The sequence below is a fragment of the Neobacillus driksii genome (genome assembly GCF_013409995.1).
In the GTDB taxonomy this organism is placed as follows: Bacteria; Bacillota; Bacilli; order Bacillales; family Cytobacillaceae; genus Neobacillus; species Neobacillus driksii.
Genome location: NZ_JACCBX010000009.1, coordinates 230,685 through 272,571, shown reverse-complemented (window position 1 = coordinate 272,571; position 41,887 = coordinate 230,685). Strand labels below are relative to the sequence as shown.

Here is a 41,887-nt window from a genome sequence, read left to right as displayed (position 1 = left end):
CTCCCTTTATAGGATGAGATTCTTATAATCATAAAACCTCTAAATTCAAAAGTATTCGCTGCAATATCTTATTAATCCTTCTTAAGCTAACCTGCACCGTTAGTTCAACAAGAAATTAACTTTGTATATCCTTGTCATATGTTTCAGCGACAAACTCAAAGTCTAAATCGTCTTTATGAATAAATACACTTGTCTTAGAAGGATAACCCGTTAATGTAGAAACAATATCAATCTCAACAAGATTAAACCTTACATTGTAAGCCTCCTCAATATCCAGTCCACCGGTTAAAAAATGTTTCCCATCCCCAAATGATTTAAAAACAATCACTTTTTCATCCAAATCGTTTTTATCCATCTCAATCCACTCACAGTTTACCAGAGCTTTGAACGTATGATGTTTCGGAGTGCATTCAATATGATGTATCCCTTTATAGCATCTTAAAGTAAACATATACGTATGGGTTTCATTCCAATCAATATCAATCCCGTATTTAAAAGAAAAAGTATTGTAAACCATCTCATAAAATAACGGCATTACAATATCATCCCAAGAGTCATAGGCGAAAGCAGATATTGGTATTAAGTGGGGATACAAACTGGCAATAGCTTGTTGGAAATTCAGTAAGATTGATGTATCAGAGATTCCTTGCAAAGAATCATCCATTTCGTGTTCAAACTCTTTTAAATGTCGATTATCAATCATAACATTCCCCCCAAAAAATCAGCACTTTATTATGTATTCAAGATTAGTAAAAAAATATCCTTCTTGTGCTAACCTGCCCGTTAGCTCAATAACAAAAAAAGAATCGCCGCAGCGATCTCGTTCTTTAACTCTTGCACCTGTTAGTTGAACAAGGAAAACGTCATACAATTCCAATGCTTTGCATCCCTTTTTCTCGTACCTTTCCAGCCCTTTTTCTGTAACTCTTTAGCAATTAACATATTAAAAAAACCGTGTCCAACTAATACGACTGATTTATATTCATTAGCATAGTCAATTAGCAGTTGTGATGCCTTATTTGCCCTAAATTTTGCTTGATTCAAAGACTCGCACTCGTTTGAATATCCACTGAACCATAGTATTCTTAATACAATCGCCCAGATACTTGGCTTTAACTTTACATTAAATAATTGTGATGAATTAAAAGGTAACTCTGTTTCTCGGAATAAAGGGTCAGAAATGATTTTCGTTACTGGATTTAATAATCTTGCCGACTCAACAGCCCTTTTTAATTCACTCGTAATAATGATTTTTGCAGTTGAAACTTTTTCAAGGGTTTCCGAGGGATATGTTGACTCTTCAAACACTCCAAGGTAATCATACTTTTCAACCCACTTCTTAAATTCCAAACCAGTTATTTTATCATTTTCAGTTAGTTGTGATTTTCCGTGTCTAATCAATGATATTTCCATATTTCTTCTCCTCAAATTTGCACGTTACTTACTACCATTAACTGTTATTCTATAAAAGAATTAAGGAATCCTTCTTCAACTAACCTGCTTCGTTAGCACAATAAGAAAACGGGATCGCCGCAGCGATCTCTGTCTTAAGCTCTTGACCTTGTAAATGACAAATCAAAAGCCAGCACTAATTGTAAAATATTCTATAATAAGATTCAGTAAGTTTAGTATTTTATTTAGTTATTGTTACCTTAATCAAAATCTAAACCCTTCTCAATCGAGAGGGGCTTCAAAATGGTAAATAGTCATTCATGATATCTTCTTTCTTTTTACTCCCTGTTTCCTCTAAAACCTTTATCTGTTATATCGTCGCCATCACATTTAATTTTTTCAATTTCACACTCAAAAGGATGTTCCTTCTTAATCCAATTCCAAAACTCCAGAGCAACTTCCTCTTTTTTCTGTCCTCGTAATGGAAACGATCCTTTTCTATAGGAACGATTATCATTGCATATGTAGTGAATTTCGATTAGTACATACATTTTAAATTAATCCTTTTTTACAAAGTTCAATAAATAAGACAAACCAATTAATATTAGTCCGTCATAAATAGGATAAATAATATCACGGATGAATTGTCCTACTCGTAAAGGATCTGGTTTTTCTCCTTCTGGAACAAACTGAGTAGCATGAAAATGTAAAGTTGAGTCCACATTTGAAATAATCCCCAAAATCATAACAGCAATCCCTGCAAAAAATAAAACTTTTGAAATGTTTTTCTTCATTTTTTAATCCTCTTCCTCTCCATTAATCAATTGATCCACTGTAATCGATAAAGCATTTGCGATTATTAACGCAGCTTCAATATCAGGTTGCGTCTTGTTTTGTCTCCATTTTGAAAAAGTTGTTTCCGACACTCCACAAAGCTTAGAAATATGTTTGTTTTTTAATCCTCTCTTTTCCATCCAGTAATCCAACTTATTATTAAACATTATGTATGTCCTCCTACCTTTTATAACCAATTCCACAAATGAGTTAAATATCCTTTTAAGAAAAGTTATAAAAAGATTTAACTTTTCTTTGATAGACAGACAATATCTATTCCGAATGGGCATAAGCATAGAGTACAGAACAACGAAAGGGGGATACGGGATGTTAAATAATTTTGTATGGTCGTTGTTTCAAGGATACAAGGATGCAAAAAAAGAAAGTGAGGTAGATAGAAGCTTTGAGCAGTTAAATTGGTCTATGGATTGCTGGATTGGGGAAACGTCAACTCCGTTGTTAGAGGTATCAGATCTAAATGAACTGTTAAACAAAGCAAAGCATAAAGACCATTTAAACCAGATACTAGACCATTTATACAGGCACGACGCAACAAGGGTTGCACCTTATAAAAATATCGAAAAGAAGATTATTGAAAAAATCTGGGAGGGTTAGAGTGGATAAACATACAAAGCGTTATATGTTTGAACACTTCAATCATTTTTCTGAAGGTATTAACTTGGGAGAAATGATGGATTACATCAAACAAGGCGGCGATTCCTCATATTTATCTTCTGCCATTCATTCAGAATTTACTGGTGTGGAAAAGGATTTTTTACAAAATAAGCTATTGGATGAAATGTACAAAAGGAGAGGAAAACATGAAAATTTGCAAAGACTGTAACCAGGAACGGAGTGAGTATCTGTTTACAAATGATGTTGATATTTGTGATTACTGCTGGGCAATGAGAGGAGGATATTAATATGTGGAGTGGTGTGATGTTACTAGGTATTGGGATTGTGTGTGTAGTTTCCTATCAGATCGGCAAAATGAAAGGTTGGGATGAATGGGATGAACAGTATGAACAAAAGATGGATGACATCGTTTCAATAATATGTCTCCAATCAGGAATGAAAAAGGCCTGACTAGCACCTACCCACTAGTCAAGCCTTTTTCCACGCAAAACCTCTGATTGTCCCCTTAAAGAAATGAACCCATAAATCAAGAAAATAATTCTGGTTTTTCTTTAAGTAAGTGATTTAGCAAGTCTGTCATTTTTTCTGTGTCACATACTCTTACTGTTGCATCGCCAAATTGCCCTTTGTACATAGCTTGATGATTTAGAAAAATATCTTCAACTCGATTGTATTTTTCAGAGGTATGACCAATATGTCTTCTTTGAGGTATGGAGATTTCCGTTTTATCCGGTAATATTGTGTAAAGCATTTCGTGTTCATCGGTCAAGCGACCTGGTATATCAAGCCATTCCTCGACTCCATGAATATATGTACATCTTCGTAAATCGACTCCGATTAACAAGATGAATGCCTTCTGATCGAGTATTTTCCCCCAACTTGATTGCCGTGCACAAGGTGTGTCGAATTGTTCATTTCCGGCAATAAATTCATGTGCTCCTTTTCCCAGGGCAGCTACCGAATGCGTTGGATGCCATGAGCGAACAACACCCGGACGTTTTCGAAACAGTTCTGTTAATAGACCAACGCAAGACGGTGAGACATTGACATAAAATCGTGGATTCTCTGCATTAATATACGACCATGTATGGGTAGGAAAAACCAAAAGACCATTTTTCATATAATCCGAGAGTGCATCAAGGACAGTATCCGCCCCACCCTCTACTTGCCCAATGCTTTTCATCGATGAATGTACAAGTAATACCCCATTTTCGTCGATTTCCAATTCTTTAAGATGATTTAATAAATCTTGTTTCTTGTACATCACAATCAACCTTTCAATCTTGAAATATACCAAAAGAATACCATATTCGGATTATTTGTGTATGTTTCCTGAATTCATTACCCACTCGACAGAAAATCCCCTTCCTAAAGAGAAAGGGATAAAATCTAGTTATTATCTTAAGGCAGATGCCGCCATTCTTATATAAGTGTGTCTCTTACCTCTAACGGTAATCGAAAGGGTTTGAATATTTTCAGGTAGTGCCATACCGGAATATCCAGCATCCCCGATATGAAAAATATCCACTCCTGCTCTTTTCGAACTTAACGCAATGGCGCGAATGGTTTCTTCATCTGCTCCTTCTTGGCTGGTGCCAATTGCCGCAAGGGTTAATGCCCCTTTACTTTTTACGTTTTCGACTGCCTTCGCAAGAGTTTCCTCACGAACACCCGGGACTGTTCCAGGTGCGGGGAAAAGAATCACATCTGCCCCTGCTTCTGCAAAGCGTGAAAATGCATCTAAATCAAACACACTTCCTGCTGTCCCAGCATTATGCATTTTGCCGGCTATGATCAGCCCGCCAAAATGTTTATTCGCTAATGTAATCGCCTGTTCAATTTTCTCATTGGTCACACCTGATTTTGGGTTACCCGTTAAACAAATGAAATCACATCCCAATTGCTTTGCCATCGCTAGTGATTTTTCAGTAGCTGTACGTCCCTCCGGCAACGAATGTAAGTTCTCTAAAGCATTCGCATTCGGATCAACAGGTTCAAGATTTATGCCGACTGGCAGACCCGTTAGTTCTTTTATTTTTTGAATAATGTTTTCATCTACTTCACTGCCTGCTGCATTTGGTTGAAATATACTGTATGAATCCACACCATTTACTTTAGGGTTCATCACATCGAACAGGTTTAGTAAAATCATATCCGCTCCGAATGCCTTCATCACTTCCGGGTTGGATACCTCTGGGAGTAAGGGTTGTGATGTCACGACCGTTTCAGCCAAAATCGTTCTTCCTTCCGCTGCGCGGATTGCCTGCTTTAATTCATTTCTGCCCATTTGCCGAAAATCAGAACCTCTACAATCTAATATCCTTTTAATATCAATCACCTCTATTATTTATACTGTTATCTTAGTATTTCTACAGGATATCATTCCTCAATCTCTTTTTATAAAAATGGGCAATAGAAGACGGACCAAAACTTTTGGTATTTGCTCTGCTAATCCCCATTCTCATAAGTCTTTATTTCTTTTACTGCCCAATCCAATATTTCATAGAAATTTTTTCTAGCTTCTTCCGTTTTTAATTTTTCCCATGAAAACGAAGGACGTTTGTTTAAGCTATCATCTGTAAGTTCAACACCCAATAATTCTTTTAATTTAGTTTGGAACTCCATTCTCTTTTCTAAATCTGAGAATGGTGGATGAAACTTCAAATGCTGAAATTGAAGTTCAAATGCACCATATGTCCACATACAAAATAAATTATGACTATTTACTCCTTCATATAAAAAGAAAATAGAGCCACTTTTTTGACCCTGGCCATACCATATCCGATAAGTGCCGCTTGAAAGATGATTGAAAATATCCTGGTAGACTTCTTTTGCCTCACTGCCTAGTTTATTTCTAATTCCATTCATAAACAGTTCTTCATTCCATTGGTGCTTTTGTGCAGGCTTCTTCGTTATTATGGCATTCGAGGTTAAACCAATCACCTGCGGAACAAGTGTTTTGAGATTATTGTCTACATTTACGTATTGTCTAATTTCAATCCCAAGGACCTCCGATTTTGTCATCTGGTCATTCATAAATTCAATGATTCTTCTTAGTTCCTCTGGAATCTCATCTGCTACAAATAACATTCGGATTACACCATTACGCAGATTCTCCTGAACCTTGGACCAGAATTCTTCGATGTCAGCCTCGTTTTCTGCTTCTATACCTAGTAAATCATTCAGAACCTGAATCGGATCTTTCCCATCTTTTACATACTTTTCAATAAAAGCAGTTTGAATGGACTCCATTGGCCAGTACTTGGTGGCATTTGCTGCATAATCCATCATCTGCCCTACCACTTCTCTTCGAATTCGGGTATCTGAGCTCCGCTTTACCTCAATGAATGTGGGAATACTATTCTGATCAATGAAGAAATGATCAATGCTCCATTGGGAAGTTGCGTTCATTCCCGAGGGTATCCCAAACTCTCTAGCAATCGGTAGCCATTTTCTTGGGTTATCTCGATTCATTTGATCACCCGCAAGTAAATCTGGATAGCTATCTAAAAGTTTTTGAAGAATCTCCTCCGAGTCATAAGAAGTTTCTTCCATTTTTACTAACGTATTATCCTCCTTGATAATAAAAATGCTTCCATTATGCATCAAACTGACCTCCGTTCCTAACAAACAAATAATTTTAAAAACAAATACAAATTGCCCCACAGTACGGTATAAAAAAGCAGAGACCTCCTGCTTCTGCCCCTATTTCCTCCCTATTCTCAAATTTCCCACTAACTTGCTTTTTCGTCATAATCTTATCTTACCAAAATATTGCAATGTTACCTATTACTGACTTAATGTTACGACGAAAAAAGGCAACGGATTTACCGCTGCCCTCTAGTTTTTCTCCTAATATATTACTAATATGATGCCATCTAACACACCATTTTTACATTCTATTCGAACAAATAAGGCTATTATATAAACCCGGTAAGGTACTGATAAAGCTCTTCCAATTTTTGCTCTTTAACCACAATGCAATTAGGATACTGTTTAATTTCAGCAATGCTCGATATTTTAAAATCATTTGGCGAAGGTAGCCCGGAAGCACAGATGACCATATAATCTGCAAAGAATATCAATCCTGTCAGAGCTGACATTTTGATTGTCATTTGTCTCATAGATCTGCCAGCAAAACAAACCTTTCATTGCACTTTTCCCGCCAGATCTTTCAATAACGATTTGATGCTCATTCACCTATACTTTTGTGCCAGATTTAAAATCGAAAGTTTTCATGTTTTTATTCCTCCTAGTTAATTATAGGGGTTGCATTTTGTACCTACCGTAATAATTATCGTAATAAAATAAAAATTCACCGATTAAAAATCCGCTTGTTTTAATTCCCTGTCCTCTTTCATTTATTAGCTGGATTATAATTCTACTGAGAATGTTCATGAAATTCCATTCGTAATTTTGTTGATGTAGACCTACTAGGAGCGAGTATTTTTCTTCTTTATTAAAAATTCAATTTCTAAGGACCCTAACACTATTAGTATAGTCTTTTAAATATCAAACATAACTTCTAGCATGGCATGGTCACTTGCTTTTTCGATTCGTGCTTCATGCAGGTACGCTGCCTCAACTGGATGCAGGTCATTTGAAGCAAATACATGATCAAATCTTCTCCTCCATGTTTTTTCCTTCATTTTTAATAGCCAGCTGAAACCTTCTTTTGAATACCCATACAGCTTACGGTACACATCTTCTAAATCATGTTCTTTCAGTCCAATGATAATGTTTCTTTCACTATTGTCCCATCTTTCGTTTCTCCGCCCAGGTATGTATTTACCAATATTATTCTTTTTGTATGCCCACGTGATTACCTCTCCGGTCGGCAATTCTTCCTGAGGCAAATTAAAATCACCCGTCAGTATGCGATAGGGGTAGTCTTCAGCCACTAAGGTTTGATATATCCCTTCCAGTATTTCAATTTTAATCCAGCAATTGGAACTCCCAGGTGGAATGTGAGTGGTGTGGATTTTTATAGGTAAATAAGGTGTATCTACCGTTACAGATAAAAATCGTTCAGGCCACGTAATTAGCTCTCCGCCAATTTCGGGATTGGATAAATACCATTTTGAGGCGATTATTAATCCGTATCTTCTTGGTCCCTTTAAATAAGATGAATCTATGACAAAGTCTAAGCTGCAAACAATATGCTTTAATCCTAAGGAAGGCAGCAGATCTTTGAAAAGCGGTGCGGTTGTCTTTGTTACTTCCTGCAGTGTAATGATATCTGGCTGAAGCGTTGCTAAATATTCAATCTGTCTTGGCAGCATTTTTACTCGCCCAGCTACATTCCAAGTAATCATTTTCAAATCAAAATCCCCTTGCACCTACCAGCTTTTTATTTTTATATGATTTATATTTCTAATTTGTCCCCATCCCCCAAAGTTACACATGTTTTAAAGTCCTATTTGTTCTCAGAAAAAAGGGAAATGTTAAAACTACTCTACAACAATTAGTCCGACTATATGGTCGAAAGCTATCCGTTCAATTTTATTAGTTGTCATCTCAATGCAAAGCTGAAACGTAATCGGATTAACATAATGAATACGGTCAGTAACCGTTTCTGTAAACCCATCACTCCAAACTTTAATCTTCACCGGAAGATTGTATTCCATCGCATAGGCAATACTCCGATCAAACTCCTCCTTCTCATATTCGTCTAGTAATGGTTTCAATTTCCGTTCTTGGTCCTTAAACATGGCACGTGTCATCTCAAAACCTACCGGCATAAATGAAGCTTGTTGCCATTTCTTTTTTCCTCTATCTCGTATTGCCATATCTTCACTCCTCCCCTACCATTATACACAAACATATGTTCTGTATATGTAAAAAAAATCTACCTATCAATGGATAGGAATTTTTTATGGAATTTTCTCCCTTTAAACACGTTAACGTGTTAGCATGGAATATATGTTCTGAAAAAAGAGGGATAAGATGTTAAAGTATAAAGAAGATGTAATAAAATTAATTCGAAGCGATGAAAAAATGATGGAGATTATTAGAGTTGCAAGCACACTGAATTTACCTGACTGGTGGATATGTGCAGGATTTGTGCGTTCAAAAATCTGGGACACCCTTCACGGATTTAACAAAAGAACAGAGACCCAAGATGTCGATGTAATCTATTTTGATCTCAAAAACATCAATGAGAACGTTGAAAAGGAACAAGAGAAAAAGCTAGTAAGCATGATGCCTACTATCCCTTGGTCCGTTAAAAATCAAGCAAGGATGCACATTATTAATGATCTTCCTCCCTATACTTCTTCAGAAGATGCTATTTCAAGGTTTCCAGAAACTGTGACAGCTCTAGGAGTAAAAATCGACAAGGAAAATAATCTAGTTCTTACTGCTCCTTGGGGATTAGAGGATGTCATAAATTTAGAGGTGAAACCGACTCCCTATTTTACTGAAACAAAAGAACTTGCTGCCATTTACGAGGAGCGAATGATTAAAAAGAATTGGAAGACTATTTGGCATAAGATTAAAGTCCAACAACTCAATTTGTAGAATGCCTCCTAAAACCGTAATATAACAGCAACTTATAAAAAATAGCCTAGTCCCAATGAACTAGGCTGTAGTCTGTATTGTTTGTTCAAGAGTCTTATTACTTTAAATACCCTATTTCACAGTCACCCATATAAACCGTAATTTGACTTCCCTATATTGCTGTTTTACGATGATATGCCACCAAAGTAATTGTATTTAATAGGATGGTAACGATAAGAAGAACTATTGAGGCGGTCACCGTGGCACCCGTAGTGTCCATAAGAGCAGTCCAATCCTCACTCTTTACTAGGTGATAGTAATAATAAATCTGGAAACATAATGAAATAGCACAAGAACTTAAGCTTGATATGGAAAAAACGACCGATTTCCTATGGTTATGCTTTTCATACCTCATTAGATTTATTAAAGGAAGTATCCAAGCAATGAGTCCAAGTATGAGACTACCAAGATTAAGTATACCCATCATATCAATTCCCCTTTCTTTGTTATGTATATTCTTCTGTACACGAATCCCAATTAGAAGATCCCGCTCAGTTTAGTCTAGAAAATAATGGTTTTTGAGTTGGGACAAAACTTTACTGTTGAAAGGGAAATTTCCAATTCTTACTTCTTCTTTTAACTTTGCTAGTGCTTTTAAAGCCTCATCCTTTAATTCTACTGGATACTTATATTTAATACTATTTGACTCAAATTCATCCTCATCCACTACTTTCCATTCTTTATACTTTTCCTGAATGTAATCTAAGTCTAAATCAATGAAACTTATTTCACCGTTATGAAAGAAGGAAGGTTTTGCTACATTGCAATATGCCGAAACAACCTTTCCGTCTTCAATTTCCATCGCAGCAGTGAACCATTCGCTCAAAGAAAAAAATTCTAATGACGTGTTATTGACAGTAAAAACCTTATTTTTGGTATGATGAATCAATTTGCGGCCTGGTTTACATAAGACAAGTACATAGTCTGGGGTGTGGCGAAGTAGTTCACCTTCCCACTCATAGTGGAGAATATCTGGGAATTTAAGAGCTTTAATTTTTATAATTTTACTCACTATGATCATCCTCAATTCATATTTTCCAACTCTATAAATTAAGTTCGTCTTCTTCACCTATGACGATACTAAAAGAAATATTAAGTTTATCCCAAACCCAAGCCTGAAACTTTTTATCTATTTCTCTTTTTAATGTTTTATCATCTATATCCTCATCAATTCCTAATTGTTTAAAAGTAAATCTTTCTGTAGCCCCTGTACCTTGATATTTATTACTATTAAATGTAAAAGTAACGTGTCTACCCAATGGTTTATCCTCCTAATGTAAGTCATCATTGATTCGCCTTACTTACAGCTCTTAGTATAACTGTTGAATTGATAATACTACTTCTAGAAATTGTCTACGTTTCTTTGAGATTTCTAAATACTCCTCATCCATCATATCTTCATAGTCAAGAACATGACCGTTTTCCATTGTTTCGTAATATTTTTTGTATAAAACTTCCATTACTATTTCACTTTTTTGCAGTTCTTTAGATACGTTGAATTTTTGCTCATTATTTTCTTGATAAACAAAAATTCCAGAATCAAAGTCATCACTGATCGTATAACGTGATCCTTGATATTCAAATAAGAAGAAACCTTCATTTTCCATATAGAATAGCAGACAGTTTTTAATAGCTTTGGATAGAAGATGTAGCTTCCGATCATAATCTGAAGTTGACACTGAATTGATCGTTTTTCCTTTCCTTTTACACTCTCTACAAAGATGATTTCGGTGGCCCTTCCCACTAAATTTTTCATTGGGCAGGTAATCCCCACATCCTATACAGTAATGGCCTCGTTTCTTACTTCCCACATAGACAACTCCCTATTTAGAAATTGACTAAACATGAATACTATTTTATCAAAAAAGTGCCAGGCACCACCCAATTTTTATTTATGACTCTTTTCCTTCCCTATCGGCCTCATTCTTTCTTTCCCCTCATTGGAACACTATTTTTCATTTTTGCACACAATAATTCATTTTTAATAAAATTTAGTTCTGAATACATAAAAAAAAGACCGAACATGTAGCTACATGTCCGGTCCAGCAATAGACGGTTCCCTTTAAGGGAGTCAGCTAATAGGCGAAATAATCCACCAGAGCCAGTAACTCATGGGTGGATTATTTTTGTTGTTTTAAATGACAGTATGGTTACGATTAAACTAGCAAAACCAATCACTAACATTAACGCTTCAATCACTGTCATCCAGCATCACCCCCTTTCTGTTTGGGAGTGTGCCGACCACGGTTATGGACAATAATTCACATACTTGTTTACTAAAAAAGAGCCGTATAAACGACTCAATTTGATAAATTAACTTTCCTATACTAATAATTTCTTTATCTATTAATTACAGTACATCTCATTGCTCCTCTACGGATTAACTCCTCTGCTCTTGTTAACGAAATTCTAACAAGGACAGCTTCGTCTTGATTGTTTTCCACGTCGAAAACCAAGAATGCTTGGCCATTTTCTATTAAAACACAAATGAATTCTGCATTGTTACGTGGAATACGCTCTCTGATTGTACAACGTTGGACACCAGCTCTTATTAATGTTCTAAATTCCCGCTCAGAAATTCTGATAAAAACAAATTCTTCCAAATCAATATCTTCCACTTCAATTTCTACCAGTAAAAAGAACCGATTTCCAATTCTTACTACACAATTAGCACCAATTTCAACAACTTCATTATTCATTACTTTCCACCTCCATTTCTATTACATAAGATTCAAGAGGAAGAAAAGTGCTTGGACAAACATACAATAATTTTGAAATTAATTGCATAAAAAAAGATGTTGATGAAACTCATTGGCGTCCCTTTATTAGTGATAGGCGCCAAGCAATGTTGTGATAATACGGAGAATACGAAGTATGTCGCTACCACTTCCTTCAATGAGAATGTGATTATTTTAGAAGATGAATTGTACAAGTAAATTGCTAAAGGTGCGGAATCATGGAGAGTGCTGTTAGTCCCTTAACATAGTACTAGGCACCACCTTATTTGAGGTGCCTGGACTATTGTATCTTTAATCAACCTTACCTACTTGTTTTTGTCATTTCCTAAACCTCCAAGCCTGAAACCCCTACACCTCCAGGTCCCGCATGAGTTGAAATCATTGCGCCTGCTTGGATCCATATTACATTATTGAAACCAGCTTCACTCGCGATTTCAGTCATCCGCTGTTTAATCCTTTCATCAAGTCCGATTGAATATAGAAGGTAAAGTTGCTTTCTATCAATGTTGTAATGATCTAAATAATCTCGCATCAGCTTTTCTGAAACTGAGTCCATACTCCCTCGATATTTTTTGGTTGAAGTAAGATTTCCATCAACTAATTCAATCCGCGGCTTTATTTTTAACAGTGCCCCTCCGAGATAAGCAAGATTACTAACTCGTCCACCTGCTCTTAAAAAATCTAAGCTGCCGGGAACGAAAGCTAGTCTTGATTTCGGAACCACTAATTTAATCATCTCTACTAACCGTTCAGGGTCAATGGAAGGTTCATTCTCTAATAAGGTAACCGCATACATCACAATCGCCGTTAATCCCCCTGTAACGTTCAAAGCATCGATTAGAAAAATATCACTCAAACCCTCAGTTGCAATAATCGCATTTTGGAAGGAAGAAGATGCCTTCGAAGTATAACCAATATGCACAATGGTGCATTCAGGAAAATCATTTTTGATCTTTGTGAAAAATTCAAGATATTCATGCGAATTGGTCGATGTTGTCGAAGGTATTTTCCTTGTCCGTTCGTAATAATCATAAATTTCCGTTACAGCTAACGAACCATCTAAATAATCCTTTCCATCCATAATTACATGCATCGGGACCACTTGGACATTATATTTTTTAGCTAATTCTTCTGGTAAATCCGCACCACTCTCTGTCGTTAAAATAATTCTTCTCATCTATATCCCCCACTCCAAAATAAAAGCCATTACGAATTTCCTCTGCAATTTGTGTTCTACTCTACTATACATGAAAAAGGGGGTCGGCTACACGTACCTTAAGTATTTTAGGGGCAGTTCTTATGGATATAAAAAAGGCCATTAGACCCTTCCCCATAGTCACACCGCAGTGGTCACCGTTCTTTTTTTTACACATTCGAATAGGATTTTTATATGGGGGTGTATCCTTTGAACATTTTAATATTGATTATATTACTGATACTAATATTTGTTATCTTTTTATTCATTCGAAATGGCATGGATCAAGTAGTAGAAAGTTTTTCTCAAGGAGACTTTTTGCATCAAAACAGTCTTAATTCAAAAGATACAACGATTATCAACAAGATTAACGAATATTTTGAAAATGATGATGGCAATGGAGACGGAATCGACGATGACGATGGTGGTGAGTAACAATTTCTATCAGTGGTTTGTTTAAATACTTTCAAATAAAAACATTTACAATTTCAGCAATACCTATAAGGATTAAAAATACTCCACCAATTCTCGAAGACCAAATATAATAAGTTGATGGATCTCTTGCTTCCTTCGATTTCCATCTCTCAGTTAGATCCCAAAGCACAGCGGGTATTGCTACCATAAAGAAACCAATTAAAATAAATATTATGCCAATTACAATCATATTTCCCCTCCTCTATCCTATACATTCTATTACGTTGATATAAATAATTTAGTTTCAATATTTCACACATCATCAATTCTTCTAACACTAATAATGCTCCGCTAGCTATAATAGTTCCGTTATAATTAACTTCTTCATTTCTATCTTGGAATAACATGTTATCCCTTGATCCGGTGCGTATTTACGTAGTAGAAAACAATATGGATTTACCGCTATGTATGTTAATACTAAAAATATCCATATTATAGGTAAGAGAATATATAGAGGATGATTTCCGATGTTATATATCTATAATGATTTTGCGGGGACGCACTCCACTGCTTTGGCAGCGGCCTACCATTTGAAAAAATTACCTCAATCAGAAAGAAAGCTGACGAAGGAAGAAATCCTTAATGTCCAATATTTTAATCAGTTAACAAAAAAGGATTTTGGAAAACTTCTTTTTCACGGGATTGATGAGGAAGGTAACTCTGTTTATTCCATTGGCCGGAAACGAGACAAATATGTGGTGCCAGCCATGAGAGAATTGGCGTTGCTCTTTCGAGAAAAATTTCAGTTAAACGAAAAACTTGTTTTTTCCAATACCTCTCCAACGGTTCCATTGGCTATGTCACTTGGGGGATTGTTTTCAAGACGGCTGAATATTGACATCATTGGCGTCCCTTTATTAGTGATAGGCGCCAAACAATGCTGTGACAATATCTACCGGTTGGTGGAAAATACGAAACATGTCGCGAACACTTCCAACAATGATAATGTGATCATTTTAGAAAATGAAATGTACTAGTAAATTGCTAAAGGTGCGGAATCATTGATAGTGCTGTAAGTCCCTTAACGCTTTAATCCATATCTTTATACATCCAATTTATTCCTCACTTCCACTATTGAACGCGTATTTTCGTTGGATTGAAGGAAATATTAATCATATATTTCTTAATATTTGGAGGAAAATATATTGAAAAGGGTTTTATTTTTAGTTTTTGCTACTGTAAGTTTCATAATTAGTAGTTCTCTTTCTGCTAATGCTTTTTCAGCAAGAGAACTCCCTGTATCCCAATCATCTGACCATTGGAAAGTAACGCTAGATAAACCTGTAACAGATGATTTGAAAGCAGAAAAAGGTGTTTTTAACTTGTATAGCATAGATGTCAAAAACATAGGGGATGAGGTATACGACCCAATATTTGAAGTATATCGAAGTGAACCGAATACTCGTACAAAGTATTCTTTAATATCCAGCAAAGACATGCCGATAAAAAAAGACTTTTTTCACCATCAAAATCTCCCTGTCTCCACTAAGGCGAAAGTAATAGAAGTTGTTGTCACTTGGAGAGAAAAACCATATGAGCAAATGAAAAATGGAGAAAAGTATCCCGCACGAAAGTTCAAACAAACCTTTGTATTCAAACAAGACTAATTCGAAAGCCTCCTTTTAACAAGGAGTTTTTTTCTTATTGAGCTAACCATGCATCCATTAGCTCAATAAGAAAATCCACCGAAATGGAAGCTTGTTCATAAGGGAAGGCCCCCCGTTCGTTGAAAATTACCAACTAAAAATCCTTTAAAGCCTTTCCTGTCCCTAAACAAGTGTTACAATCCTCGACATGAACTGTTTCAAAACCTGAAGAAAAAAACCCTCTACCTGAACAATCGGCACATATTCCCCTTTGAAAATTTTTCTCTCTTCGTTTTTCTTTTAGATACTCAAAGAAAATAAAAGGAACCATGTCAGCACCTCCTCCAAACTTTACCCCTAGTATCAGCAATTTATTTTTTTTAATACTATGGAAGCTTATCTAACTAACTACTAATTTTGGATGCTCATTTTCTGTCTTCCCTATCATTAGAAGCTATGTCTTTTAATCTATCCATTTAGGCAATTCGTAATGAGCCAATAATTTGGGAATGATTGTGAAATATGGTTCTTACTAACTATATTTTATTGAAATTATAGTTATCGCGCTTTTTGACAATTTTGTGCATTAGTGTTAATTCATTAATATATTGTACTTGAATAAACGTAATATGATATTTACTTTTTGCCGATTGAAGCCATGAGAAGGTCGCAATCGCTAACGCGATTTCATTCTTCTACTAGGACTTACTTTTGAGTACCATCTTAATGGAGTTCAAAATTGGTTAGGAAATTCTTAGATTGGATTATGATATTATTGAGGAGTCTCATTGGAGAGGTTTAATGATTTTTTAGTTTATAAATTTCTATAGAATGCTCTGAAAACATTTGGTCATAGTATCCGAGGTCATGTTTTGTTTCCATTGTTACATTTATTTCTTAAACTCCCCGAAAACGGAATCTAGTTTTTTTCAATGAGTCACTTTTCCGTTTATTTTGGCAATTTTTTTATTTATTTCGGTAATTTTTCTATCCATTTCCACTATTTTTCCATCTATTCCGACTAACTTTGCCATATATATCTGCAACATTTACATTTGTTGCTGCAACAGTATTTATTAATTGATGCAATAAATGACCCTGTCTTTTTTGATCAGCCAAAATCAAATTAAGTACTTTTTCCATTGTCGCTCACCTCCATCAATTATTACTTTTTATTATAGCAGATTCATGTTGTGAATCTTCGATGAAATGAGACTGACCCAAAGAGACGTCATTCAACAATCTTTTGAGCCAGCCTCTTATTTGTTTCGTTTTTTTATGTCTTATTTCAAATCATCATATATCTTCGATAACAACACTCTATTTGGATCTTGGCTAAGTTCCCACATCATCGCACCACCTAGGCCGTTTGCCTTGATAAAGGTAGTTTTATATCCCATTGATTCAGTATCATCGTAACTGATAAATTGAGATCCATTAAACAGCCATGGAACTTTGGAATCTGGTTCCCAGTATCGAATGAATCCATTTTTGTTTACGTAGTTCGCTTCTAGATTCGCATAACTGATGGCAGATCCACCGCCCGTGAAGGACTGGTATAACCCGTTATTACTATTTGTTACCTGGTTGTATGCTCTGCCGTAGAAGGGAACCCCCATGATGAGTTTATTTGAAGGTACCCCTTTATTGAGATAAAGGTTGATGGTATCTTGTACACTCCACTCCCAAGTGAATCTAGATTCGGGATCACGGTTCAAAGGGGCATTCATGCCTGTTATGCTCTCCCAGGATCCGTGAATATCGTAGGTCATTAGTTGAATGTAATCCACATACTGGTGAATCAAGTTCAATTCTGTATTGGCAGCATAGGAGCTGCCTGCTCCAGCTGCAATCGTTAGCAAATACGTCTTCCCGTCCCGTGCACTTTGAGCATCCAAGGTTTCTCTTATTTTTTTCAATAGAAGGGTAAAGTTCTGTTTATCCTCAGGACGGTTGATATTGTCTGCTTCTCCACCGCCTACTGGATATTCCCAATCCAAATCAACACCATCAAAGCCATATTTCAATAGGAATTGCAGGCAACTTTCAGCAAAAATTGTCCTCGACTGCTCCGTCAAGGCTACATCCGAGAACTTTTCCGACCAAGTCCAGCCGCCCACAGAAATTAGTGTTTTCAAATATGGATATTGCTGTTTCAGCTTGGTTAATTGATAAAAATTCCCCTTGTAAGGCTGATCAGCGGTATCACCTGGAAATGGTTTTTCCACATCGGCCCAAGAGTCGCCTATTGCAATTTTTCCATCTGAAGAAATGTTGGCAAATGCATAGTTAATATGGGTAAGTTTACTGGCATCAATATCGGCTGGCTGAAAGTTTGAATAAGTCGACCAACCCGTATAATATCCGACTCTTTTATAGGCAGTTGGTACAGGTTCAGGGGTAACAGTATTTTTTACAATAACTGTTTTAGAAACCTGTGCAGTTTGATTGGCCGTATCGTACACAATCACCTTTAACGTTTGGCTGCCATCTGGCACCCATGGATCTGTAGCCCAATTCACACTATATGGCGCTGTCGTTCGCGTTCCAATTAGATATCCGCCATTATTGCTGTAAAACTCAACCTTGCTGATTCCTTTATCATCACTTGCACTTACAGATAATGTAACCGTTCCACCTATAGTTTGACCATCACTCGCAAAAGGAGTAACCTGAAAATTGCTTACTTGTGGAGGCGTGTCTACTGACGGTGCGGAAGTGGTAACATTGATCGTATTACTAGCTGCAGAAACATTTCCACTAGCATCCCGAGCTTTTATGTAGAAGCTATAAGAAGTATTAGAACTTAAATTCCCCACTGTATAAGAGGTTGAGGCAGTATTCCCGATATAGCTATTATTCTTGTAAACGTCATAACCTTTAACTCCACTATCATCCGTAGAGCTCGTCCATGTTAATGAAACAGAGGAAGAAGTTATTCCTGCTGACCTTAAATTAGTTGGTGCAGTTGGTGCAGTGCGATCCTTTTTAGCAGCTTCTGCATGAGTGAAATTACTTGTAAGGCTGATCAACACTAAAAAGAAAACAATAAAGATTTTAAAACAGTTTTGTAGTCGTGGTTTCATGGCAATGCCTGCCTCTCCTATTAAAATAGCAAACTATGTTTACTTTATTCTAATAGGGAGCAAAGGGATTAAAATAGTGGAAAATAGTAGCAAATTTCAGTCTATTGCCAATAATGTATAGTGTTCATTTTGATCGATATCCTCCGGGTTGATAACAATCTTACTTGCCTACATAAAGATAGATACATACTACGAATTTCCTATTTCTAATTGAGCCTCGAAAATCATTGAGATAGCCTCGTCCTCCTCAGGAAAAAGATGATCTATATCAGGTTTTTCTGGTTTAGACAGGTTATTATCCTCCCAGTTATTAAATGCGAGTTCCCTCGTTTCAGAATTGTAACGAATTATCTTGTGATGGTTGGTGAATCGTTCGATTGATGAATTTACCTCCTCGATCGAATAGCCCAAATCAAAAGCGATTTGTTTTTTGGTAATCTTATAGCTGCCAGTTGGAGTGCTCTGAGAATTCGTAAGTAGATAAAGGTAAAAATATTTGTCCTCTGGTGTCATCTCTTCTAATACAAACGGATTCCTCCAAAAATTTGTTGTTATCATTCTAAACGTTGTCATCTTCCATCACTAACCTTTCTTCTAGTAAAATTACTTTCACAGGTTATATATGAAAAATAGCCGAAAACGGACAGGGTGAATTTTATCTACATGTGAATATTTTGTGAAATGCATTAATGTTCCAATGACTCCTTTGTTAAGGTCTGGAAAACCTTTTGTGAAAAGATATGACGATAACGCACCGATTTGGATTTTCCTCTATTTTTTTTAAAAGAACTTCTTGTTGTTTTTCTTTTTCTTTTTCTTTTTCTTTTTCTTTTTGCCCACGTATCGTGTAAAAATTAATCACGTATCGTATAACAATCAATCGTACCAAGGGGACGGTTCTCACGGTCCTTTTTTCCAACCTTGTACCAGGAGAACCGTACCTCAGGACTCGGACTCACATTAACCGTTCACAATCCTGTAACAACTTCTTATATTTCACCATGTCCTTTTGCCCTCTTGATTTATATATAGAGGGTAGAAAGGCTGGTGCATTTTTATGAATTTGAAATCTGGCAGAATTGAAGGGTTTGAAGGGTATTCTCAGTTTAAGTGTGTGAAGGAGTTTAATACGCATATCGAGATGTGGTTGGCTGTAAAGAAGGATGAGTTTTCGAAGGGAGAGCTCGTCGGATTAAAACGGCTGGTTCGTTTTTCTGCAAAGGTCCCTGGGGTTTGTAATGCCAAAATTGGGACTGTGCTAAAAGCCATTAATGAAGAGTATCAAGGTAATGGAATTTCCCGCTCTACTTATAAAAGGATGATCATCAAAGCCAAAGATTTAGGAATCCTCAGCATCTATGAAACAGAACGGAAAAATGGTTCACAGTCTAGTAATCTTTACAGCTTTAATCGTTTCCCACAAAGTGAACCACCCAAGGCGGAAAAATTGAACCACCCTAAAGAAACTACTAATCTTTTAAAAACAAATAATCAAAAGATTACTAAACGTAACGAAGCGCCGATTAAACTCGATCACACTTTTGTTAGTGAAAAAGTTCCTCAAGCTTTTGTTCAAGCCGTAAAATACTTCTTTGCTGATGCTAAAACGATTCAAGAATATTGGCATATGGTCCAAATCGCTGCGTTTCGCTTTGAATACGCTCAACATACAGACGACATTCTTAGTATTGCCGTTCAGTCCTTTAAGCAGTTGATCCGTAAACTGAAATCTACTAAATCCGTAGTAAAACCAATTGCCTTCTTTTATGGAATTGTATCCAACAAATTTAAAGAACTGTTCCTGAATCAATTAACTGAAGTTAGTGAAAGTAAGCCGACACGCTATGTGCTCGAAACAGGCGAAGTCATGTACTATGATTGGCTACACAGTCAATCTTAAAATAGCTTCGTTTCTTTAGGCTCTTTTTTAGGGGCGATCGGTAACATTTATGTTATAAACGAAAAAATGTAATAGGAGACCAAATTCTTTTAGTTAGTAGCTTGATTCAATTTATTGGTGCAGTGCTATTAATTAATGCCATTACCCAAGAGGTTGAATACATGGAACACGAGGAAAATCTAAAAAATGAAAACGGCGATTCTTATCCCTATTCTTATAATAATTATTCCTTCACTAATCCTTAATCGAGGGCTACCCAATTCAAACGATTATACTCGAAGCACTTTAAATTGTCCGCCTCCGAATAAGGTCTTTATATAATCAATTTTGGCATTATCAAAATAAACTTTATCCCGTTTATTCACTAAGAATTGTATTCCATCTTGTTCTGTTATTTCATCCGATTCTAATGCTGTCTCCTCCAGAGCCAGTCGAAGTTGTGGACCCCCTCAGCCAATTCCCATTGATAAACGGATAAGGGGTATTTTCCCTTCATCGATAATATCCTGAACTTCGTTTGTTATTTTTTTAATTGCAGCAGGTGTCATTTTAACCATGTCTATTCCTCCGTTTATTTCAATGATTGTTTACAAAATTTCCATCCATGTTTTCACTGCTGTAGCTAGGATTAATATCCCCATAATGGCTTGTAAAGCTTTCGTATTTATTCTTTTGCCTGCATTCGCTCCTACCGGAGAAGCAATTAAACTTGCAACCACCAATATAAGTGAAGGTACTATTGCAATTTGCCCCGTAAAAATTTTCCCGGATACAGCACCAATAGATGAAATAAGGGTAATAGCTAATGAAGAAGCAATCGTCATTCTTGTTGGAATTTTTAGGACAACCAGCATGATCGGCACTAACAAGAATGCCCCTCCCGCACCAACGATACCTGCTCCAACCCCAACGATGAAGGCAAATAGTATGGCAATCAATTTATTAAATTTAACCTGTTCTAATGGAGTATCATCAATTCCTTTTTTCGGTATAAACATCAGAATAACGGCAATCAATGCTAAGATACCATATACAATGTTCATGACGCTTTCCGGCATGTGAGTGGACCCAAATCCCCCAATAAAACTTCCAATTAAAATACTTATACCCATGTAGGCAATAAGTGCTTTATTTAAATAACCACCTTTTCGGTAAGCAAAAACACCACCAATTGTTGCAAAAAAGACTTGGATGGCTGTAATGCCTGAAACCTCATGAGCAGTAAATTGCCCCACCCCAAGCATCACTGGAATATATAACAACATCGGATAATTGATGATTGCTCCACCTATTCCTAGCAACCCTGAAATAAAAGAACCTACAAATCCAATTAGGAAGATCGTTATCATAAAGCTAATATCCATGGTATCCTCCTTTTTTAGAAAAGGGAACCTTTATTGGTTCCCCAAAATTTTAATCTTATCTAACTGCACAACGGTTAGGTCCAATCTCCATTTCTCGTTGTTGCTCCATGTCTGGATTGATTTTCCCCATATTCGTTTCACGAATTTCTTGATATGCATTTGGCTGTGGTGGTAAGTTTTCAGTTACGACTTTTCTAAATTCATTTTCGTCGTCAATATTGAGTCCGTGATTTTTAGCAAAAAGTGTTCCTAATTTTTCTGACACACTTCCATCATCGTTTAACTCATCAATCATCATAAAGTGTGCTGGAAGAACGATTAGTTCTTCTGATAATTTTCTGTAACGTTTATAAAGAGTTTCCCTTAAATCTCCTACCCAATCTTCTGCCATACCTGCTAGGTCAGGTCTTCCGATTGAATCAATGAATAGGATATCACCTGATAACAGGAACTTTTCATCCACTACAAAGGAAGTGGAGCCAATCGTATGACCTGGAGAATATAATGCGTAAATATTGATAATAGAATTTCCGATTGTAACCTCATTACTGTCTTCTAACGGTTGGTAATCAAAGGTTACTTCGGTTGCATCCTTTGGCGGAAGCCAGTAGGTTGCACCGGTTTTTGAAGCAATTGTACGCCCGCCAGAAATATGATCGGCATGAAGGTGAGTATCAAATACATGAGTAATTTTAGCACTGATACTTTCCGCAAAATCAAGATAAATATCCGTCATACGTGTTGCGTCAATTAGTGCTGCCTCTCCGTTAGAAACAACCATGTAAGATAAGCAACCTTTACCAATTCGAACAAATTGATAAATTTCGCCTCCATTATTTAAATCGCCTACTTTAACTGGTTCTAGATGTTCGCTCCATGCTTTCATCCCAGTTTGTAGGTAAGATACCGATAAACCTGCTTCGGAAAGCATTTCTGCCACCATGACTGATGAGCCTTCCTTTGCACAAACAACTAATACTTCTTTATCAGTAGGAATTTTCTCCATGATTTCCTCTACACCATCAAGCAATTCAAAGTAAGGGACATTTAAATATTCAAAGTTCTCTCCTTCAATTTTCCAATCGTTAAAATCACTTTCATTTCGAACATCAAGAATAAATAACTCTTCTTTATTAAAAACTTTTTTCGTTATTTCTTTTGGAGTCATTACATTTACAGTCATCCCGAAATTACCCCCCGTGGTATTTCTTTATTTAAAAAAATTTAATCAATTAAAAAGTTAAAGTGACAACCGCATTTTTACTAGTTCTGGATTATTTATTGATTCCTTTTGTTTTCCCAGTCCATTGACTCATACCAGGTACTACATTAAATACATTCGTAAATCCCTTTTCCGTTAATTTTTGTGCAGCGAGATCACTTCGGTTGCCAGTACGGCACACGACAAAAATTTCATCTTCTTTGTTTAGTCCATTTAGTTTGTCTTCCAATTCGGCTAGTGGAATGGAGACCGCGTTAGGAATATGATTAAACGCATATTCTGCTGCTTCTCTAACATCGATTACTACAATCATTTCATTTGAATCAAGTTTTTTCTCTAATTCTTCATTATGGATAAGATTAGGATGCTTTGTTTCAATGGCTTCATCATTAGAAGATTTACGAAGGTAATGCTTTAGCACTTCTCCTTCTTCAATTGTTCCTAAATATTGATGCCCTGAGCTCTCCGCCCATGCTTTCATGTCCGCTTTGGATCCTTTATCTGTCGCTTCAATTTCTAATACTTGTCCTGCCTCTAGGTTATTCATAGCTTTTTTTGTTTTTACAATAGGCATCGGACATGCTAATCCTTTTGCATCTAAAATCATATTCGCTGTTATGTTATTCATGATGGACCCTCCTGTTTATATACCTATATGGGTATTAATTTTGTTAAAAAAATTTATTCAACTTTTCCTTCCCAAGAAAGCATTCCACCAGTCATGTTGATCACATTAAATCCATAGCTTTCAAGGAATTGTACGGCACGACCACTTCTGCCTCCTGAACGGCAAACCACGATATACTCTTTTGATTTATCCAACTCATGCATACGAAATTCAACCAATCCTAATGGCATGGTTACAGCACCAGGAATTTTGCCAGCAGCAACCTCATCTACTTCACGTACATCAATGATATTTACTTTCTTTCCTTCGTTTAATAATGTTTCAACTTCTTTTGCTGTCATTTGTTTCATTATAATTTCCTCCTTTTACTTTGTTTAAGACCAAGCACTCATGCCGCCTTTGACATTAGTTACCTTTGAAAAACCTTGTTTTTTTAGAATCTTACTAGCATGCCCACTCCTCATACCACTTTGACAAATGACAATTACTTCTTTTTCCTTTGAAAGTTCTTTCTCTGCTTTTTGAGCAAGTTGTTGGAGAGGGATGTTTTTAAAACCGCTAATATGGTTTCCTTTATACTCCCCAGGTGTACGCACATCCACAAATTGTTTATTTTTATCCTTTAATTCTGATTTCAATTCAATTTTGGAAATGTGGTTAACACCCTTTGTTGGTAAGAACCGCTTGATTATAAAAAATATCAATATTGCCGTAACAAGGTAATTTACATATTCCATTTGTGATCCCCCTTTTTTAAATAAACAGATTTACATTACCTTCCTCTGCATCTGCTAAATACGCAGCCACTCCTGCATATTCGATTGATTCTACTAGCTCTTCCTGTTGAAGACCCAGCAAATCCATTGTCATCGTACATGCTACAAGTTTTATATCTTGTTCCTGTGCCATTTCGATTAATTGTGGTAAAGTCATCGCGTTGTGCTTTTTCATGACATCTTTGATCATTTTAGGACCAAATCCGGCGAAGTTCATTTTTGAAAGTCCCATTTTATCAGCGCCTCTAGGCATCATTTTTCCAAACATTTTTTCCATAAATCCCTTTTTTACTGGGATATTTTCATCTTTACGTAAGGCATTCAATCCCCAAAATGTATGAAAAATGGTTACTTCATGATCATAAGCAGCCGCACCATTTGCAATAATATAAGCAGCCATTGCCTTATCATAATCTCCACTAAATAAAACAATTGTTGTCTTTTTCTTTTCTGTCATGTTATGACCTCCTGGATGTAATCATTAAACCTATACCTGTATGGGTATTTATAAAAGTAAAAAAATTATCCTTTTTTAATCCAAAACTTTAAAATATCATTAGCTTTTTCATGTTTTAACAGTTCATGACCACCTGATTTTGCCCAGGCTGTAAGGTCATTCATAGCACCATTATCCGTTGTGTATATTTCTAAAACTTGACCGGATTCAAGTTCATTCATCGCTTTCTTTGTTTTAACAATTGGCATTGGACAAGCTAAACCTTTGGCATCAACTACTTTTGTTATATTCATTATTTGATTCCTCCCATTTGCTAAATTACCATTACCCCTATGGGTATATATATTAGTAAAAATAAAAGAGGGTGTCAACCCTTTTTTATCGACTTTTTACTAGTAAATTAACTGCTTCTTGGACTAATTCCTCCATACTTTTTTCCCCTGGTTCATTTGCTTTTTGAACACATTCCACTAAATTGGAACTAACAATGACCCCAATCGTCCGGTCAATGGCACTTCTAGTCGCAGATAACTGGGTGATCACTTCTTTGCAGTCCTTATTTTCTTCCATCATTTTTAAAATCCCTCTTAGCTGTCCTTCAATGCGCTTAACTCTATTTTTCATTTGATCATTGTAATCCATGGTTTGTCCTCCTTTTAACAATTAATTTCTATTTTTAAGGAATTCTCCTTTGATATTAATTGTTGATGATTAACAAATGTATATCCAACAACACAAAAACCCTTTTTTCTTAAGCAACGTACTCCTATATTTTTTTCAAGTGGGCTTGATACAATTAAATGCAGTTCCCTCTTTGGTATTTCTATGAAATTTCTTTTAAGATAAGCAATAGGAATAATCAGTGCTCCTTTTATTGGGTTCTTATATGATTCATTATAATTTCTTAATTCAATTACCTTTATCTTATCCAAATTAAGATCGTTCAAGTTGATACAATGGACACCAAAAACCGAGAAATACCCTCTATAAAAAATACTAGCAACTATTGCAGCTAAAATTTTAAGTGTCATCTATTCCCCCTACAATGAACCAATGTCATTGACAAGTTCTATGTTATACCCACTAGGGTATAATGTCAACTCTGTATTTTTAAATTTAATTTTTTTCTCTTGGATTGATTGAGTTTGTATAATATGAGTCGCAGAAAGGTGAAAATAAGAGCTTCGATCTCCCTAGCGGGTTCCGTTTCCTATCGCAAAACGTAAATCCTTTTCTTATTAAAAAACAATCATTGGATTAATATAGTTATAAAATTAAAACCATAAGATCATCATCGAAGAATTGATTTTCTTATTTATTCTACGTTTAACTACAACAAATTACATCGTCATACCTGCCCGTGTATTGAAGATGATTTTTGAACTGGATTTTTATGCTTGAATTGGCAAATAAATCTTTACTTCTTCATCTCCATTCTCCAAAGGGTGATATGTCTCTATAATATAAGAATCGAAATCTCTTTGATAACCTTGTTCCTCTGCCCAATACAATAATTTTAAATGTAGTTCTCCCAAATTAGATATATTCCCTCTTGTAGTTATGTAACTTTTATTGATTACAATATAATTCATTCCTGTTGGTACTTCATTTAATTTCTCACTTACAAGTAACCCTACATAATAATGACCTATCCTATGCTTCTCATCTTTTTTAGGCTCAAATAATGCAATTTCAGTCTTTGTTGGATTTAGGATTTCGTTTGAGCTGCTTAATAGTTGCTTTGCAAGGAAGGGTACTTCATTACCAAAGTTAACAAACTCCCCACTACCCTTTAATCCAACAAGCTTAAATTCTTTATTAACCAACATAAACGACATATTAACCTCTCCTATAAGAAAAATATTCCATAATCTATTAACTTCATTTATTCAGCAAAAAATCCTTACTTCCTGCATTAAAGTAAGAATTTTCATACTGAATTGTGCCTATCCCTTTGTTTATAATGCTATCGAGGAAGGATAGTTGAATACCACTACAACTAGACACTTAACCTTAGTAAAAACTTATAAATTATTTTACTATAAAAAAGAGAGCATTTCCCCGTTACAGGTTGCTCTCTTCAAAGATGGTTACGACTGTTTTCCTTGTTGATACTCTACTGATTCACTTAGTTTCTCTTTTGACATAAGAATCGCTCCTATTATCGCTATTGCAGATGGAATGATTGCCCACATAAATGTATAGGTGATCGACGATGATAGAACATCTGTGATTTTTTCCAAAATCGGTTCAGGAATTTGCGCCCGTGCCTGAGGTTGTAGAATCGCTCTCGGGTCAATTGACATCGGGGTATCCACTCCTTCTCCACCCATCCCTGAAAAAATATCCGTTAAGCTAGCTGTAAATTCGTTTCTTTGAATGATACCAAACACCGTAATTCCTATTGTCATACCGAGTGAACGAATGAAGGAAACGGTTGAGTTTACAGAACCACGTTGTGACGGATCAAAGTGATGAATGGCAGCATTCGGTAAGACAGAGAACGTTGCACCAATACCAAGTCCTGTAATAATCATATAGATTGTAACGACTATTCGACTTGTGTCAGCTTCTAACGTTGTTAATAAAGTAACTCCAAGTGCAAGGATACAAGTACAGAAAATCAGTATTTTGCGATAGCTCCATTTGTTCATTAACGCCCCACCAGTTGTAGCAGAAACAACCGATCCAAGCATCATTGGAAGTAATACTAAACCAGAGTTTGTTGCTGTTCCACCAAGTACACCTTGAATATAAATTGGAATATAGACGGAAGCCGTAATAAACGCCATCCCGCTGAATAACCCAATAATATTCCCAGTTGTAAATAGGTTAACTTTAAACATCGAAAATGAAATAATTGGATCTTCTACTTTTCGTTCGATTATGATAAACAAAACGAAAAGAACAACGAAGGCAGCAAATAAGGCTAAGATAAACGCTGAATCCCATGCATATTCATTTCCACCTAGTTCTAATGCAAACATAACGCTGACAACGGCACCTACCAATGTGATGGCACCCCACCAGTCAATTTTCTGCTTCGTGTGCACAGGAGATTCTTTATAGAATACAGCGATGAAAACAATAGCTAAAATACCAAGAGGGATATTGACGTAAAACACCCATTCCCAACTAATATAATCGGTAATGTATGCTCCTAATAATGGACCAAATATACTTGATAAACCAAATACCGCTCCAAATAGTCCTCCAAGCTTTCCTCTTTGCTCTACCGGAACTGTATCAAACATGATTGTAAAGGCGATTGGGATAAGTGCACCTGCTCCAATCCCTTGAATTGCTCGGAAAATACTAAGCTCTGTGATTGTATCAGCTTGCCCACATAACATGGAGCCAATTAAAAATACAATCAAACCAAATATAAAAAATTTTTTTCTCCCGAACATATCCGAAAGCTTACCAAAAATCGGCATCCCCGCCATTTCCGCTACCATATATGCTGAGGTTACCCAAACAAACTTATCAAATCCACCTAGTTCCCCTACAATGGTTCCCATAGCGGTTGCGACAATTGTATTGTCCATTGATGCCATGAGGATGCTTAATAAAAGCCCCGCCATAACAAATCCTAATTTACTTTTTTTGACTTTCATATGTAGTAGTCCTTTCAAAAGGTAATGAATAACATATTGACTGTATCATAACCTTGTTACGTTTGATAATTATTTTATGTGAATTTAATTCTGCTCATGATAGTGTTCTTTTAATAAAAAAACGGGCAAAAACCGACAGTGCTCGAATCGACAACTCCTTATTCTATATCATCCGAAGAACTTAATTTTACAAATTCTTCAGCCTCTTTCACGCATATTTCCATTCCTTTTTCCCAGAATTCCTCCGAAGTAATGTCTTCTCCTAAATGTTTCATAACTAAATCTTCTACAGTCATTCTTCCTGAATCACGAAGTAAGTTCAGATAATCCTTTTCAAACTCTTTTCCTTTCTCCTTTGCCTTTGCATAGATACTTAAAGCGAATAAAAACCCAAAAGTATATGGAAAATTATAAAAAGGAGATTGTGTAATATAATAATGTGGTGTCCAAACCCAGGAATAAGTGGAAGGGTGTTCTAGCGAACCATCATAAGCTTCATGTATGGCATCCCCCACTAACTGATTTAGACGATTTGCTGAAACAATCCCTTCTTTACGTTCTTCATAAAATCTCTGCTCGAATAAGAATCTGGAATGAATATTCATAAAGTTCATTACACTACGTTTTAATTTTTCATCCAATATAAACAATTTATCTTCTATTGATTTTGCCTTTTTCATAGCTGCATCAAATATAATCATTTCTGAAAAGGTTGAAGCAGTTTCTGCAACACTCATTGGATATCGTTTATTCAGCCCATAAACAGTCTTCATTGCATAATTGTGGAAAGCATGACCCAATTCATGAACAAGCGTTAACACATTTAAAAAAGTACCCCCAAATGTCATAAAAACTCTTGATTCACCTGTAAGTGGAAAACCAGCACAAAACGCAACAGCGGATTTATTGGCGCGGTCTTCGGCTTCTATCCAAGCTTCATTGAAAGCTCGCTTAACGAAACCTTCTAATTCGGTTCCAAACTGACTAAAATGTTCCGTAATTAAAACAGCTGCTTCGTCGTATTCTATCTTTTGATTATTAGTGCTAATGGGAGCCCAAAAATTATATGCTTTCATACTAGAATCACCCATCATTTCAGCTTTTCGCTTCAAGTAATTCGAGAAAGGCTTTTTATATTTACTGATTACTGACCACATGGCATTCATTGTTTCTTCTTTCATTCTGTTTTCTTTCAAAGGTACTTCTAAAACACTTTTTACTCCAGATTTTTTATATACTTGTAACCTGAAGCCTGCAATGTGATTTAATATTTTAGCAAATAACTCTTCTTTTTCTTGCCATATAGATTCTAAGGCGTAATGAGATCCCTTCCGGACATCCTCAATAGGGTGAGACCTTAAGTTGAGTGCTTGTCCGACTGATAGATTCTTTTCTTTTCCATCAACTTGAACATTTACGGTAATACTGCTTACGAGTGCATTATAAAAATGACCCCAAGCATGATATCCATCAGCCATTAAATCAGATATTAAATTATGCTCATGATTGGATAAATGCTTATCTATATTCTCACGCCATTCGTTTAATATAAATCTATAATCTTCTACTTCTTTCATTTCAAGTAAGCTTTCCCATACATCTTGCTTTGTATTGGTTACTATATTTTTCACTTTCGATAATTCTTTTTCATAACGGGATTCTATTTGTGCAACTTTTCCTCGTAAAATTGCAGCGTCTTGATCTTTGGGGGATTGTGCTAGAAGACATGTGATAAATGAATTAGCTTGTGACAAATTCACACGAATGTTTCCAATGTCTTCCACTATGTTTACCAAGTTTACGACTTCATTCGTTGCTATTGGAGTAGTAAATGATTCAACACATTTTTCTAGATCGTATACAAGAACCTCCAAACGCTTAATATGGTCTAGAAATTGACTTGATTTGCTTCCACCTTGGAAAATATTATCTAAATTCCATACTTTTTGATATCCCGTATTCTCCATCATCTTCCTCCTTGAAATATGTATATTTGACTTTATACCGAACGTATATTCCTAATTTAACATAGTTAGAAGAAGTAGAGGTGAATATATTTTTTCTTTTTATAAAAAGAGACACTAATCCAAATGAATCAGTGTCTCCTGTCTATGTACAATCCAATAGAACCCCGGTTACTTAACCACACACCTCTCCCCTTTTTCATCAAATGCGTTCTTAAAATCAAACGCAAAAGAAGTGGGTCCATTCTGTACATAATAATTGTATCTTTTGAAAGCCTCCTGCCATGAGACATCTTTCACCTGCTCGGTCCACCAGACGACATATGAAAGGTGTTTCTCTTGATAAGGCTCCATCCATTTGCTCCTATCTCTCATCGCTAGCCTGTGCTTACCTGAATAGGTAAAACGATATAAGCCTAGAAGGCTTTTCCATACTGTAAGTGTAAGAACCGGGTAACCATCCCCTTTGGCAGCTTCCTCGGGAATAGGGACACCAAAAGGTGAAAACTCCTCTATTAGTTGCCCTGTTTTAGCAGCCTGTTGCATTACCTCGTAACCCGCTTCAAAAAATCCACGAGAGGCGGGGTGGTCATAGGGGTGTTGTAGCCTGCCCACCGTATAAATCGATATGAATGCCATAAGAATCCCTCCATTTAAAGTCTTTACCTAGATATATTCAAGTAAAGAGGGATCTTATGCCCTTTTAGTTACCAAGTAAAATCGTTATTCTCTGATAAACCACACCTTGGAAATCAGATGATCCTTTATTTCATAAATCGCCATTAAGCTGGTACTCTCCTCTGTAATTCCATTTGTAGCGATTTCCCAATCGATGACCTTGTTTCCGACGATCGAACGATTCTTGATCTCTGCGAACATTTTCTTTTTGAAGGTTTCGGTATATCTTTCAATCAGTGCCTGTTTTCCGCTTAAGGTAATGGTATTATCCGGGAAGGTGTAAACGGTAATATCGTTCGCATATGTACTAGCAAATCCCTCTATATCTTGGATGTTGTAGTATTCTATTTGCTGTTGAACAACTTATTCTACTGACATGATCTACACCTCTTGTATATTTTTTTACTGTTGATTGCACGTGATTACTATTGACATCTTATCCTTTTATATCATAATTATATAATTTATAAACGTCTGTTCAAAAAAGAAGTCCTAAGGTACAATAGTGTCCCCGCTTAACAGTATGGGGATCAGGTTAGCTTAAGCACCTGAGTTGATATATAGGCGGAGAAAATCCGCTTAATTAATAATTTGTATTAAAAAAAGCATAAATAGACAGAGAGATTCCGCTTATTGACTCAAAAAATTCGAAAATGGGAGATTTTTCTTTGATTAAGCGGAAAAGCTCCGCTTACTTACCCCGAAACAAGCTTCATTTTACATTTAACCGGAATATCTCCGCTTATATTACTTTGCTGATTTCCTTACTTTCTACATTAAGCTAGACACCCAGCCAATACTATTTACCGCAGCATTTTTTATATTTTTTGCCGCTTCCACAAGGGCATGGATCATTTCGGCCGACTTTCATTTCGTTTCGGACTGGAGCAAGTGGGAGATCATTCCCCTTCTGTCTAAAGTCGAGTTCTCTCTCCAGTGCTACTTGTCTCCATAGGGCTAATTCTCGGTGCTTTAACCCCAAGATCGAAAAGTAGCCATAGACGGTCTGTTCAACATCAACAAGGCCAGAAGTATATTCTAGTTCCATATGTGCGGTAATTTCAGGTAGAGCTTCTTCCGAAAACTGGTGACAAAGTGCTTCCATTAGAATGTCTTGTTGGTCGAGTTCTTTTGCAGAACGGTAAGCTTCTCTTAAAACCTCAACTGCAAAGTCTGATTTTATGTTTTCAACAATGGAAGCAGTATAGATAATAGAATTATCTTTCCTTAGATAGGGCGCTACTTCCTTTACCACCTCATCTGATTGGAAACTGGTTAACGTTACAGACAGTTCTTCTAATAAACTATCTTCATCGCGATCCAACAGGCTAACCAATAACGGAATATATCTCTCTAATTTTAACAATCCAATCATGTAAACCGTCAAGATTCCATTGAATGAAAACCATTTTTCCTTTAATTCTTCTTCAAGTACAAGGTCTATTTCATTCTCTGTAACCCATCCATTTTTCACTAAACACGCAGCTAGTTTTTTTGCTTTTATGAGGTAATGGTGATGTTCTGAACCAGCCCGCTCAAGGTCATTTAAGATTTGACCATATTCCGAGTACACTTCTTCGTCCTTCCCATGTAACAACAGATCATATAAGGACCAGGTTTCCTTTGGAATATAGTTTTGAAGCTGTTCTTTATATTTAAGTGCAAGTTCCGGTTCGATCCGGTGGACCAGGTTCAACGCTAAATGACGGTTGGATGGTTCCATTGAAGGAACATTTTCAACTAAAATCTTTACAGCCTCTTCATTGAAGGATTGATTTTCTAAATAAATGAAGATTGAAGTTTGTTTGTCTTTATTTCTAAATGCTTCTTTCAGTAATTCATTGGTCCATTCTTCCGGGACATTCGGATAATCATGCAGAGCATGGAGCACTACCTCTTGGATTAATATATCATCGCTGATCAAATGCGGTTTAATTTTTTCTAAAAATGTCATTATGTATCCTCTCATTCTTCCATTTTATGAATACAATTATTGTACTTTATTGGTAAGACAAAGTAAAAAACGACTAGAATGGCGCCCTATTTTTGTTTTTGCTACTATTTTTGCTGCTTCAGCTATTAACCCCTCTTTTTAATAATCTAGTTTTCACATTAAATAACTTGGATTAATGTATAAATATAAAAAACTCTCCTCCCAAGAAGAGAGTATGTAATAAAATAATGAGCCAGAGTTCCTAAATTAACCCTTTGTCACCACCTTCGAAATACAACAACGATAAAGGACTTTTAACCAGTAATAAACATTAATAATGTAACTCCAATTTGACTAAATTAAACTATTGTTTCAGTTTCATTCACTAATCCAAGAAGCGATGGTCCAATTACAATTCCAATGAGAAGTTTTCCAAAAACAGAAGGCTTCCATAATCTTACACTGAGGCTTCCGGCACCTTTTGACGCAATAAGAATAATGGCCAATTATAGTTTTAACACTTAAATTACCACCTTTCATTATTATAGATTGTCTTAGTTTGATAAAAATACAAAAAGAGCCAGTTACCAAAGGACATATTAATCCCTTGGTGACAGGCTCCTCCAATTCCATTCAGTATTTTATTATTTATATGCTAGCATATTTCAGGGTGGAGGTCTTCAATGAAAATATCAGCTATTTTTCATGTGAAATATGTAGAATCGAATAAAGCACTCCATATGTTTCTATAATATAATTACTTACATCACTTAAAAAGTAAAATACATCATATTCCCACTTATCAGGATTATACGTCAGCATAAATTCTGAATTTTGATCTTTGGTAGATCCTTAACTATTTCTTCTTTTGTGTTACGCAAACTTCCCTGTGGTGGTATAGGTTTTGTAAGGTGAAACAGATATTTATAAGGGCTTATGTTTGTTGGTGGATTAACCAGTGGTATCCCCACTTGAACTTGCTGCCATCCGAAAGAGGTAAGAATGTTATCATAATAGCCCTCAAACAAAAACTTGTTAAGGCCGTTATGATTTTTCCATAGATAAAGCGGGCAATAACTGTTTTGTAAATTATGATTTTTTCCTTTTTCCGTGATTAGATACAACTTATATTTTAAATCATCAAATCCATCGGTTTTATGGCCATTATTTATGACTCGTGCCTTGATGATATTCATGTCATAGTCACTTGGTAATGTGATTTTGTATTGTGTCGTGATCATTTTTTTCCTCCTTATTGTTATCAAGATTTCTTACTCGAGGTTTTCTCTGATCACATCAAAAAAAACTGATGCCAGCATAAATGTTGCTCCCTATTTGCGTTCTACAAAACTAATAGAGGATAACGTTTTAATTATAATTATTATTAGGATTAAAATCGTATGGTTGTATGAACAATCCATCCCCTTCTACCCTCTATAAGGAGAAAAAGCCGCCAAAATGGGCAGCAGGTCTTAAAAAACTGAGGTAAAAGTTAATCAAATAAACTTAACAAAATTATTAACAGTATAGATATTGAAAAGAAACCGATCATAAAGTATCCAAAGAATTTTAATAATTTCGGCAATTTTCTTAAATCTGTTTTTGCAAGATTTGCAGCATTTCCTTCTATCTTGTTAAAGTGATCTATTGCATCATTAAATGGTTTGTTATCCTCTTCCATACTTCCACCCCTTTATCACAAACCTATTGCTATCGGGACTAGTGCCTTCGACTTAATATAGGTAGTATTCGATGTTCATGATGGTTAATCATTCATCAACTGATAAGCTGCCTGGTTATTTAATGATATTCTTTATCAGATGTAAATACTTGCTTGGTGGAGCATGCAAAAAACTGGAAAAATCATAGGACCTAGTAATTGCTAAGTACCCTTTAAATGTAACCTCGCTCTATTTATCTTGGTTTTTTTCAAGCATTTCTTTTAAGTATTCTTCAGATTTCCCCTTTGGAATGCTGAGACTCTTCCAATTACTATCCTTTAATTGTTTGCCAATATAAACAATTTGTCCAATATGATATGCGTAGTGTGCCATTTGTCTTTCTATTGCCTCTATAACCAAATGACCTTCTCCACGAATGTATATATTTTTTAATAAATCTTGCTCACTTAAACTAGTTAGTGTAGCGATTAGGACTATCCAACCTTTTTCCCAAACACTCATTAACTCAGATTTCGAAGATATATCATCAATAAATTCTTGATCACGATTTCTATATTCCTTTTCCCCATCTGAAGTTAAAAAGTCCGTCCACCTTGATACCATATTTCCGCTTAAATGCCTTACTATTATGGCAACACTATTTGACTCGTTATTATAAGTCCATTGTATTTCCTTTTCCGATAATTGATTTAATGTCTTATCACCAAGGCTTTTTACACTTTTAAATCTTTCAATTACAATTCTCAAGTATTCGTTTCCAATATTCACATTCATCCCCTCCACAAAATTAAAAATTTTTCTTTATATTTCTTTTTAGAATTATACGATGACTTCTAATAATAATGCATAATCTCCCTGTAACTTGTACAGTTATTTCAATAAAGATCACCATGAAAACTACGTTTTGTTTTGAAAACTCTTGGTTATGAGCCAAGCGTTTTTTTGTCTATTTATTCTCTCGCTCTTCAGGTGCAGCTTTATAGTAATAGATAGGAGCTGGGTTTCCGTAATTCTACATTTAAAGTGGAAACGTATTTAACTCCTTCCTCATTACTTCAGTAAAGTTCAACAAAAAGAAGCGTTAATCCTTCTTGAATTATCGCCCCTGTTATCTCTCTTGAACATCGTACCCAATGTTTTATTTAAAGGTGCTTACGACATCTAAAAATTCTTCTTTTGTATAGATCGGTTTATTTCTATCGGGATTTTCTATCAATGAAATTTCTTGTGTACTATTGTCATCCGTCCATAAAACTACTTTTTGTAAACCGTTTTTTGTTTCACTGTAAGTGGCTTCTATACCGTTTTTAAGTTTCACAGTTTCATTATTTTTAAATTCGTGACTCGGGGAACTAGGATTATGAAATGTGTTTATTGTTATATTCCAATCACTATTTTCATCGGCGTAAATAAAATAACTAAGCACAATGTTCCCATTAGGATCATTTACAGGTTCACTTGTGTATCCGAAATCGACTGTATATTTTTCTGAAAGTAACTTAGTAGGGAAAAGCATTTCATCTTTAATATCAACTGGAAATGGTTTGATTTCATTTTTAATGTCGTCAGGTAACTGTGCACTCCTAGATTCATATGGGGTTTTACTTGAGCACGATACGAGCAAAAATATAACAAATATACTTAATAAAATTCTTTTCAATACCATTCCCCCTAGTTTTTACCTATTAGTAAATACGATTCAGTTTGTAAAAAGTTCCAAATCGATGCAAATACATAATAAAAGGACGGGACCATTGTGGTGATCCCATCCTTTTATTGCATTTATTTTACTTCCATTCTCACAAGTGACGGTATCCCGAAGAAACCCTGCCATGAATTTTAGCCAAAATGAGCTGCGTTTTCCGACTTCATATCGTGAGTCCTTCCGTTTCATCACGATTCATTGCTATTTAATAAGCAGGGGCTATGTACCGATTATTTAACTTTAATGGCAATTTTCCCTTTAGCATGATGTGTCTCACTTAATTCATGTGCTTTTTGTAACGCTTTTGTTGAAAAATCAAAGATACTGCCCACCTGAGGCTTAAGTATACCTTTCTCAAGTAGTTCGCCTAATTCCCCTAGCTGTTTCCCATTTGGCGTCAACCAATAGGAGCTTGCCGTTACTTGATACTTTTCTATTAATGCTGGATCGGGTTGTCCGGCAATCGTTACTAGTCTGCCGCCAGGCTTTAATACTTGGAAGCTTTTATTTAATATGTCGCCGCCCATCGTATCAATGACCACATCAAAATCACGTAATACTTCTTCAAATTTTTGTGTGCGGTAATTGATGAATTCATCTGAACCCAGCTCTTTTACATATGCTTCATTTTGTTCACTCGCTGTTGTAGCGACATGGGCACCTAAATGTTTTGCCATTTGAATGGCCAAACTACCTACACCACCAGCTCCAGCGTGGATGAGTACTTTATCTCCATGCTTGACTTTTGTATTGTCCACTAGACACTGCCAAGCGGTTAAACCGGCTAATGGAATTGAGGCAGCTTCTTCAAATGTCAGATTGCTAGGCTTTTTTGCAAGCAATTCCTCATCCACCGCCGTAAATTCCGCATAAGTACCTTTAGCGGTAGTATCCGGCCGCGCAAAAATATCATCCCCGACCTGAAAATCCTTCACTTCACTTCCAACTTCAACTATCTTACCCGCTACATCCCAGCCAAGGATAATTGGGAATGCCCAATCAAGCATCTGCTTCAAGTAACCCGCACGAAGCTTCCAATCAATTGGATTAATCGAAGTTGCATACACCTCAACAAGTACTTGGTTTGCTTTTATTACTGGTTTCGGCAGCTCCTGCTCTTCTAACACATCTTTACTACCATATTCATTGATGACAACTGCACGCATGAATTTGCACACCCTTATACATTTTATATATGCACGCTCTATTATTCGTTTTTTCCGAAGAAGTCATTCCTTCTCGTCAGAGCTTAATAAAATCCACCATTTTCTTTATTTCAGTTTTGAACTTATTTAATATTTCCTTCATAGCAACCTCCACGAGAATATAGAAACAAAATTATATACCACAGGGTTTTTTAACTAAATTGCCCAATATAAAAAGCATCCCTTTTTGAAGGAATGCACCCGCTGTTATTTACATATGAGCAACTCCAAAGAGAATAGATATAGTTACAAAGCCAACAATTAGTACCCCATAAAGGCTTAAAACGATTGTTTTCATTCTTCCTTTTTGACTAAATAATGCAAATAAAATTGAAAGCCCTACGCCGAACATTAGAATGGCACTGCCTGTTGCACCTGATACTTTTCCTATTACAAAAATTTGCATAGAGAGAAAAGTTAAAATAAAAATGGTGATTGAAGCAACTCCCAAGTAATTTCGCATTGTATTCTATCTCCTTTTTTTAATAAGGTTTTACCACAAATATCCAAATTATTCTTCAACTAATCTACCCTGTTACTTCAATCCAATTCCCATTCCGCTTGCACTTTAAGTCCCATAATAAATGCTTAATGACATTATTAGCGAAGATTAATGCCAGAAATCACGTTTAACCATATGGTGTGGAGGGTAGTAAATAAAATGAACCATCATAAAGGAGGAATGAGCATGAATGTCGCTGACGTAATGACTACCAATGTTGATAGCTGTAGTCCGGAAAGTACTTGTAAAGAGGTTGCTATGAAAATGAAAGAACTGGATGTGGGGGCCGTTCCAATTTGTGATAATGAAAAATTAGTAGGAATTGTAACCGACCGAGATATTGTTATAAAGGGATTTGTCAATAATCTTTCGAGTGACTCCATGATTTCTGAATTAGTAACCGACAATGTTGTAAAAGGAAGCAAAGAAATGTCAGTGGAGGAAGCGGTAAGACTCATGTCCCAGCACCAAATTCGCCGTCTCCCTATTGTGGAAGATGACAAATTGGTTGGAATCGTCTCTCTAGGTGATCTAGCTGTTAATAATCAGTCGACTTATGAAGCTGGACAAGCCCTTAAGAATATTTCGAATCCTGCCGAACCTAAACAATCAAACTTCTAATCAAAATTCCAATGTATCCGATACGTGCCACTGGAAAAATAACAAAGGGGTGCCAAACATGCCATTATTAGAGATTAGTATTGTTCCAGTTGGGACAGATTCTCCAAGTTTCAGTACACAGGTAACCGATGAAGTAAGGGTCATTGAGGAAAAAGATTTAAAGTATGAGTTGACACCTACATCAACCGTTTTAGAAGGCGACATCGACGATTTGTGGGAAGCGGCCAAACAAATGCATCAAAAAGCACTTGAAGTGGGTCCGGAACGAATCGTTACCAATATTAATATTGACCATCGGACGGATAAACAAATGGATATGGATCAGCAAATTGAAAAGGTTGAGAAACATTTGGGTTAGGAAATTGCCTTCCAAGCGGAACCTTATATGTAGACCGTCAAATGAAATACTTCGACTATGGGTTCTTTTGATTGATTAGTTCAAAAGGAAATCAAATAAGTAATCAGGCCTTTACGAACCAAGACATATTTTATGTTTTGGTTTGTAATGGCCTTTTTCTAAATCCAGGTGCTTGTCCCCGCCAGAATTACAGAGCTTAATCTGATTCCTTCACTAAATGCCCCGTTAGTGGAACAACAAAAAGCTCTACTCCTTACTGAAGTAAAGCACCCGTTTATTGAAGAAGATATTTAATTGCTGACTACACCAAAAATAAATTTAAATTCTTTACGGCTTTTATTCACTCGCTTGATACCCTCTATTAAATCAATTATTAAAACGGAATTACCAATCCATATTCTTAGTACAAAGAGTGGAATCTTATTGGTCCTACTATACCTTTCTCCTCGTATTCAGTCCCATCTTCTAACTCTGTTTCCGTCCTTATCAACCATGTGTTTCCTATACCAAATTCTATGTATTTCAACAATAACTCTCCTTAAAATTCGTTACAAAACCCTAATACTTGTTGCACTATACTGTACCGTCAGTACAACAAGAAAATGGTTATTCTAAATACTCACTGGCTAGATTAGGGTTTAAGTACCTTGCCATTCCTGTTTTAATTCTCTTTAATCCAAGTTTCTTATAAAAATCCTCATTTCCAGAGGTAGAAATTAAATGAACGCACGATATATTACTTAGTTTATCGAGTAAATACTCCATAATTTGTCTCGCTATCCCTTGTTTTTGAAATTCTGGATGTACTATAACGTCATAAATTGCTGCATTAAAAACACCATCTGTCATCGCCCTACCAAATCCAATAATCCGACCATTTACTGTAACCAATGCTATGACATTACTTGCTTCGAAAATTTGCTTGATAATCTCTATTGTATGCTTTGTCCAACCGACAGAAGAATATATTTCCTTCATTTCATCAAGACTCAATTTAGAAAAATCACTATGTATTCTTAAATCCATAAAACCCCTCCCTACAATACTATAAGTATTTCTCTATTATTTTTAATTGTACCTTCTTTAAGTATCCTGCTTCGTTAGTCCAACAAGAAAAAATGACCGCAACAGCGATCATCATCATTTACAAAAGCACCCGTTAATGCAATAAGGAAATTTATTTCGTTCCTACCAGTGTACTTGAAGTTTATTACCATTAGGATCATAAAAGTGGAAATACGAATGACCGATATTTTCTTGTATATCCTCGACTTTAACTTGATTATTAATTAGGTGTTGACGAAATTCGGATAGTTCTGGGCTTGTAAAGCCAATACTAAAAGCTGATTCATTATTAATTGTAAAGTGGGCAAATGTTTCATCGTCAGTTGGAACTAAGATAAGTAAAAAAGCTCCCTCATTAACTTTAAAAATCGCAAATGGATCGTCAGTAATGTTTAATAACTGAATCCCTAATACATCTCTATACCATTGTGTAGACTGTTCTAAATCTTTTACAGGAATTCTAATATAATGTACTTGCTCAATAAATGATTTACTCATATTTACCTCTCCTTACTTTAATCTGGTATATCAAATAATTCTCTTTTTTGTGTTTCTTTCCTTCCAAATTATTAAATTAACCTGCCCCTTTAGTTCAATAAAAAAGAGCACTTCTCCTTCTTGAAGAAATGCAACCGTTAGACGTACAAAATGTTTCTTTAGGGATATTATAATTCTGATTTCACCTTATTTTGATTTACAATTGTCTTTTCAACTAAATATTGATAACCGTAAATAATAATCGAAAGTATTATACAAATAAAATACCAACCAATGTGATTAATCTTTTTAAATTTAAATGTACCAACCTTTTCCCACACATATGCCATTGGAAAAGCGTTAAGAGTATTTAGTAAAACATTGGTAATCAAATATTTTGGAAAATTACCGTAAGTTAGTTTAAAAATCCATAACGTTGCTACAAAATATGGTCCTAAAATGTATGAAAAATCTACGTTTCCTGGTGAAAATGGATTTTTATTTATCCACCATCTTCTCTTATTACTGATGACACTAAAAACACTAATAAATAAATTAACAAAACTTGCCACTGGTAAATACCTGAAGAATGACTTTTTATCCACAAACAGAACAGAAAGCCACGGAATGATTATCATAGCTAAGGAAAATACTTTTTTTTCTTAATTATAAACTAACCCCTTTTATTTTTTTATATAATTCCCTGAGACTTAACGTATCTAAATAAGTGTTCCATAGAAAAAAATAATTAACAGTTGTTTCTCTTGCCTACACTCCCTTAACCATATAAAAAACTGCCGTGAATGGCAGCACGAACCTTGTAAACATACCAAATTTTGGTCTTGGAATAATCTCCCTAAATAGGTGCAAGATAATAACGATTAATTGGAGGAGGTTATTAGTGTGCTTAACAAAAAAGAGAAGATAACATCCTTACTTTGGATTGCTATACTTGGCTTAATTTTAACAACGATATATACAATAATCCTTGGTATTTTAGGATATAGGACAATGAGCAGGATCGATTATATTTACAAACAGAATAAACAAAAATCAAAAAATAGTTAATAAAGAGTGACTGAGAAGTTGCTCCTTTTTTATTTCTTCTTTAACTAACGATGTAGGTTTGTTAAGGAATAATTACATATAATTTTCATTTTCCTTTATTCCAAGCTTTTTTATAACATTGAAAATGTGATTGAGTACAGTATTCAGTGATAAAAGGTAATTCAAC

The 41,887-nt window shown here is 35.6% G+C and carries 56 protein-coding genes and 1 pseudogene; 11 read left to right on the top strand and 46 right to left on the bottom strand.

All coding sequences use genetic code 11. The annotated features are described in order from the left end of the window. Nucleotides 1-115: 115 nt before the first annotated feature. From F4694_RS21070 to F4694_RS21050, 5 genes are all read right to left on the bottom strand, one after another. Entirely contained in the window at nt 116-703 is a 588-nt protein-coding gene (locus tag F4694_RS21070) for a hypothetical protein (RefSeq protein ID WP_179601577.1), read from the bottom strand. Between the two features lie 140 nt (nt 704-843). Further along, nucleotides 844-1,413, bottom strand: coding sequence for a histidine phosphatase family protein (locus F4694_RS21065; protein ID WP_179601575.1), 570 nt, complete (start codon nt 1,411-1,413; stop codon nt 844-846). A gap of 317 nt (nt 1,414-1,730) precedes the next feature. Then, nucleotides 1,731-1,943: a hypothetical protein gene (locus F4694_RS21060; protein ID WP_179601573.1), complete on the bottom strand. Its 213-nt coding sequence runs from the start codon at nt 1,941-1,943 to the stop codon at nt 1,731-1,733. Between the two features lie 6 nt (nt 1,944-1,949). Further along, on the bottom strand, nt 1,950-2,186 hold the full coding sequence (locus F4694_RS21055) for a hypothetical protein (RefSeq protein ID WP_179601571.1): 237 nt from the start codon (nt 2,184-2,186) through the stop codon (nt 1,950-1,952). 3 nt (nt 2,187-2,189) lie between these two features. Further along, nucleotides 2,190-2,393: a helix-turn-helix domain-containing protein gene (locus tag F4694_RS21050; RefSeq protein WP_179601570.1), complete on the bottom strand. Its 204-nt coding sequence runs from the start codon at nt 2,391-2,393 to the stop codon at nt 2,190-2,192. Nucleotides 2,394-2,553: 160 nt separating this feature from the next. On the opposite strand from F4694_RS21050, the gene F4694_RS21045 reads away from it, so the two are divergent. The 3 genes from F4694_RS21045 to F4694_RS21035 all read left to right on the top strand — a co-directional run bounded on the left by F4694_RS21045 (nt 2,554) and on the right by F4694_RS21035 (nt 3,312). Further along, nucleotides 2,554-2,841, top strand: a complete 288-nt coding sequence (locus tag F4694_RS21045) for a hypothetical protein (RefSeq protein WP_179601568.1) — start codon at nt 2,554-2,556, stop codon at nt 2,839-2,841. Nucleotide 2,842: 1 nt separating this feature from the next. Further along, entirely contained in the window at nt 2,843-3,070 is a 228-nt protein-coding gene (locus F4694_RS21040) for a hypothetical protein (protein WP_179601566.1), read from the top strand. A gap of 80 nt (nt 3,071-3,150) precedes the next feature. Continuing rightward, a complete protein-coding gene (locus F4694_RS21035; RefSeq protein ID WP_179601564.1) occupies nt 3,151-3,312 on the top strand; it encodes a hypothetical protein in 162 nt (53 codons plus the stop codon). 76 nt (nt 3,313-3,388) lie between these two features. Here F4694_RS21035 and F4694_RS21030 read toward each other — a convergent pair whose 3' ends face one another. From F4694_RS21030 to F4694_RS21010, 6 genes are all read right to left on the bottom strand, one after another. Further along, nucleotides 3,389-4,126: an AAC(3) family N-acetyltransferase gene (locus F4694_RS21030; RefSeq protein WP_179601562.1), complete on the bottom strand. Its 738-nt coding sequence runs from the start codon at nt 4,124-4,126 to the stop codon at nt 3,389-3,391. 132 nt (nt 4,127-4,258) lie between these two features. After that, on the bottom strand, nt 4,259-5,191 hold the full coding sequence (locus F4694_RS21025; protein WP_179601612.1) for a DUF7916 family protein: 933 nt from the start codon (nt 5,189-5,191) through the stop codon (nt 4,259-4,261). 119 nt (nt 5,192-5,310) lie between these two features. Then, nucleotides 5,311-6,468 (bottom strand): hypothetical protein, encoded by a 1,158-nt coding sequence (locus F4694_RS21020; protein WP_179601560.1) that lies wholly within the window; start codon nt 6,466-6,468, stop codon nt 5,311-5,313. A 314-nt stretch (nt 6,469-6,782) separates the two neighbouring features. After that, nucleotides 6,783-6,986 (bottom strand): hypothetical protein, encoded by a 204-nt coding sequence (locus F4694_RS31840; protein WP_218895770.1) that lies wholly within the window; start codon nt 6,984-6,986, stop codon nt 6,783-6,785. A gap of 381 nt (nt 6,987-7,367) precedes the next feature. After that, a complete protein-coding gene (locus F4694_RS21015) occupies nt 7,368-8,177 on the bottom strand; it encodes an endonuclease/exonuclease/phosphatase family protein (RefSeq protein WP_257029343.1) in 810 nt (269 codons plus the stop codon). Nucleotides 8,178-8,312: 135 nt separating this feature from the next. After that, on the bottom strand, nt 8,313-8,651 hold the full coding sequence (locus F4694_RS21010; protein ID WP_179601556.1) for a YolD-like family protein: 339 nt from the start codon (nt 8,649-8,651) through the stop codon (nt 8,313-8,315). Nucleotides 8,652-8,808: 157 nt separating this feature from the next. Between F4694_RS21010 and F4694_RS21005 the strand changes: the two genes are divergently transcribed. Beyond that, nucleotides 8,809-9,381, top strand: a complete 573-nt coding sequence (locus tag F4694_RS21005; protein ID WP_179601554.1) for a nucleotidyltransferase family protein — start codon at nt 8,809-8,811, stop codon at nt 9,379-9,381. 535 nt (nt 9,382-9,916) lie between these two features. On the opposite strand, the gene F4694_RS21000 is transcribed toward F4694_RS21005, so the two are convergent. The 6 genes from F4694_RS21000 to F4694_RS20980 all read right to left on the bottom strand — a co-directional run bounded on the left by F4694_RS21000 (nt 9,917) and on the right by F4694_RS20980 (nt 13,335). Further along, complete coding sequence (locus F4694_RS21000) at nt 9,917-10,432, bottom strand: DUF402 domain-containing protein (protein WP_308806466.1); 516 nt, start codon at nt 10,430-10,432, stop codon at nt 9,917-9,919. A gap of 31 nt (nt 10,433-10,463) precedes the next feature. Then, on the bottom strand, nt 10,464-10,679 hold the full coding sequence (locus F4694_RS20995; protein WP_179601552.1) for a hypothetical protein: 216 nt from the start codon (nt 10,677-10,679) through the stop codon (nt 10,464-10,466). Between the two features lie 51 nt (nt 10,680-10,730). Further along, nucleotides 10,731-11,231 (bottom strand): hypothetical protein, encoded by a 501-nt coding sequence (locus F4694_RS20990; RefSeq protein ID WP_179601550.1) that lies wholly within the window; start codon nt 11,229-11,231, stop codon nt 10,731-10,733. 298 nt (nt 11,232-11,529) lie between these two features. Further along, the gene (locus F4694_RS32395) at nt 11,530-11,625 is read right to left on the bottom strand and encodes a putative holin-like toxin (RefSeq protein WP_257029335.1); all 96 of its coding nucleotides are present in this window, start codon (nt 11,623-11,625) and stop codon (nt 11,530-11,532) included. A gap of 134 nt (nt 11,626-11,759) precedes the next feature. Further along, the gene (locus F4694_RS20985; protein ID WP_179601549.1) at nt 11,760-12,119 is read right to left on the bottom strand and encodes a hypothetical protein; all 360 of its coding nucleotides are present in this window, start codon (nt 12,117-12,119) and stop codon (nt 11,760-11,762) included. Between the two features lie 364 nt (nt 12,120-12,483). Continuing rightward, on the bottom strand, nt 12,484-13,335 hold the full coding sequence (locus F4694_RS20980; RefSeq protein ID WP_179601547.1) for a DegV family protein: 852 nt from the start codon (nt 13,333-13,335) through the stop codon (nt 12,484-12,486). A 243-nt stretch (nt 13,336-13,578) separates the two neighbouring features. Between F4694_RS20980 and F4694_RS31835 the strand changes: the two genes are divergently transcribed. Continuing rightward, on the top strand, nt 13,579-13,788 hold the full coding sequence (locus tag F4694_RS31835; protein WP_218895769.1) for a hypothetical protein: 210 nt from the start codon (nt 13,579-13,581) through the stop codon (nt 13,786-13,788). A 31-nt stretch (nt 13,789-13,819) separates the two neighbouring features. Here the strand turns inward: F4694_RS31835 and F4694_RS20975 are convergent, their stop codons facing one another. Continuing rightward, nucleotides 13,820-14,017 (bottom strand): DUF6199 family natural product biosynthesis protein, encoded by a 198-nt coding sequence (locus tag F4694_RS20975; protein ID WP_179601545.1) that lies wholly within the window; start codon nt 14,015-14,017, stop codon nt 13,820-13,822. A 277-nt stretch (nt 14,018-14,294) separates the two neighbouring features. On the opposite strand from F4694_RS20975, the gene F4694_RS20970 reads away from it, so the two are divergent. After that, nucleotides 14,295-14,804 carry a DUF3189 family protein gene (locus F4694_RS20970; protein ID WP_179601543.1) on the top strand — a complete coding sequence of 170 codons (510 nt, stop codon included), beginning with the start codon at nt 14,295-14,297 and terminating at the stop codon, nt 14,802-14,804. A gap of 168 nt (nt 14,805-14,972) precedes the next feature. Next, nucleotides 14,973-15,434, top strand: a complete 462-nt coding sequence (locus F4694_RS20965; RefSeq protein ID WP_218895768.1) for a hypothetical protein — start codon at nt 14,973-14,975, stop codon at nt 15,432-15,434. A 966-nt stretch (nt 15,435-16,400) separates the two neighbouring features. Here F4694_RS20965 and F4694_RS20960 read toward each other — a convergent pair. From F4694_RS20960 to F4694_RS20950, 3 genes are all read right to left on the bottom strand, one after another. After that, a complete protein-coding gene (locus F4694_RS20960) occupies nt 16,401-16,556 on the bottom strand; it encodes a hypothetical protein (RefSeq protein WP_179601541.1) in 156 nt (51 codons plus the stop codon). A 140-nt stretch (nt 16,557-16,696) separates the two neighbouring features. Then, the gene (locus tag F4694_RS20955) at nt 16,697-18,499 is read right to left on the bottom strand and encodes a glycosyl hydrolase family 18 protein (RefSeq protein ID WP_179601539.1); all 1,803 of its coding nucleotides are present in this window, start codon (nt 18,497-18,499) and stop codon (nt 16,697-16,699) included. A 189-nt stretch (nt 18,500-18,688) separates the two neighbouring features. Continuing rightward, nucleotides 18,689-19,057, bottom strand: coding sequence for a hypothetical protein (locus F4694_RS20950; protein ID WP_218895767.1), 369 nt, complete (start codon nt 19,055-19,057; stop codon nt 18,689-18,691). A 499-nt stretch (nt 19,058-19,556) separates the two neighbouring features. On the opposite strand from F4694_RS20950, the gene F4694_RS20945 reads away from it, so the two are divergent. Together F4694_RS20945 and F4694_RS31830 are read left to right on the top strand one after the other, a co-directional pair. Further along, nucleotides 19,557-20,399 carry a hypothetical protein gene (locus F4694_RS20945; RefSeq protein WP_257029334.1) on the top strand — a complete coding sequence of 281 codons (843 nt, stop codon included), beginning with the start codon at nt 19,557-19,559 and terminating at the stop codon, nt 20,397-20,399. A gap of 101 nt (nt 20,400-20,500) precedes the next feature. Further along, nucleotides 20,501-20,644 (top strand): hypothetical protein, encoded by a 144-nt coding sequence (locus F4694_RS31830; protein ID WP_218895766.1) that lies wholly within the window; start codon nt 20,501-20,503, stop codon nt 20,642-20,644. Nucleotides 20,645-20,986: 342 nt separating this feature from the next. On the opposite strand, the gene F4694_RS20940 is transcribed toward F4694_RS31830, so the two are convergent. From F4694_RS20940 to F4694_RS20845, 21 genes are all read right to left on the bottom strand, one after another. After that, a complete protein-coding gene (locus F4694_RS20940; RefSeq protein WP_179601535.1) occupies nt 20,987-21,763 on the bottom strand; it encodes a sulfite exporter TauE/SafE family protein in 777 nt (258 codons plus the stop codon). A gap of 55 nt (nt 21,764-21,818) precedes the next feature. Further along, nucleotides 21,819-22,946, bottom strand: a complete 1,128-nt coding sequence (locus tag F4694_RS20935) for an MBL fold metallo-hydrolase (RefSeq protein ID WP_179601533.1) — start codon at nt 22,944-22,946, stop codon at nt 21,819-21,821. A gap of 91 nt (nt 22,947-23,037) precedes the next feature. Further along, nucleotides 23,038-23,613 carry a sulfurtransferase TusA family protein gene (locus F4694_RS20930; protein WP_179601531.1) on the bottom strand — a complete coding sequence of 192 codons (576 nt, stop codon included), beginning with the start codon at nt 23,611-23,613 and terminating at the stop codon, nt 23,038-23,040. A 53-nt stretch (nt 23,614-23,666) separates the two neighbouring features. Beyond that, nucleotides 23,667-23,963 (bottom strand): rhodanese-like domain-containing protein, encoded by a 297-nt coding sequence (locus F4694_RS20925; RefSeq protein WP_179601529.1) that lies wholly within the window; start codon nt 23,961-23,963, stop codon nt 23,667-23,669. A gap of 24 nt (nt 23,964-23,987) precedes the next feature. Further along, a complete protein-coding gene (locus tag F4694_RS20920) occupies nt 23,988-24,350 on the bottom strand; it encodes a rhodanese-like domain-containing protein (protein ID WP_179601527.1) in 363 nt (120 codons plus the stop codon). A 16-nt stretch (nt 24,351-24,366) separates the two neighbouring features. Further along, the gene (locus F4694_RS20915) at nt 24,367-24,846 is read right to left on the bottom strand and encodes a DsrE/DsrF/DrsH-like family protein (RefSeq protein WP_179601525.1); all 480 of its coding nucleotides are present in this window, start codon (nt 24,844-24,846) and stop codon (nt 24,367-24,369) included. Between the two features lie 65 nt (nt 24,847-24,911). Then, the gene (locus F4694_RS20910) at nt 24,912-25,139 is read right to left on the bottom strand and encodes a sulfurtransferase TusA family protein (protein ID WP_179601523.1); all 228 of its coding nucleotides are present in this window, start codon (nt 25,137-25,139) and stop codon (nt 24,912-24,914) included. Nucleotides 25,140-25,224: 85 nt separating this feature from the next. After that, nucleotides 25,225-25,488 carry a metal-sensitive transcriptional regulator gene (locus F4694_RS20905; RefSeq protein ID WP_179601521.1) on the bottom strand — a complete coding sequence of 88 codons (264 nt, stop codon included), beginning with the start codon at nt 25,486-25,488 and terminating at the stop codon, nt 25,225-25,227. A gap of 14 nt (nt 25,489-25,502) precedes the next feature. After that, nucleotides 25,503-25,877, bottom strand: a complete 375-nt coding sequence (locus F4694_RS20900; RefSeq protein WP_179601520.1) for a hypothetical protein — start codon at nt 25,875-25,877, stop codon at nt 25,503-25,505. Between the two features lie 360 nt (nt 25,878-26,237). Further along, nucleotides 26,238-26,684, bottom strand: a complete 447-nt coding sequence (locus tag F4694_RS20895; RefSeq protein ID WP_179601518.1) for a GyrI-like domain-containing protein — start codon at nt 26,682-26,684, stop codon at nt 26,238-26,240. 252 nt (nt 26,685-26,936) lie between these two features. After that, nucleotides 26,937-28,463, bottom strand: a complete 1,527-nt coding sequence (locus F4694_RS20890) for an MDR family MFS transporter (RefSeq protein ID WP_179601515.1) — start codon at nt 28,461-28,463, stop codon at nt 26,937-26,939. 158 nt (nt 28,464-28,621) lie between these two features. Then, nucleotides 28,622-30,430 (bottom strand): M3 family oligoendopeptidase, encoded by a 1,809-nt coding sequence (locus tag F4694_RS20885; RefSeq protein WP_179601513.1) that lies wholly within the window; start codon nt 30,428-30,430, stop codon nt 28,622-28,624. 168 nt (nt 30,431-30,598) lie between these two features. Further along, nucleotides 30,599-31,066 (bottom strand): DUF3291 domain-containing protein, encoded by a 468-nt coding sequence (locus F4694_RS20880; RefSeq protein ID WP_179601511.1) that lies wholly within the window; start codon nt 31,064-31,066, stop codon nt 30,599-30,601. 84 nt (nt 31,067-31,150) lie between these two features. Continuing rightward, a complete protein-coding gene (locus F4694_RS33000; RefSeq protein ID WP_374757441.1) occupies nt 31,151-31,453 on the bottom strand; it encodes a nuclear transport factor 2 family protein in 303 nt (100 codons plus the stop codon). Between the two features lie 451 nt (nt 31,454-31,904). Next, on the bottom strand, nt 31,905-33,059 hold the full coding sequence (locus F4694_RS20875) for a YecA family protein (RefSeq protein ID WP_179601509.1): 1,155 nt from the start codon (nt 33,057-33,059) through the stop codon (nt 31,905-31,907). A 794-nt stretch (nt 33,060-33,853) separates the two neighbouring features. Then, nucleotides 33,854-34,279: a DUF4865 family protein gene (locus tag F4694_RS20870; protein ID WP_218895764.1), complete on the bottom strand. Its 426-nt coding sequence runs from the start codon at nt 34,277-34,279 to the stop codon at nt 33,854-33,856. A gap of 251 nt (nt 34,280-34,530) precedes the next feature. Continuing rightward, nucleotides 34,531-34,719, bottom strand: coding sequence for an amino acid transporter (locus F4694_RS20865; protein ID WP_179601507.1), 189 nt, complete (start codon nt 34,717-34,719; stop codon nt 34,531-34,533). Between the two features lie 229 nt (nt 34,720-34,948). After that, nucleotides 34,949-35,488, bottom strand: a complete 540-nt coding sequence (locus F4694_RS20860; RefSeq protein ID WP_179601505.1) for a DUF1572 domain-containing protein — start codon at nt 35,486-35,488, stop codon at nt 34,949-34,951. Between the two features lie 370 nt (nt 35,489-35,858). Further along, nucleotides 35,859-36,380: a hypothetical protein gene (locus F4694_RS20855; protein ID WP_179601503.1), complete on the bottom strand. Its 522-nt coding sequence runs from the start codon at nt 36,378-36,380 to the stop codon at nt 35,859-35,861. 275 nt (nt 36,381-36,655) lie between these two features. Beyond that, nucleotides 36,656-37,591: an NADP-dependent oxidoreductase gene (locus F4694_RS20850; protein ID WP_179601501.1), complete on the bottom strand. Its 936-nt coding sequence runs from the start codon at nt 37,589-37,591 to the stop codon at nt 36,656-36,658. Between the two features lie 250 nt (nt 37,592-37,841). After that, on the bottom strand, nt 37,842-38,093 hold the full coding sequence (locus tag F4694_RS20845; RefSeq protein ID WP_179601499.1) for a hypothetical protein: 252 nt from the start codon (nt 38,091-38,093) through the stop codon (nt 37,842-37,844). Nucleotides 38,094-38,318: 225 nt separating this feature from the next. On the opposite strand from F4694_RS20845, the gene F4694_RS20840 reads away from it, so the two are divergent. Together F4694_RS20840 and F4694_RS20835 are read left to right on the top strand one after the other, a co-directional pair. Beyond that, complete coding sequence (locus tag F4694_RS20840; RefSeq protein ID WP_179601497.1) at nt 38,319-38,753, top strand: CBS domain-containing protein; 435 nt, start codon at nt 38,319-38,321, stop codon at nt 38,751-38,753. A 58-nt stretch (nt 38,754-38,811) separates the two neighbouring features. Beyond that, entirely contained in the window at nt 38,812-39,111 is a 300-nt protein-coding gene (locus F4694_RS20835; protein ID WP_179601495.1) for an MTH1187 family thiamine-binding protein, read from the top strand. A 290-nt stretch (nt 39,112-39,401) separates the two neighbouring features. Here the strand turns inward: F4694_RS20835 and F4694_RS20830 are convergent. The 4 genes and pseudogenes from F4694_RS20830 to F4694_RS20815 form a co-directional block, all read right to left on the bottom strand. Next, a pseudogene (locus tag F4694_RS20830) lies at nt 39,402-39,637 on the bottom strand (DUF3977 family protein). 80 nt (nt 39,638-39,717) lie between these two features. Next, nucleotides 39,718-40,137 (bottom strand): GNAT family N-acetyltransferase, encoded by a 420-nt coding sequence (locus F4694_RS20825; RefSeq protein WP_179601493.1) that lies wholly within the window; start codon nt 40,135-40,137, stop codon nt 39,718-39,720. Nucleotides 40,138-40,299: 162 nt separating this feature from the next. Beyond that, entirely contained in the window at nt 40,300-40,674 is a 375-nt protein-coding gene (locus F4694_RS20820) for a VOC family protein (RefSeq protein WP_179601491.1), read from the bottom strand. Nucleotides 40,675-40,841: 167 nt separating this feature from the next. Then, nucleotides 40,842-41,225: a hypothetical protein gene (locus tag F4694_RS20815; protein ID WP_179601489.1), complete on the bottom strand. Its 384-nt coding sequence runs from the start codon at nt 41,223-41,225 to the stop codon at nt 40,842-40,844. Between the last annotated feature and the right edge of the window lie 662 nt (nt 41,226-41,887).

Bases quoted from the DNA above. Each gene is read 5' to 3' on its own strand.
- F4694_RS20825 (WP_179601493.1), bottom strand. From the start codon at position 40,137: ATGGATTTAAGAATACATAGTGATTTTTCTAAATTGAGTCTTGATGAA.
- F4694_RS20935 (WP_179601533.1), bottom strand. From the start codon at position 22,946: ATGACTGTAAATGTAATGACTCCAAAAGAAATAACGAAAAAAGTTTTT.
- F4694_RS20940 (WP_179601535.1), bottom strand. From the start codon at position 21,763: ATGGATATTAGCTTTATGATAACGATCTTCCTAATTGGATTTGTAGGT.
- F4694_RS21045 (WP_179601568.1), top strand. From the start codon at position 2,554: ATGTTAAATAATTTTGTATGGTCGTTGTTTCAAGGATACAAGGATGCA.
- F4694_RS21030 (WP_179601562.1), bottom strand. From the start codon at position 4,126: ATGTACAAGAAACAAGATTTATTAAATCATCTTAAAGAATTGGAAATC.
- F4694_RS20915 (WP_179601525.1), bottom strand. From the start codon at position 24,846: ATGACAGAAAAGAAAAAGACAACAATTGTTTTATTTAGTGGAGATTAT.
- F4694_RS20925 (WP_179601529.1), bottom strand. From the start codon at position 23,963: ATGAAACAAATGACAGCAAAAGAAGTTGAAACATTATTAAACGAAGGA.
- F4694_RS20870 (WP_218895764.1), bottom strand. From the start codon at position 34,279: ATGATCACGACACAATACAAAATCACATTACCAAGTGACTATGACATG.
- F4694_RS20885 (WP_179601513.1), bottom strand. From the start codon at position 30,430: ATGGAGAATACGGGATATCAAAAAGTATGGAATTTAGATAATATTTTC.
- F4694_RS20900 (WP_179601520.1), bottom strand. From the start codon at position 25,877: ATGACACTTAAAATTTTAGCTGCAATAGTTGCTAGTATTTTTTATAGA.
- F4694_RS20880 (WP_179601511.1), bottom strand. From the start codon at position 31,066: ATGGCATTCATATCGATTTATACGGTGGGCAGGCTACAACACCCCTAT.
- F4694_RS20980 (WP_179601547.1), bottom strand. From the start codon at position 13,335: ATGAGAAGAATTATTTTAACGACAGAGAGTGGTGCGGATTTACCAGAA.
- F4694_RS20975 (WP_179601545.1), bottom strand. From the start codon at position 14,017: ATGATTGTAATTGGCATAATATTTATTTTAATTGGTTTCTTTATGGTA.
- F4694_RS31840 (WP_218895770.1), bottom strand. From the start codon at position 6,986: ATGAGACAAATGACAATCAAAATGTCAGCTCTGACAGGATTGATATTC.
- F4694_RS21005 (WP_179601554.1), top strand. From the start codon at position 8,809: ATGTTAAAGTATAAAGAAGATGTAATAAAATTAATTCGAAGCGATGAA.
- F4694_RS20840 (WP_179601497.1), top strand. From the start codon at position 38,319: ATGAATGTCGCTGACGTAATGACTACCAATGTTGATAGCTGTAGTCCG.
- F4694_RS20910 (WP_179601523.1), bottom strand. From the start codon at position 25,139: ATGAATATAACAAAAGTAGTTGATGCCAAAGGTTTAGCTTGTCCAATG.
- F4694_RS20890 (WP_179601515.1), bottom strand. From the start codon at position 28,463: ATGAAAGTCAAAAAAAGTAAATTAGGATTTGTTATGGCGGGGCTTTTA.
- F4694_RS20930 (WP_179601531.1), bottom strand. From the start codon at position 23,613: ATGAATAACATAACAGCGAATATGATTTTAGATGCAAAAGGATTAGCA.
- F4694_RS21055 (WP_179601571.1), bottom strand. From the start codon at position 2,186: ATGAAGAAAAACATTTCAAAAGTTTTATTTTTTGCAGGGATTGCTGTT.
- F4694_RS21070 (WP_179601577.1), bottom strand. From the start codon at position 703: ATGATTGATAATCGACATTTAAAAGAGTTTGAACACGAAATGGATGAT.
- F4694_RS20850 (WP_179601501.1), bottom strand. From the start codon at position 37,591: ATGCGTGCAGTTGTCATCAATGAATATGGTAGTAAAGATGTGTTAGAA.
- F4694_RS21020 (WP_179601560.1), bottom strand. From the start codon at position 6,468: ATGCATAATGGAAGCATTTTTATTATCAAGGAGGATAATACGTTAGTA.
- F4694_RS20970 (WP_179601543.1), top strand. From the start codon at position 14,295: ATGTTATATATCTATAATGATTTTGCGGGGACGCACTCCACTGCTTTG.
- F4694_RS20820 (WP_179601491.1), bottom strand. From the start codon at position 40,674: ATGAGTAAATCATTTATTGAGCAAGTACATTATATTAGAATTCCTGTA.
- F4694_RS32395 (WP_257029335.1), bottom strand. From the start codon at position 11,625: ATGACAGTGATTGAAGCGTTAATGTTAGTGATTGGTTTTGCTAGTTTA.
- F4694_RS20845 (WP_179601499.1), bottom strand. From the start codon at position 38,093: ATGCGAAATTACTTGGGAGTTGCTTCAATCACCATTTTTATTTTAACT.
- F4694_RS20945 (WP_257029334.1), top strand. From the start codon at position 19,557: ATGAATTTGAAATCTGGCAGAATTGAAGGGTTTGAAGGGTATTCTCAG.
- F4694_RS20985 (WP_179601549.1), bottom strand. From the start codon at position 12,119: ATGAATAATGAAGTTGTTGAAATTGGTGCTAATTGTGTAGTAAGAATT.
- F4694_RS21015 (WP_257029343.1), bottom strand. From the start codon at position 8,177: ATGATTACTTGGAATGTAGCTGGGCGAGTAAAAATGCTGCCAAGACAG.
- F4694_RS21050 (WP_179601570.1), bottom strand. From the start codon at position 2,393: ATGTTTAATAATAAGTTGGATTACTGGATGGAAAAGAGAGGATTAAAA.
- F4694_RS20950 (WP_218895767.1), bottom strand. From the start codon at position 19,057: ATGATAACAACAAATTTTTGGAGGAATCCGTTTGTATTAGAAGAGATG.
- F4694_RS20960 (WP_179601541.1), bottom strand. From the start codon at position 16,556: ATGGAAAAAGTACTTAATTTGATTTTGGCTGATCAAAAAAGACAGGGT.
- F4694_RS21035 (WP_179601564.1), top strand. From the start codon at position 3,151: ATGTGGAGTGGTGTGATGTTACTAGGTATTGGGATTGTGTGTGTAGTT.
- F4694_RS21065 (WP_179601575.1), bottom strand. From the start codon at position 1,413: ATGGAAATATCATTGATTAGACACGGAAAATCACAACTAACTGAAAAT.
- F4694_RS20875 (WP_179601509.1), bottom strand. From the start codon at position 33,059: ATGACATTTTTAGAAAAAATTAAACCGCATTTGATCAGCGATGATATA.
- F4694_RS20865 (WP_179601507.1), bottom strand. From the start codon at position 34,719: ATGGAAGAGGATAACAAACCATTTAATGATGCAATAGATCACTTTAAC.
- F4694_RS20905 (WP_179601521.1), bottom strand. From the start codon at position 25,488: ATGGATTACAATGATCAAATGAAAAATAGAGTTAAGCGCATTGAAGGA.
- F4694_RS21060 (WP_179601573.1), bottom strand. From the start codon at position 1,943: ATGTATGTACTAATCGAAATTCACTACATATGCAATGATAATCGTTCC.
- F4694_RS20955 (WP_179601539.1), bottom strand. From the start codon at position 18,499: ATGAAACCACGACTACAAAACTGTTTTAAAATCTTTATTGTTTTCTTT.
- F4694_RS20835 (WP_179601495.1), top strand. From the start codon at position 38,812: ATGCCATTATTAGAGATTAGTATTGTTCCAGTTGGGACAGATTCTCCA.
- F4694_RS21010 (WP_179601556.1), bottom strand. From the start codon at position 8,651: ATGGCAATACGAGATAGAGGAAAAAAGAAATGGCAACAAGCTTCATTT.
- F4694_RS20920 (WP_179601527.1), bottom strand. From the start codon at position 24,350: ATGGAATATGTAAATTACCTTGTTACGGCAATATTGATATTTTTTATA.
- F4694_RS20895 (WP_179601518.1), bottom strand. From the start codon at position 26,684: ATGTCGTTTATGTTGGTTAATAAAGAATTTAAGCTTGTTGGATTAAAG.